The 41,248-nt window shown below is 35.4% G+C and carries 33 protein-coding genes and 1 tRNA gene; 17 read left to right on the top strand and 17 right to left on the bottom strand.

Translation table 11 applies throughout. The annotated features are described in order from the left end of the window. Positions 1–209 precede the first annotated feature (209 nt). The 7 genes from JF259_RS16010 to JF259_RS15980 all read right to left on the bottom strand — a co-directional run bounded on the left by JF259_RS16010 (position 210) and on the right by JF259_RS15980 (position 9,017). Positions 210–1,682 (bottom strand): carboxypeptidase-like regulatory domain-containing protein, encoded by a 1,473-nt coding sequence (locus tag JF259_RS16010; RefSeq protein WP_199116716.1) that lies wholly within the window; start codon positions 1,680–1,682, stop codon positions 210–212. 43 nt (positions 1,683–1,725) lie between these two features. Further along, entirely contained in the window at positions 1,726–3,186 is a 1,461-nt protein-coding gene (locus tag JF259_RS16005) for a CsgG/HfaB family protein (RefSeq protein ID WP_199116715.1), read from the bottom strand. Between the two features lie 149 nt (positions 3,187–3,335). Continuing rightward, positions 3,336–3,743: a curli production assembly/transport component CsgF gene (locus JF259_RS16000; protein WP_199116714.1), complete on the bottom strand. Its 408-nt coding sequence runs from the start codon at positions 3,741–3,743 to the stop codon at positions 3,336–3,338. A 142-nt stretch (positions 3,744–3,885) separates the two neighbouring features. After that, the gene (locus JF259_RS15995; protein WP_199116713.1) at positions 3,886–4,596 is read right to left on the bottom strand and encodes a CsgE family curli-type amyloid fiber assembly protein; all 711 of its coding nucleotides are present in this window, start codon (positions 4,594–4,596) and stop codon (positions 3,886–3,888) included. 33 nt (positions 4,597–4,629) lie between these two features. Then, positions 4,630–5,160 (bottom strand): hypothetical protein, encoded by a 531-nt coding sequence (locus JF259_RS15990; RefSeq protein WP_199116712.1) that lies wholly within the window; start codon positions 5,158–5,160, stop codon positions 4,630–4,632. 109 nt (positions 5,161–5,269) lie between these two features. Next, the gene (locus JF259_RS15985) at positions 5,270–6,463 is read right to left on the bottom strand and encodes a hypothetical protein (RefSeq protein ID WP_199116711.1); all 1,194 of its coding nucleotides are present in this window, start codon (positions 6,461–6,463) and stop codon (positions 5,270–5,272) included. A 367-nt stretch (positions 6,464–6,830) separates the two neighbouring features. Beyond that, on the bottom strand, positions 6,831–9,017 hold the full coding sequence (locus tag JF259_RS15980) for a glutamine synthetase III family protein (RefSeq protein WP_199116710.1): 2,187 nt from the start codon (positions 9,015–9,017) through the stop codon (positions 6,831–6,833). Between the two features lie 272 nt (positions 9,018–9,289). Here JF259_RS15980 and JF259_RS15975 point away from each other — a divergent pair, with 272 nt between their 5' ends. Next, positions 9,290–10,333: a glutamine synthetase beta-grasp domain-containing protein gene (locus tag JF259_RS15975; RefSeq protein WP_199116709.1), complete on the top strand. Its 1,044-nt coding sequence runs from the start codon at positions 9,290–9,292 to the stop codon at positions 10,331–10,333. 292 nt (positions 10,334–10,625) lie between these two features. Here JF259_RS15975 and JF259_RS15970 read toward each other — a convergent pair whose 3' ends face one another. Continuing rightward, positions 10,626–11,567: a calcium/sodium antiporter gene (locus tag JF259_RS15970; protein ID WP_199116708.1), complete on the bottom strand. Its 942-nt coding sequence runs from the start codon at positions 11,565–11,567 to the stop codon at positions 10,626–10,628. 192 nt (positions 11,568–11,759) lie between these two features. On the opposite strand from JF259_RS15970, the gene JF259_RS15965 reads away from it, so the two are divergent. The 4 genes from JF259_RS15965 (at position 11,760) to JF259_RS15950 (ending at position 16,321) form a co-directional block, all read left to right on the top strand. Further along, complete coding sequence (locus JF259_RS15965; RefSeq protein ID WP_199116707.1) at positions 11,760–12,551, top strand: hypothetical protein; 792 nt, start codon at positions 11,760–11,762, stop codon at positions 12,549–12,551. 188 nt (positions 12,552–12,739) lie between these two features. Further along, positions 12,740–13,102: a BlaI/MecI/CopY family transcriptional regulator gene (locus JF259_RS15960; RefSeq protein WP_199116706.1), complete on the top strand. Its 363-nt coding sequence runs from the start codon at positions 12,740–12,742 to the stop codon at positions 13,100–13,102. Between the two features lie 380 nt (positions 13,103–13,482). Next, positions 13,483–15,429 (top strand): M56 family metallopeptidase, encoded by a 1,947-nt coding sequence (locus tag JF259_RS15955; protein ID WP_199116705.1) that lies wholly within the window; start codon positions 13,483–13,485, stop codon positions 15,427–15,429. Between the two features lie 739 nt (positions 15,430–16,168). Beyond that, the gene (locus JF259_RS15950; protein ID WP_199116704.1) at positions 16,169–16,321 is read left to right on the top strand and encodes an SsrA-binding protein; all 153 of its coding nucleotides are present in this window, start codon (positions 16,169–16,171) and stop codon (positions 16,319–16,321) included. A gap of 334 nt (positions 16,322–16,655) precedes the next feature. Here the strand turns inward: JF259_RS15950 and JF259_RS15945 are convergent. Both JF259_RS15945 and bshB1 read right to left on the bottom strand, forming a co-directional pair. Next, a tRNA-His gene (locus JF259_RS15945) sits at positions 16,656–16,731 on the bottom strand. Between the two features lie 115 nt (positions 16,732–16,846). After that, positions 16,847–17,569 carry a bacillithiol biosynthesis deacetylase BshB1 gene (gene bshB1 / locus JF259_RS15940; protein WP_199116703.1) on the bottom strand — a complete coding sequence of 241 codons (723 nt, stop codon included), beginning with the start codon at positions 17,567–17,569 and terminating at the stop codon, positions 16,847–16,849. 521 nt (positions 17,570–18,090) lie between these two features. Here bshB1 and JF259_RS15935 point away from each other — a divergent pair. The 3 genes from JF259_RS15935 to JF259_RS15925 all read left to right on the top strand — a co-directional run bounded on the left by JF259_RS15935 (position 18,091) and on the right by JF259_RS15925 (position 22,495). After that, entirely contained in the window at positions 18,091–19,932 is a 1,842-nt protein-coding gene (locus JF259_RS15935; RefSeq protein WP_233164331.1) for an SLC13 family permease, read from the top strand. 35 nt (positions 19,933–19,967) lie between these two features. Beyond that, complete coding sequence (gene pckA / locus JF259_RS15930; protein ID WP_199116702.1) at positions 19,968–21,599, top strand: phosphoenolpyruvate carboxykinase (ATP); 1,632 nt, start codon at positions 19,968–19,970, stop codon at positions 21,597–21,599. A 215-nt stretch (positions 21,600–21,814) separates the two neighbouring features. After that, on the top strand, positions 21,815–22,495 hold the full coding sequence (locus JF259_RS15925) for a DUF2490 domain-containing protein (RefSeq protein ID WP_199116701.1): 681 nt from the start codon (positions 21,815–21,817) through the stop codon (positions 22,493–22,495). Between the two features lie 50 nt (positions 22,496–22,545). Here JF259_RS15925 and rlmF read toward each other — a convergent pair whose 3' ends face one another. Beyond that, positions 22,546–23,454 carry a 23S rRNA (adenine(1618)-N(6))-methyltransferase RlmF gene (rlmF, locus tag JF259_RS15920; protein WP_199116700.1) on the bottom strand — a complete coding sequence of 303 codons (909 nt, stop codon included), beginning with the start codon at positions 23,452–23,454 and terminating at the stop codon, positions 22,546–22,548. A 179-nt stretch (positions 23,455–23,633) separates the two neighbouring features. On the opposite strand from rlmF, the gene JF259_RS15915 reads away from it, so the two are divergent. The 9 genes from JF259_RS15915 (at position 23,634) to JF259_RS15875 (ending at position 33,345) form a co-directional block, all read left to right on the top strand. Next, on the top strand, positions 23,634–24,299 hold the full coding sequence (locus tag JF259_RS15915) for an HAD family hydrolase (protein ID WP_199116699.1): 666 nt from the start codon (positions 23,634–23,636) through the stop codon (positions 24,297–24,299). A gap of 136 nt (positions 24,300–24,435) precedes the next feature. Beyond that, positions 24,436–25,065 (top strand): TetR/AcrR family transcriptional regulator, encoded by a 630-nt coding sequence (locus JF259_RS15910; protein WP_199116698.1) that lies wholly within the window; start codon positions 24,436–24,438, stop codon positions 25,063–25,065. Further along, positions 25,062–26,660 (top strand): sodium:solute symporter family transporter, encoded by a 1,599-nt coding sequence (locus JF259_RS15905; RefSeq protein ID WP_199116697.1) that lies wholly within the window; start codon positions 25,062–25,064, stop codon positions 26,658–26,660. The genes JF259_RS15910 and JF259_RS15905 overlap by 4 nt, the downstream gene beginning before the upstream one ends. A 2-nt stretch (positions 26,661–26,662) precedes the next feature. Then, positions 26,663–27,358, top strand: a complete 696-nt coding sequence (locus JF259_RS15900; RefSeq protein ID WP_199116696.1) for an L-rhamnose mutarotase — start codon at positions 26,663–26,665, stop codon at positions 27,356–27,358. After that, positions 27,348–28,889, top strand: a complete 1,542-nt coding sequence (locus JF259_RS15895; protein WP_199116695.1) for a sulfatase family protein — start codon at positions 27,348–27,350, stop codon at positions 28,887–28,889. The genes JF259_RS15900 and JF259_RS15895 overlap by 11 nt, the downstream gene beginning before the upstream one ends. 16 nt (positions 28,890–28,905) lie before the next feature. After that, positions 28,906–29,982, top strand: coding sequence for a Gfo/Idh/MocA family protein (locus JF259_RS15890; RefSeq protein ID WP_199116694.1), 1,077 nt, complete (start codon positions 28,906–28,908; stop codon positions 29,980–29,982). Between the two features lie 17 nt (positions 29,983–29,999). Next, a complete protein-coding gene (locus JF259_RS15885) occupies positions 30,000–31,445 on the top strand; it encodes an alpha-L-fucosidase (RefSeq protein ID WP_199116693.1) in 1,446 nt (481 codons plus the stop codon). Positions 31,446–31,474: 29 nt separating this feature from the next. Continuing rightward, positions 31,475–32,713, top strand: a complete 1,239-nt coding sequence (locus JF259_RS15880) for an enolase C-terminal domain-like protein (protein ID WP_199116692.1) — start codon at positions 31,475–31,477, stop codon at positions 32,711–32,713. A 263-nt stretch (positions 32,714–32,976) separates the two neighbouring features. Further along, on the top strand, positions 32,977–33,345 hold the full coding sequence (locus JF259_RS15875; protein WP_199116691.1) for a sulfite exporter TauE/SafE family protein: 369 nt from the start codon (positions 32,977–32,979) through the stop codon (positions 33,343–33,345). Positions 33,346–33,554: 209 nt separating this feature from the next. Here the strand turns inward: JF259_RS15875 and JF259_RS15870 are convergent, their stop codons facing one another. From JF259_RS15870 to JF259_RS15845, 6 genes are all read right to left on the bottom strand, one after another. Further along, complete coding sequence (locus JF259_RS15870) at positions 33,555–34,124, bottom strand: NUDIX hydrolase (RefSeq protein WP_199116690.1); 570 nt, start codon at positions 34,122–34,124, stop codon at positions 33,555–33,557. 13 nt (positions 34,125–34,137) lie between these two features. Then, a complete protein-coding gene (locus JF259_RS15865) occupies positions 34,138–34,938 on the bottom strand; it encodes an endonuclease/exonuclease/phosphatase family protein (protein ID WP_199116689.1) in 801 nt (266 codons plus the stop codon). A gap of 347 nt (positions 34,939–35,285) precedes the next feature. Then, entirely contained in the window at positions 35,286–36,317 is a 1,032-nt protein-coding gene (locus JF259_RS15860; protein WP_199116688.1) for a DUF2961 domain-containing protein, read from the bottom strand. Positions 36,318–36,320: 3 nt separating this feature from the next. Further along, a complete protein-coding gene (locus tag JF259_RS15855; RefSeq protein ID WP_199116687.1) occupies positions 36,321–38,942 on the bottom strand; it encodes a GH116 family glycosyl-hydrolase in 2,622 nt (873 codons plus the stop codon). 6 nt (positions 38,943–38,948) lie between these two features. Further along, entirely contained in the window at positions 38,949–40,106 is a 1,158-nt protein-coding gene (locus JF259_RS15850; protein ID WP_199116686.1) for a cellulase family glycosylhydrolase, read from the bottom strand. Between the two features lie 291 nt (positions 40,107–40,397). Then, a complete protein-coding gene (locus tag JF259_RS15845) occupies positions 40,398–41,120 on the bottom strand; it encodes a DUF6786 family protein (protein ID WP_317192101.1) in 723 nt (240 codons plus the stop codon). Positions 41,121–41,248: the final 128 nt, after the last annotated feature.

The following is a 41,248-nucleotide window of genomic DNA, read 5'->3' as shown; positions in this document are numbered from 1 at the left end:
AAACATGGAAGAAAAGCCAAAAGTATTTTTAAATATGGGCTCTCGTTTATTGCAAACGCTTTATTAAATTCTGAAAATCAATATGATACTAACTTATTTCAATTTTTGTCATGTACTTAGCAATATTTTTTACACCACACAATGGACAACAAAAAAAGCGTGCAAAAAATTTACACGCTCCTTCAGTCAGGTCTTAAGTTTTTAATGCTCTATTCCCAATCCGGCATTTCAGCATTGCTAAAAAGTATTGTTCTTGAGTTGACATCATCCAGCTCCGAAAGTTTTACTTTTAAAATGTCCTTTTGCGATATTCCATCATTCGAAGTCTGCATAAAAATAACTTCTGCGTCGTTAGGTGAAAAACGGGGGTCTATGTCATTAAAACCTGCTTGTTTTTGACTTGACACGAGCACCTTTGTAGATGAAGCAAATTCATGTAAATAAACACTCGAATTAAGTTGTCTATAGGTAGCGTTTTCAAAACCTGAAACATCGTACCAATACAATATTTTTTTATTGTCCACAGTTATATCCAAACCTCCTGCAGCTCCTAAAACATTTTCCAGTACACTATGCAACACCGTTCCAGAAGAGTTGATTGTATATATTGAAACGCCATAACCACTAACATCATTCGTTTTAAGCACTATAAGGCTATCGTCCTCACTTAAAACACATTCCGAAATTAAACTCCCATCTAGTGTTTTATATATCTCTTGCAAACCAGATCCGTCAGAATTTATGGTATACAATATATCGAAGTTTGGATAAATTAAACGGCTTCCATTTTTAGACCAAGAAAATCCCATTTGATCTAGGTTAAAACCATTGACCGGGATAGCCGAGGTAACTTTAAATATATTTGATCCATCTGGATCCATTGTATAAATATGGGTTTTAGAACCTTCAGTAGCCAAAAATGCTATTTTATTTTTAGCTAAATTTTTTCTAGGCCTCCAACTGTTCATTGTAGCAGGTGTTAATTGCAGCTCGTTACCATTTGCATCAGCTGAAAAAATCACATTATTACCTTCTATTTGTCTTACAAACAAAAACCGATTTGCTGGAAACTTTAGTGTTTCAAAAGAATTTACAGCACTTATTGCTGGCTCATTTATAGCGTCGGAGGCACTCACTTGCCAAAAATATTTTAGCCCGTATCGTAATCCAGTAACATTAAACAAGGTATCCTCAATATTGCTGAATTTTAGTATTTCATTGTCTTTATCGTTTCTGATTTCTAATTCGTAGGTTAACTTATCGTTTTCTGGGTCTGTGGCTACCCATTTCAATTGAACATCTATATCTACATCTATAGCCATATCGGATGGTTCCATAATTTGAGGTACATTAGGGGCTTTGTTTTTAGCAGTTTCCACCTCCATTTCAAACACAACGCTAATACTTGTATTCACTTGCACTTTTACCCCTTCAAAGCTGGTTAGATATCCCTCTTTCTCAGCCTGAACAGAGTATTGGTCTGCCACAACATCTTCTAATAAAAATTCTCCATCATCATTCGTAAACACTGTACTCGAACTTGGGTTTGTAGATATCTTAACATTTCCCAAAGGAGTATTAGCCCCCTTAACAACAACTTTCCCAGCTATTTTTCCTTTAGAAAGGTTGTCAATGGTTTCTTCACTGCAGCCACTAAAGGACAACATTATTACAATTATCAAAATATATTTAAAACATGTATTCATTATACCTATGAACTTATTATTAGACTTTATTTTCATCTCTTATAGCTTTGACTTCAATTTTATGCTTAGCCTTAAGGTTTTTCTTTTCTTCTCTTAGTTTTTGCCTGGCTTTTACACGTTGCGAATTATGTCTGTGTAGATAAATATTAACCCCAACACCAAATCTATAATAAAAATCATCTCTTTTACCGTTTATAATACCATCAACATTATCGCTAAAAACCATATTTTGCTCCCCAAACACCTTGACCCCTACATTTTTAGAGACTAAATATTCAATTCCTAAACCACACTGAAGCTTTGGGTCTACACTTGTGAAATAATTAGCCGCATTAACCCCAAAACCACCATAAACAAATGGCGTCATATCATCAAAGGGCAATATGTTGCATTCGGCATTCACATCAAAAGACATGAACCCTTCATTAAACAATCCTTTATTTTCTAAATTAAATTTTGAATAACTGGCGCCAATATTAAAGTACGGACTAAAGTATCTTTTATATCCAGCCTTACCCATAAACTCTGGTTGCGGATTTGGAAAATCCCCATTCATAAAAGAAGCTCCAACAGCTAGCTCAAAAGCATTTTTACTTCTCTTTTCTTTATATAATCTATCATACAATTTAGTTAACCCTGCGTTTTCTTTTTCTAAATCATACTGTTTAACCAATGTAGATATTTCTTCTTCTTCTCCTTGTGGCTCCCAAAGCCTGTCTTTAACACCTTCGATAATTAAAGCTTCCACTGATTTTTCAATTGCCTCTGTAACTGCTAAATGAACGGGTTCATTTCTGGTAAGGCCAGTTTCTGCTTCTAAAAGCCTTTGGAATTTCACATACCTAAAAAGACTAGCATCCACAGACTGGGAAAGAATGGTTTTGGATACATAAACTGTCTTTAATATTTTCCCGCTTGAAGTCGATATTGCCCTTAAATAAACAGAAATTCTATCTTGCCTGTATTGCGTTGAACCTCCGGCTCCAAAATAACGTGCTCCCAAACCCCCAGTTATAATATTTGAATCATAGGAAATAACGCCTCCTTCCAATATTATACCTGCATACAGCAAAGGTGGCAGCTTTTGAGAAGCCAAATCGTCTCCGTTTGCATATTCTTTTCGCGTAGATCTTATAATATTACGCTCATTTAACAAATTGCTCAAGTTTTCACGCTCAATTGGAACAAACCATTTTGAATCTTCTAAAGCTTTGAGCAAAATAGACGTTGTTCCTTGTGAGATAGCTGTACTAAACGTACTCCCATTTTCTGTTGGCTTATATTGCCCTGTTTGATCCCTAAATTTATAAACACCAACCACAACTGGCTCAACGGGTAGCGGCAAGCTTGTTAAGGCTCCATTAGCCTCTGTAGACTCTCCTAACCTGGCCTCTTGTATATCAAAGGGTTGATTAAAATATGTTCCACAACTAAAAACTGTAATCATTAATAATAATGACACGAACAGCATGTTCTTCATCGGTTTAAAATTTATTGTTTAGTATTGGTGAGATGTAATTATCCACATTTAATCCAATATTATTAAGAAGTTCATGAATCTTTATTTTTGTATCAGCACCCCAATTGTTATGGTTTATTCCATAGTCTATTTGCAATGGTAACAACTGTTTAATTTGGAACAATTATTTGGGTTTGCTCACCAGTACCTGTATCGAGAATGTCTACAACTAGCCCTTCATTAGACGGAAAGATTTCGACCACTAAAGAACCAAAAGAATAAGTTCCTTCTGCTAGGCCACTTTCGCCAAATTGATCCGAAAAAAGAGTTCGCGATATTTGACTCAGTATTTGGTTGTTTAAATTCTCCTTAAATCTTTCCAACTCCGACTTTTGACCAATATCAACTTGATTGGGATCCTTGAATGAATTCTGAGACTGCGCAGAACTTAACAGCCAGTTATAGTTAAACGTATCTCCTCCAAACGCTGGATTTTTAGGCTTATATACCAAATCTTGACCATAGGAAACCCCTATAATAAAAAATAAGAAAGGCATTAGTATCGCTAGTTTTCTCATATGTTATATTATTTTTTTTAAATTGTTCGCTATGCCCTAAGCAAGCTGAAGGGCATCTAATAAGCTAAACATCCTTAACGATCTTTTTTGTGATGTGATTGGTTATTATTAATGGATGTTTCACAATTTATTCTTTACTTTTTTAATATTGCGTAATGTATTTTTTTTGTTTTTTTATGTCTTGAAAGTATTTAAATACTTTTCGTATTGACAATTTTGCCTTTTGCTCCAAATACTCCTGATTTGGTTTAACGAAAAACTCATCTACCACAGAATTATCAATGCTTATTTGTATTATGGTATTTCTTCCTAAACTTAATCTTTCAGAAATGTTCACAATCTTACTTCCCTTTATTTGATTCAAATTATACATGGAATAAAAGAACTCGTAAAAATCCCTTCCCGCTTTCGTTTTTGTGTCCTCTGTGACTATACCAAGGATTTCAATACCGTCATTTGGCATTTGTACCTTAGTAGGTGGTGAGTCGTTATTTAACAGAACAAGCCTGTCTTTTCCCAAAAGCACATCTTCATCGTCATAAATCAATAGAATGATTGTTACCTTGTCTTTTTCATTCTGGTTAATTGTTGCACTTGATAATTCTTTACTTTCACTTGCCAACAACGTAAAGCGTCCTTCTTGAGTCGATTTTGATATGTTTGAAGTTTTTTTATTAGTTTTTATAACATGCATTATATACCTTAAACTCTTAATAACATCTAAAGTATTGGTAGCTGTTCCTTTTATGTTTATAAAGTCATCTACATTCTCAAACTTTATTTTTGCTACAATTTCTTTGTTTGTTACTTGGGCAAAACCCAACTTAACGCACAAAGCGCAAAAAAATAGCATTATTAGATGTTTGCTGTACATGCTTTAAAAAAATTAAAAACTTCTTATAACTAATGTTTTAGCTGTTCCTTGCATTTTGATTTTAATGTTGTTTGATAACGAATTAACTCCAAACCTTTCCAGAAGTAAATCATCTCCCTTTTGCGACAGTTTAAAATTATCATTCAACACATTTCCATAGGTATAACTATAAACAGCATTATTATTACCTTCTTGAATGACTTCTTCTGAAATATCACCTATAGCATTAACGTTTTCTATATTATTAAAATCGCCTACTTGATAATATTTTATATCTGCATTTACATGGGTTGAAGATAGATGTATCGCATTATAATTCCCTATTTGTTGCAACGTAATCTCACTTCTAGTCGCCATTTTTTCCTGATGCTTTAACTTTACCGATTGTTGCTGTAACAAAAAACCAGACACTTGGCTTTTGTAACTAAAAATAGACAATTCGTTATTAGCACTGTAACCATCTGACAACTCTTGAGAAAATACCGAACTTGTTGCAAGACATATAAAAAGTAGGGCTATTATTAGGGCTGGATATATTTTCATTGGGACTGATAAAAAAGGGGTGTGTTTTTCTAAAAACAAAGTAAGAAAAGGAGGTTTGAGAAACACCTCCTTTTCATTTATTATTTTATTGAACTAAAAAAGGGGTATTTTAGTTAGTTTGTAAAGTTCCTGCTACGTTTCCAACACCTGTTTGAGTTATTGTACTAACGTGCATAGTTCCAAATTGAGCAGATCCTGCTAAGTTTAATCCACCACTTTGTAAAATAGTAGAATCATTACCGTACCCAGACTGAAGCGTTACACCTAAGTTATATCCTCCATCCTGATCAATTAAACTTACGTTTTCTTCACCAAACTGTGCTTGTAAAGCAACGTTAGTATCTCCAACTTGATAAGCTTTAGCTTCATTCTTGTTACCATATTGATATTGATAGGCTCTATTGCCAAAATACATTTGATCTACTAAAGCTTTATTTTTGTTACCATATTGGTTTTGATTAGCATAGTTATCTGCCCCAACTTGAACAGCTTTCACTCTGTTTCTATCACCGTCTTGGTCTTGCTTAGCAATATTAAAAGAACCATCTTGGTCTACTTTTGCTTTATTCTTATTACCGTCTTGATCTTGCTCTGCATAATTTGAGAAACCATCCTGCTCTACAAAAGCTTTATTTTCATCACCATCTTGGTCTTGTGTAGAATAGTTAAATTCACCATCCTGAACCAACTCTGCGCTGTTACCATCTCCGTTCTGATTTTGGAAACCTTCATTTCTTTTCCCTAGCTGATCTACATAAGCATAGTTATTACTACCTTTTTGGTATTGATCGGCATAATTTCCTCTTCCTTCTTGGCTAGCTATGGCAAGATTACCATCAGAGTGGTTTGGTCCACTGTTTTGATCTTGTCTTGCTTCGTTATTTCTTCCTTTTTGATCCACATGCGCTTCATTGTTATCGAATCGTTGTTTTTGCCAAGAAATATTTCCTTTACCTCTTTGATAAGTAGTCGTTAAATTTCCTTCGGCATAACCAACACCTACATCAACAGTAGCACTATTGTATCTACCTCTTTGCGTAACGTAACTGTCATTATCATCACCCGCTTGCTTAATATCTGCAGTGTTCTTTTTGCCAATTTGGTCTACAAAAGCCGCATTATAATGACCTCCATCCACATTGTTTTTGCCGTCTTGATCTACTTTAGACTCATTCATATAGCCTACTTGACTAACTAAAGACAGGTTTGCCGTTCCTGTTTGGTCCACATCACTGGCATTACTTTGAGCAAATGTAAATGCTCCACATAACATTAAGGTTGTACTAAAAAAATAATTTTTCATGTTTTAAAAATTTGGATTAATTAATAGGTTAATATTTTAGTTCAATAAAATACTGGGGATAAATAGCAAACAACATAAAGTATTAATGGCTGCATATAATTAAAAACCGAGAGTTGTTTTTTTAATTAGGCTTAAATACAACCACGAAAAAAATAAAATAAATTTTGACACTCTTTCATAAAATTCACGATGGATCATTAAATATATTTTTTGAGGTTACTTGTTTGTTATGATAGAAACAACCATCCAATAAAATACCCTACTGCTTTTATATTTTTTAAGACCAAATGCAGAAAAACACTATTTAACTGGCAAAAAAAAATCCTAATCTAGCTGATTAGGATTTTTTCTCTATAGTTGCCATAAGTTATCTTGTAAACAATAACTCCCTATACTTTGTTAAAGGCCAAATCTCGTCGTCAATTAACAACTCTAGCTTGTCACAGTGATAACGAATATCATCGAATAAAGGCTTCACATTAAAGCAGTAAGCATAAGCTTTCTTTTCAATATCCTCTATATTATTGGCCTTTTTGCGTTCGTTAATCATTTTAGTAACATTTGCATTTATGCCTTCAATATGACTGGAGATATCTTCGATTAAGCTTAACTGCTCCTTTGACACGGCTTCATACTTTTTATCAAAAATCTCCTTTAGGCCTTTTACGTTCTCTATAAGAATATTTTGATACTTCACAGCCGTAGGCACAATGTGGTTTCTTGCAATATCTCCTAGCACACGACCTTCAATTTGAATGTGCATGATATAAGCCTCTATTTCAATCTCATAACGTGCCTCGGTCTCTTTACGACTCATAACTTCCATCTCTTCAAACAGTGCAATTGATTGTTCCGAAACACGTGCCTTTAAAGCTTCTGGGGTTGTTTTGTTATTACTTAAACCACGCCTTTTAGCTTCGTCTTCCCATTCTTTTCCATAACCATTACCTTCAAATAAAATATCCCTAGATGATTTTATGTACTCACGTAATACATTAAAAATTGCTTCATCCTTTTTTAAGTCTTTTTTATCAATTAAGGCATCCACTTCTACTTTAAAGTCTTTTAATTGTTTAGCTACAATGGTGTTTAAAACCGTCATTGGATTACCACAATTTGCTGTAGACCCAACTGCTCTAAACTCGAACTTATTCCCGGTAAACGCAAAAGGTGACGTTCTGTTCCTATCTGTATTATCCAATAAAACATCTGGGATTTTCCCCACAACATTCAGCTTAAGCTCCGTCTTTTCTTGTGGCGACAGTTTCCCTTTTGTTACGCCTTCTAGTTCTTCCAACACTTTAGTAAGCTGCTCCCCTATAAACACAGAAATAATTGCAGGTGGCGCTTCGTTTGCTCCTAACCTATGATCGTTACTAGCTGATGCAATAGCCGCACGCAACAATGCTTCATGCTTATGAACCGCCTTAATCGTATTTATAAAGAAGGTTAAAAATTGCAAGTTACTCATTGGGGTTTTTCCCGGAGCTAACAAATTAACCCCCGTATCGGTTGAAAGGGACCAGTTATTATGCTTTCCAGAACCATTAATTCCCGCAAAAGGTTTTTCATGCATCAAAACTTTAAAGTTATGTCGCGAAGCAATACGCCCCATAACATCCATTAATAAGGAGTTATGATCTACCGCTAAATTAGCTTCTTCAAAAATAGGTGCCAATTCAAACTGATTGGGCGCCACCTCATTATGGCGTGTTTTTACAGGAATCCCTAAAAGCATGCATTCGTTCTCTAACTCGCGCATAAAATTCAACGCCCTTGTTGGAATGGATCCAAAGTAATGGTCGTCCAACTGCTGCCCTTTTGCTGGCGAATGCCCCAAAAGCGTTCGTCCCGTTAGCGTAATGTCTGGACGACTTGCTGCCAGTCTTTTATCTATTAAAAAGTACTCCTGCTCCCAGCCTAAAGATGATGATACTTTTTTTACATTCTTATCAAAATAGCGACACACAGCTGTAGCAGCATCATCAACAGCATGAAGCGCCCTTAGCAATGGTGTCTTATAATCCAAAGCTTCGCCCGTATACGCAACAAAAATAGTAGGTATACACAAGGTAGTACCGTAAATAAATGCAGGTGATGTTGGATCCCAAGCAGTATAACCTCTAGCTTCAAAAGTATTTCTAATACCCCCACTCGGAAAACTGGACGCATCTGGCTCCTGTTGTACCAACTGACTGCCCCCAAACTTCTCAATAGCCATTCCATCTCCAGTGGTTTCAAAAAAAGCATCATGCTTTTCTGCCGTGGCCCCTGTTAAAGGCTGAAACCAATGCGTATAATGCGTCACTCCCTTAGACAAAGCCCAATCCTTCATTGAAGACGCAACTTGATCTGCGATATTCCTATCTATCTTTTTACCATACTTTATAGCGTTTATCACCCCCACAAAAGCATCCTTTGTTAAATACTGACGCATGGTATTTTCGTTAAATACATTTTCTCCAAATAATTCAGAACGCCGTACCTTCTCCTCTACGGCAACAGGCTTTGAATCCAAAGATCCTTTTATAGCATGAAATCTTAATGTTGACATTTTTAAAACAATTTTAACAAGTTGAGTAATAAAATTTTAGCAAAAATAAGCTTCAAAAAACAATAATCCTTCATAATCCTAAAAATTTGTTGTTAACAATCTTTCAATAATTACATCTAAAAATATTCTTTTTTTAAATTATACCTTAAAAAAATAGGGTGTAAATAAAAATAACACCAACATTTACTAAAATACCCCCATAAAATATAAAGTATTTATATAAAATTCTATATTTGTGTAATTAAAATTAGTATCTATATAATATATTCATTATGGCAAAAATCAAATTAGAATACCTTTGGTTGGATGGTTACAAACCAACTCAAAACTTAAGAAGTAAAACCAAGGTAGAGGAACATGAAAATTTTAAAGGAACGTTAGAAGAAATAGGAAACTGGTCTTTTGATGGTTCTTCAACGAAACAAGCAGAAGGAGGTTCTTCAGATTGTATTTTAAAACCTGTAGCAATATATCCTGACCCAGCTCGTATTAATGGGTGGTTGGTTATGACTGAAGTTTTGAATGCAGACGGAACACCACATGAGTCTAATGCTAGAGCGACTATTGATGATGGTGACAATGATTTCTGGTTTGGTTTTGAACAAGAATATTTTATCATGGATACCCATACGCAATTACCACTAGGTTTCCCTATTGGAGGATATCCTGGACCACAAGGCATGTACTACTGTTCGGTTGGAGGAAAAAACACGCACGGTAGAGATTTTGTTGAAGAACATGCAAATTTATGTATTGAAGCTGGTCTTAACTTTGAAGGCATTAACCAAGAAGTTGCTAGTGGTCAATGGGAATTCCAATTGTTTGCTAAAGGTGCTAAAAAAGCAGGTGATGAAATATGGGTTGCCAGATATTTACTTGATAGATTAACTGAAAAATATGGTTACTATATTGAGTACCACCCAAAACCCGTTAAAGGAGACTGGAACGGTTCTGGTATGCACGCTAACTTCTCTAACACAACTTTAAGAACATGTGGATCTAAAGAAGTTTATGAGCAAATATGTGAAGCTTTCAGACCTGTTGCCAAAGAGCACATCGAAGTATACGGAGAGTTTAACGACCAACGTTTAACTGGTTTACACGAAACAGCTTCTATCAACGATTTTAGCTATGGTGTTTCTGATAGAGGTGCATCTATAAGAATTCCAATCATTACAGTTGAAAAAGGCTGGAAAGGCTGGTTAGAGGACAGACGTCCAGCATCTAACGGTGACCCATACAAAATTGCAGGTAGAATTGTAAAAACAGTTAAATCTGCTAATGTAGAGGCTAAACTTAATTCGGCTTCTGTATAAAACTTACAAATATTAGCTAAGAAATCTTAGTTAGATTCCAATAAAAAAGGTCTTTCATTAATTTGAAAGACCTTTTTTTCATTATGAAGTGATTTAAACTTTAAATTCAGTAAAGTCACGAGAATGACAATCCTGCCGGTAAGATAGGTTCAACAAAAAAACCGATGTAGAGCGTCGAGGAATACTTTTCGATTAAAACTTATAAACGAACTACTACTGGACAAGTCCGCAGGGCATTTATAAGGAAAAACATTTTGATTTCGAGACAAGCCCTAGAGCATTTAAACCTCGATTATCGAGTAAAAACTAAAAACATAAACGCCCCATAAGCAAAAACCAACAAAAACCCTTTAGTCCTGCTTATTTGAAACTTTTGTTTTACAAATACCATAGGCAACAACACTAGTGCAAACCCTAACATCCAAAAAATATCATTGGAAAGTATCTGCTTTTCGGTTACAGGAATAGGTTTTACAATAGCTGTTAAACCCAAAACAGAACCTATATTAAAAATGTTAGAACCTATTAAATTACCAAGGGAAATAGCTTTCTCTTGCTTGGCTGCTGCTATAACGGATGCTGCCAATTCTGGCACACTCGTACCAATAGCAATTAAAGACACCCCTATTACAGCTTCACTTACCCCAATAGCCAATGCTATTTCTTTAGCGCCATCTACCAACCATTCACTACCATAATATAAAGCCGAAGCGCCAATCACCAACCAAATAAAAATCTTAAAACCAGACACAACCGCTAAAGTTTCGTCAACTTCATCAACAACTGCATTATTCTTCACGCCTCTTATTAATACAATTAAAAACAAAATAAGACCGGCAAATAATATGCTTCCCTCTAAAAACGAAAGTTTTGCATCGTTATAAAGAAAATAATACAAGAGTAAAGAAAACACCATCATAACAGGCCAATTAAGCTTGTAAAACGATTTGTCGACTGCTATTGGTCCCACCAACGCTGTTATTCCCAAAACCAAACCTATATTTGCAATATTAGAGCCTACCACATTATTGATGGCTATCGCCGGAGATCCCGATAAAGCTGCCTGAATACTTACCAATAATTCTGGTGCTGAAGTTGCAAAAGAAACGACTGTCATCCCGATAACCATTTTGGATATATCGAACTTAAAAGACAACGCTACAGACGCTCGTACCAAAAATTCCCCACCAATTACCAAGAGCACAAAACCAAGAAGAACTAAAAGTATACTCATAAAATATTTTTTTGCGAAGATAATACACCACCTTTTAAATGGAGGTATAGATTTTTACAATTATTAACATTCGATTATAAAATTCAGTTAAATTTTTAAAGCACATTTAATTCTGTTATAACTTTGAATAAACTATCTCGAGTCAAGCCTCGGAGCATTTAAATATCCCGATTAAGTAAAAAAATTTTAACCATGAAAACAATATGTCTTTCTAAAATCAAACTTAGTTTTTTACTGATTTTACTATTGTCCTTTACAGTGCTTAACAGTATTGCTTTTAATAATCCCCAGAAGGTAACATTACAAACCGCTGATGTTATTATTACCTTAGACAATGACACTAGCGACGATGAATTAGAGGATATTAAAAGTATGCTTAAAGAAAATGAAATAACCGTTGCGTTCTCCAAGGTTAACAGAAATGTCAAGGGGCAATTAATTAGTATTCGCATCGCTTTAAGCGATAATCAAGGAGGTCAGGTAGTTAGTGAGGTATCAAGCAATACCCCTATTTCCAAGTTAACCTTTGGGAGAAAAGGGGGCGAATTATTTATAACCCAAGGCGATAGCGCTATGGGTAACTTTGCCTTTTTCAACAAACCTAATATGTTGTTTGGTTTTCCAAGTGATTCTATATTTGGCAATAGCCTCAACCACTTTAATTTTAATGATTTTTTTGGGGACACAAATGACAGTACCTTTTTTAACGGTCGACACTTTGACATACAGAAACTCATGGAACAGATGCAACGTGGTTTTAACCATGTTACCCCCAATCATTCAGGAAAATATAAATTCATTGACAATCCCAATACCGAAAAACTCATCATTATAGATGGTAAAGAAAGTAATTTTGAAAAACTCAACAGTTTGGCCGAAACAGATAAATTGGCAGATGTAGAGGTTTTAAACCCAAAGATAGCAACCAGTATTTACGGAGAAAAAGCAAAAGATGGCGCTATTATAGCAATAACAAAGAAATAGTTTAGTTAGTTAGGTTAGTTAATTTTTGTTAAAACAGGCATACTTTACATAGTGTGCCTGTTTTATAGTTTCAAAGCCTTAAAACTAAAAAAACAGTTATTAAACTAAATTTATAGTTTTATAACTATAAAAATAGTTATATATTTGAATTGTACTATTAATAGTATCATTCTAACAATTATTGTACCATGCAAAAGTTAACCAACAAAGAAGAAGAAGTAATGCACATACTTTGGAAACTTGAAAAAGCTTTCGTAAAAGATGTGTTGGCTGAAATTAAGGAAGATAAACCCCATTACAATACGCTCTCTACTATTATACGTCATTTAGAGGAAAAAGGATATGTAAGTTATAATGCCTATGGCAAGACTCATCAGTACTACCCAATCATCACTAAAGAAGCCTACAGAAAAAAGTTCATGAACAACGCTATTGAAAACTATTTTAACAGTTCATATAAAAATGTGGTATCGTTCTTTGCTAAGGAAGAAAAGATAAGTGCTGAAGAATTAAGAGAAATTATAGACCTAATTGAAAAGAAAGAATCATGATGGAATACTTACTTAAATCTTGTGCCATAATAACTGTTTTCTACGTATTCTATAAGTTAGTCTTGCAGCATGATACTTTTTTTCAGTCCAACCGTTGGTTTTTACTCGTCGGGTTGATTTCTACTATTATATTACCCTTTTTAATTATTCCCATATACATAGAATATACTCCTACTAACATTGAAAATTTAGCACTTGCCCCTCTTGACACTTCAATGCTGCCAGCTCGAGCATCTTTTAATATTTGGGATTATGCTTTAACTGCTTACCTATTAGGAGTTCTTGTCTTTTTTATTCGCTTTTGTATACAATTAACTTCCCTGTTCTTGCTTATTATTAAAAACAAAAAAAGTAAACAACATGCATACACATTTGTGAAAATGACAGACAACACCCCTCCGTTTTCATTTTTTAAATGGATGGCATACAATCCAGATCAATTTAACAAAGAAGAACTAAATCATATCATCGCTCATGAAAAAGCACACATAAAACAATACCATTCTATAGACATCCTACTTTGTCAATTCACTGCAATCGTACTCTGGTTTAATCCCTTTATTTGGTTTTATAAAAAAGCGCTACAGCAAAATTTAGAATTTATAGCCGATAGTAATGCTCAAAATACTTCCATGTGTAAAACGAGCTACCAACATGTACTCTTAAAAACAAGCATGCCATCTCATCAAATGGCTTTAACCAGTACCTTTTATAATTCATCAATCAAAAAACGAATCGTTATGTTACAAAAATCAAAATCAAAAAAACGAAACCTGTTTAAGTATGCTTTGATACTTCCTTTTTTAGTCCTGTTTCTAATGGGATTTAATACGAAGGAAGTTTATGTCGCTAAAATCCCGAAAAATGACAATCCTAATCAAAGAATAGCAAGCTCCTATGTTATTAAAAAAAGCACTTCAGACTCGCAATTAATTGCCATAAAATCTGAAATCAATGAAAAAGGTGGTGCCTTCTCGTATACATACAGCAGAAATGACAAGGGAGAAATTGATGATCTACAGTTTGAAATAAAAAGTAGCGGCACAGGTACATTTAAAAGTGAAGCCCAGTTCAATGCAGTCTATTTTGGCACGTTGCTAGGTGGCGGTATTTTTATTGCTGAAGATGAGGAACACTATAAAAATATTTTGAAACAAGAAAACAGCAAACAAAAGCGTTCAACACCACAAAAACAAAGCCAATTAAAAAATAATTCAAAGCCCATTATTTCTCAAAATCACAATAAACCATTCAGCGTAACCATTACCAAATACTTTACAGATGGTGACTTTGAAAAGGTTATTAAAAAAGCAAAAGCGCATAGTGTCATCTTAAAATTCAGTAAAATAAAGCGGAACTCACAAAATGAAATCATTAAAATCACAACCGAAATAAAAGTTGGAGAAAATAAAAAAGTATTTGCATACAATGATGGGCCTATAAAGCCATTTACTTGCTATAGAAATCAAAAGGATTTTGGATTTAGAAATTTAAAAGACTCAAGTAAAAAAGCATCCTCTCAATCTTATGTAACTAAAATTGACACAATACAGTTTTGCCAAGGACTCAAAACATTATCTTCGGACAGCATTCATTTTAACAAATACAACATATCATTTAGCGGAAATACAAAAGAAAGTATTGCTACAACAAGTGGCAATAGTGTATTTTATTTGTCTTCTGAAGGCAATAACCCTCTTTACATTATAGATGGCAAAGAAATCACTAAAGACGAAATAGATAGTATGAATCCTTACGATATACATTCAGTTGACGTTTTAAAGGGGAATGCTGCTAAGGTCTTATACGGTAACAAAGCTAAAAATGGTGTTGTTGCTATTTCCACTAAAAAATTATGGAAAACTGAATTTACCATTGGACACCCCTTTGGATCGACTAAAAACCAGGACGATTTTACCGTCTCTGGAACGGTAAGCTCCCATAACGGTACAGGATTACCCAGAACCAACATCATCGTAAAAGGAACAACAAGAGGAGCGTTATCCGATTATGATGGCAACTACGCAATAAAAGTAGCCAAAGGAGAAACACTTATTTTTTCGTATAAAGGAATGATCACACAGGAAGCTACCGTCAAAAGCAAAGGAAAAATAAATATTACACTCATGGAATCGTTATATAATAAAAGTGATTTGCAAAATGCCCTCATCATAATTGATGGCAAAGAAGTACACAATAAAACAATTGACGATCTAGATGTTAACACAATTGAATCCATTAGTATTTTAAAAAATGAAAAAGACATAAAAGAATACGGAGAAAAAGGTAAAAACGGGGTTATAAAAATCACGACAAAGAAGGACTAAATTTCTCCTTAAATCAATATCAAAAAGACACCTGCCAAAGTGGTGTCTTTTTTTATACCTCCATTTCAACAAAAGATGAAATTGCCAAAATCAGCCATTTTTTAAGTAAAATATCCCTAGAAAATAAAAGTCCTTTCCAAAAACGCTCTACAAATGTTTCAAAAACAAATAATAAACAAACTAATTATTTAAAATTAAAACTTAATTGCAGATAATTACACAAAAATTATAACATATATTATCTTTTTAGTTATAAATAAACATACAAATTCATAGATTTATTATAGATTTCTTGTAGGACATATTAGTAAATATATATCTTCAAAAAACATTGATATAGTTAAACAATTTACTAACCTTTAAAATCTAAAAAGTTATGATAACACTTGCCAAGCTTATAATCGACATTATCTTTTCGATTATATAAACTGTATGTAATATGTAAAACTTAGTTCTAGAATAAGTTTTACTATTTTTACCTTCAAAGAAGAATTATTAATATGAAACGAGCATTAACAATAAGTTGCAAACCCAACCAATATGATAATTTGGGCATCGCATCTGACCTCTAAAACAATAAAATTTAAACAGATGAAACGAGCATTAAGAAATTTTAAAAATTACTTCACAAAAGGAAATGTTTAAAATTTTTAATGAGAGAACGAGTGTAAGGAGTGGTTGCACACGTTCTTAATTTTATAATTACAATAAAATCAATTAATTACTAAAATTTAAACGTGTGAAAAAGCAAGTCTTCAAATTTTTAGCAAAGGTTAATAAAGTAGTTTTACCCAGTTATTCAAAACAACGATTGGATCTAACAAAAGCCACAAAACTGCAAATGGCCGTCATTGGTTGGCGGTGGTTTGTTACAAAAAATGCTTTGGATTAATATTATATTTTACCACCTAATCAAGATAATAATACAGATTTATTATCCATTCTTGATTTTAAGTTATAAATAACTAAACCACTCTGTACTTCAGTACAGAGGTTTGCTACACCAAGGCCAAAATCCCTCCCTTTTATTCTAATATAAAATTAGAATTACCTGAGTTAGACTTTCGATGATGCTCTAAATATTCATTTACCGTCTTATCTGTTATAGTTACTGTACACCAAACACCATAAACCTGTTACCCAATATTTATCCCACAACTTTCTTGGTTGATCCCAAAACTCCTTATACAAAAGAAGCCCCTCGGAAACCGAGAGGCTTTTGTTTTGGGTGGAAGATCGGTCTCGAACCGACGACCTCCTGAACCACAATCAGGCGCTCTAACCAACTGAGCTACAACCACCATTTAAAGTGCATTTTGTAATGCGTGTGCAAATGTAATTGATTTCAATGTTTTCTACAAAGACTTTTTTCAATATTTTTATACTTCTTCTAAAATAAAATCAAAACCAATCCTAACTATTTCACATCAAATAAACTATCGACAGCTATCAACCGCTCTACAGTAAACCCTTCTGCATACTCCACCCCTACCAAACGCCCTAAATCCCTAGCTCGATACTTTACACTATCTGTAAAATTCTTAGTAGAAATAGGGGTTTCAGGCTCTTTACTGGCTTCATTATAAAACTGTGTTTTATAAGCTAATACCGCTGCCATTTTTGTATCTATAAACTCAGACACATCAACTACAAAATCTGGTTTCAAGTTTTTCCACTGAATATAATGGTATACATACTTAGGTCGCCAAGCGGACTGTAACTCTGAAACACCTTCCAATTGGGTTTCAATTTTTATCAAACCACTTAAAAAACAAGCATCACTTACTAATTTGCTTCCCTTGCCATGATCAATATGCCGGTCGTTTATCGCATTACAAACAACAACATCTGGCTGGTATTTACGTATCATCTTGATAAGCTCCAATTGATGTTTCTTATCGTTTGCAAAAAAGCCATCGGCAAAATCCATATTAATACGAAATGCCACACCTAATAGTTTAGCTGCTGCTTCCGATTCGGCTTTTCTTGTCTCCGCTGTGCCCCGTGTCCCTAACTCACCCCGAGTTAAATCTATTATCCCTACCCTTTTGCCCTTGGATACTTCTTTAGCTAGTGTAGCACCACAACCTAGCTCAACATCATCGGGATGTGCCCCTATAGCGAGAATGTCTAACTTCATATATTCTTTCTAATATAATTAATTTCTATTTTTTAACCATCTTTTCATCTGTTTATATTTATTGCTTTTCATGGGTCAGATGTAATTCGCCAATAATCATCTCGGTGAATATCAAGATTTGTTATGGCTCATTTCATATAGCTTAAATTGACTATACATAGCCATACTTTTCAAAACAATGCCTCTACTAAACTAATTTTCATTCTTTTTCAACTTAAAACAAACAGTCTAAGTTAGTCCAATTTTAATATTTCTGACTCAAAAATGATTTTAAGAATTATTTTTTTTAGCAAAAAGCATCCAATTCTTAAATATTATACAGTACGCATACGTTTTCGTAAACTTTTTCAGAATCAATTTTAACAAAAAAACCACTAATACTTGAAAAAGAATAAACTTAATCAAATTATGACATTCGTCATAATTATTCGAGGTATTAGGTAGTAATTTTACTCATGTAATTAAGCAACTATCATGCCTTATTTACTTAAACAAAATAGCAGTTTAAAACTGATTGAATTATGATTTATTTAATGCTCCTTATTTTAATAATTACTATTGGACTGTTTGTCTGGGGAAAGTTCACTCCCGATATCGTTGCCCTAATATCGATGCTTAGTCTATTTCTAACCGGTATACTAGATACTAAAGAAACACTAAGTGGTTTTAGCAATCCAACAGTAATCATGATTGCCGCTCTTTTTATTATAGGAGAAGGTATTGCTCAAACAGGTTGGACAGCGATGGCTGGTAAAAAGTTTGTAGAATGGGCAGGAAAAAGCATTCCCAAATTATTAGTTATTTTAACACTTGGAGCAGGCGTTTTGTCAGGTTTTGTAAGCAATACAGGAACAGTAGCCACTTTAATGCCCTTAAGCATTTCTTCTGCCTGGAGCATTGGTACTCTCCCTTCTAAAATGTTAATGCCCGTAGCTTTTGGCTCTAACACTGGAGGACTGTTAACCCTTACTGGCACACCACCAAATATTATAGCAAGCAATGCTTTAGTTGACTCTGGCTACGAAGGCTTTTCATTCTTTGAGTTTGGGTTAATAGGCTTACCCCTTTTAATCATTGCCATACTTTATTTTAGATACATTGGCTATAAGTTGTTACCAAACAACAAAACAAACAACAAGCCTGTAAACATAGATTCAACACTACACAACTGGATTGAAGCTTACAAGGTTGATAGTGGTTACTACCGATTACGCGTGCGATCAATTTCTCCCTTGCTAAACACAAAAATAGAAGCATGGCAATTTGAAAAAAACTATAACGCAACTATCATTCGAATAAAAAGAAGGCATCCCAGTGTATTAAAAGGCATTCCTTCTCATATAGAATTTCCAGATCCAAACACAGAATTTCTTTACCATGACATTATTACCGTAAAAGGCGACACAGAGGCCATTAACAAAATGATGATAACCTTTAGATTAGGGCTTTTACCTCTAGAACCAATTACTGATGAGTTAAAACACAACCTCATTAACCAAGAGGTAGGTATGACTGAAGTAATCGTAAACCCAAATTCTATTTTGGTAGGCAGAAAATACAAAATGGGCGAGTATTTTAAAAGATTTGGCATTCAGTTATTAGCTGCATCAAGAAACAACAAGCCAATACAAGAAAAAGAAGTAACGGTAAAAGTAGGTGATGCTTTCCTTATACGAGGTACATGGGAACATATCGAAGATTTGAAAAAACAACATGAGAATCTGGTGATTTGTGGTAGCCCTGAAGGCATGGCGAAAAATGTTGAAAGCCTCAACCTAAAATCTTATATAGCCTTAGGTGCCTTGCTACTAATGATTGTATTTATGGTATTTAAAGTTGTTCCTGGAGCTATTGCGGCGTTAATTTCTGCTGGCATTATACTACTAACCGGTTGTGTACCTATTACTAAAGCCTATAAAGGGATTAGCTGGACCAGCGTAGTTATGATTGCTGCGATGATACCTATGGGTATTGCTCTTCAAAAAACAGGTACTGCCCAGGTAATAGCGAATGGCTTAGTAGATTATTTAGGAACCATACATCCCGTAGCATTATTAGGCGGTATATTTTTACTAACAACAACTTTTAGCCAAGTTATCAATAACTCGGCAACGGCTGTACTTATGGCTCCTATAGCCATTCTAGCTGCCAACACCTTAAAACTGTCTCCAGAACCTTTTATGATTGTAGTTGCTATAAGTGCCTCAACAGCATTTTTAACCCCAATAGGAACCACTACCAATGCAATGGTAATGACAGCAGGAGGATATAAGTTTATGGATTACTTAAAAGTTGGTGCTCCATTACTACTTATACTGTTAACTATATCGATGATACTCGTGCCAATACTGTGGCCATTTTAAATAAAAAATAATAAGAACCTTAAAATCAAATAAAAATGGAAGATTTAGCAACATTACAAAAACACCCTAGCTTAGAAGCTTACGGTTTAAAAAATGTGAACGCTCATTGGAACCTATCTCCTGAAACCCTTCAAAAGATTACAGTTGATAAAAAGATGGGGAAAGAAACTGCTAATGGCACTTTAGCCATTAATACTGGAAAGTTTACAGGTAGATCTCCCCAGGACCGTTTTATCGTAAAAGATGACTATACTGCAGAAAAGGTATGGTGGGGAAAAACAAACAAAGCTGTTTCTCCTGAAAATTTCAGTAAACTTAAAAACGAAATTACCAAGTATCTTTCTGGCAAAGAAATTTATGTTAGAGATGGTTACGTTTGTGCTGAGCCAGAATACAGAACGAACATACGAACTGTAACCGAACTACCTTGGTCAAACCTGTTTGTTTACAACATGTTTTTAAGACCTAGTGAAAAAGAACTCAAAAACTTTAAAGAAGATTGGTTAATTCTTTGTGCTCCCGGTTATGAGTGTCCAGATCCAGCTGCTTATGGTATTAGACAAGGAAACTTCTCAATAATAAACTTTACAGAAAAAATCGCTTTGGTTGGAGGATCGGCCTATACCGGTGAAATGAAAAAGGGTATTTTCTCTGCCTTGAACATGATTTTACCTGTAGAGAAAAACGTGCTGCCAATGCACTGTTCTGCTAACGTGGGCAAAAAAGGAGACACAGCAATATTCTTTGGCTTGTCCGGAACAGGAAAAACAACCTTATCTGCAGATCCCGATAGAAAATTAATTGGAGATGATGAGCATGGTTGGACAGCCGACAACACAATCTTCAACTTTGAAGGCGGTTGCTATGCAAAAGTTATTGATCTAAGCGAAGAAAAAGAACCAGACATCTTTAGAGCTGTAAGACCCGGTGCTCTATTGGAAAACATTGTATTTAAAGATAATGGTGAACCTGATTATGAAAATAGTAGTATTACACAGAACACCCGTGTAAGTTACCCCATATACCATATAGACAACATACAGGAAACTTTATATGCAAACAATCCAAAAAACATATTCTTTTTAACATGTGATGCCTTTGGAGTATTACCTCCTGTATCTAAACTTACGCCTGGACAAGCTGCTTATCACTTTATCTCAGGGTATACAGCTAAAGTAGCGGGAACCGAAGCGGGCATTACGGAGCCTGTACCATCATTCTCTGCATGTTTTGGAGAACCCTTCATGCCTTTACATCCAACCGTTTACGGTGAAATGTTAAGCAAAAAAATGCAAGAAGCTGGTGTTAATGTATGGTTAATTAACACAGGATGGAGCGCAGGGCCTTACGGCGTTGGATCCCGTATTAAATTAAAATATACCCGAGCTATGATTACCGCCATACTTAACGGTGATTTAGACAATGTTGATTACGAACAAAACTTTATTTTCGGATTATTCATGCCAAAATACTGTCCTGGTGTTCCAACCGAAATTTTAGACCCTATGAATACCTGGTTACAAAAAGGTGCTTATGTAGGCAAAGCCATTCAGTTGGCACACTCTTTCCACTTAAACTTTGAAAAATTTGCGCAACAAGCATCAGAACAAATTATTGAAGGAGGTCCATTAATTGATGAACATCATCACTTACACGAACACTTCTAATAGGTTCTTGTTTAACCAAAAGGGAGTTCTAGCAAGCACTAGAACTCCCTTTATAATTAATCGAATATATTTAAGATGAAACGAACATTAATAAAATTTAAACATTTTTTCACAATAGGGAATGTTTAAAATTTTTAATGTGAGAGCGTAGCGATTGCATACGTTCTCAATTTTATAATTAATATAAAATCAACAAATTATCGAAACTTAAACGTATGAAATACCACAAAGTCCTCTTAATATTTTTTATAAGCATAAACGTTTCTTTTGCTCAAACACCCATTGAAGATCAATTGGGATCTTGGTTTACTTACGTAGGGACTTATAGGGTTTCAGAAAAAGTGAGCATAAGCAACTCTGTCCAATCATGGCATTATGAAATTGCAGATAATTTCAACTTTTTGCTTACAAACGTTGCTTTAAATTATCATATTTCATCTAAGATTACAACAACCGTCTCATACGGTTTTATGGATATAGACAAGGGCTTTGAAAAAAGCGGCACACACACTTACGAGAACCGTTTGTACGAACAAATTGGATACAAACACAAACTAGCAAAATTGCCTATAGACCATAGATTTAGAATAGAACAACGCCTACTAAACAAACCATCCCCTACAGAAAATGTTATGCACAACCGTTTACGTTACAGGTTGGGCACCAAATTAAAGCTCAACAAGACATTCTTTATTAGACTGAACAACGAAGTTCTAACAACGATAAAAACCAAGAATAATGACGGTTTTACCGAAAACAGAGCCTACGGTGCTTTAGGTATTAACTTTTTAAAACATGCCAATGTACAAGTGGGTTATTTAAACCGAAAAATAAAAAGTTTGGATTTACACCGATTACAAATTGGACTCTTTTATAAAATAGATTTCAGAAAATAACAGGCATGAGCCTGAACAAATACAAGCTTCTCAATTAAGCAACACTAGCTTTATTCTACAAATGACCAAGCAATAATACGCGATGTTTTATTCCCTTGCCCCATATTAATTATTTTAACGCTTGTTGCCCCTAACTTTTTTAAGGATACTTTCAAGCCTCTAACAAGTTCCTTTTTGGATACTAAAGACGTAAACCATTTACTATGTTCTTTAAACAAGGAACTCTCATACAAATAATTATGCAAAAAAGCTTTTTCTCCGCCTTTATACCACAACTCATTATGCGTACCTGAAAAATTCCTAACTATATCGGACACTTTACTATTAAGCCCCTTTAACTTTCGAGTAGTAGCTTCTATGGCCTCCGCTTCCGACTTATAAAATGGTGGATTACACATCGTAATCAAAAAAAGATCATTTTTAGTTAATACTCCTTTAAGAATATTCGATTCATTCCTTTGATGCCTTAAAGAAATTACATCTTGTAAGTTGTTTTTAACAACAATTTGTTGCGCATGCTTTAATGACATTGTATCAATATCCGTTCCTACAAAATGCCAGTTATATTCAGCATGGCCCAAAATAGGGTAAATACAACTTGCCCCTGTGCCAATATCTAATACGCGTATGGTATTATCAATTTCAGATCCCTTTGTTAAATCGGCAAGGTGATGTATATAGTCTATACGTCCCGGTATTGGCGGACATAAATTATCATCAGGAAACTCCCAAAAAACAATATTATAATACTTCTTTAGCAATGCCGTATTAAGTGCTTTTACTGCTTTAGGGCTAGCAAAGTCTATAGTCTTTGACTGATATTTATTTTCAAAAACACATTGCCGTAAATCTGAATGTACCTCGCACAAGGCATCTAAATCATACTCCGCTTGATGCTTGTTCCTCCGGTGAAAACCTGGGTTAGTTACAATACGTGATTGCTCTTTATTTTTCTTCATTTTTTAAACAGTTTTCCTCTTCTCCTATACACTTTATTATAGCCAACAATAGCTTTTGCAATATAAACATAAGTCTTGAGCCTAGACCGTAAAGCTAGATTATATGCAATATATAAATAGCTAAAAATCAATTTAGGACTTTAACCTTAATTCTCATATCTTCGCAAAAAAAACTCAAAATGCTAAAAGCTGTTTTATTTGATATGGATGGGGTAATTGTTGATAGCGAGCCATTACACCACAAGGCCTACCACAATATGTTTGACGATGTTAATATAAACGTTTCAAACACACTTTATGAATCGTTTACTGGGCAAACCACGTTAACCATATGCAAACGTTTATGTGAGGAATTTAATATTGATAAAACGCCAGAAATGCTCGTTGCTCTTAAACGAAAACACTTTAAATATCTTTTTGATAACGATAATGACTTCCAGCTTATAGATGGTGTTTTACAACTTATACAAGATTACCATAACAACGGACTAACCCTGATATTGGCTTCATCTGCTTCCATGCCTAATATTAACAGGATTTTCGAACGCTTTGATCTTAACCAGTATTTTAAAGCAAAATTAAGTGGCGCCGATTTAAAAGCTTCCAAACCACATCCTGAAATCTTTATAAAAGCTGCTGAAGCTTCTGGTTTTAACAAAAAGCATTGTATGGTTATTGAAGATTCCACTAATGGTATTAAAGCTGCTAATGCTGCTGGTATTTTTTGCGTAGGTTTTGACAGTTTGCACTCAAAAAACCAAGATTACTCAAGTGCAGATAAGGTTATTAGTGACTTCAATGAAATTGCCTATCACGAAATACAACAACTGTTTCAGCCCGCTTAATTTTTAAATCTCTTTCATTAGGCTAATAGGCTCAATACATTCATTTTAAATCAAAAAAAATGATTTCATCATAATAAAATAATAAAATTAGGGCAAATGCCCTAATTTTATTATTTTTGGAATCTATCACCTAAAAATGAAGACCAAACAACGTATTATCAACCAGGCCATTTACTCTTATAACACACTAGGAGTCACCAATGTAACAAGTCGTGACATAGCAAAAGCCCTGAAGATAAGTCATGGAAACCTAGAATATCATTTCCCAAATAAAGAAGCCTTGCTTATGGCTATCTATAAACAAATGAAAAAAGATATTTCTCAAGTTTATAAAGAAGGGAAAGATGCTGAAAATCCTTTTTTACATTTTAATGAACTACTTACAAAACTAGAGCAATTCCATAAGGACTATTTGTTTTTTAATTTAGATGTATTGGAAATTTCGAGAAACTACCCTAAAGTAAGTGCCTTATTAGATAAAACTTTTCAAATACGAAAAGCTCAAATGAGCCATTTTTATGATCGGTTTACTGAACTTGGGTATTTTAAAAAGGAATCCATTCCCGGTATGTACTTGCGACTGCAACATACCATTCGTATCCTAATCACCTTCTGGAAATCGCAGCAAGAAGTTCTTTCGTATTTTGAAACTAATCAAAAATCAAAAATGTCCACTTATGTATGGGATTTACTAACTCCACATATGACTGCAAAAGGACTACAAGCTTATAATACTATTACAAAAACCAATTCCATAACCCAATGACATCCATCTCAACTATAGATCTATCCATCATTATCCTTTACATTATATTAATAATCTTTGTAGGGCTATGGTATAGTCGTAAAAAAAAGAATACTAGTCAAGGTTACTTTCTCGCAGGAAAATCATTGACATGGGCCGTAATAGGTGCTTCCCTCTTTGCCTCAAATATTTCTACGGTACATTTAGTCGGTTTGGCAGAATCGGGATTTAAAGATGGCATCGTATGGGGAAATTTCGAATGGTTTTCGGCCTTCGAACTCATTATACTAGCTTTTATTTTTGTTCCATTTTACTTGCGAACAAAAATCACAACACTACCAGAGTTTCTGGAAAAACGTTACGACGGTCGTTCAAGAATTCTATTGGCTGTTTTTAGTATTCTAGCCGCTCTATTTATGCATATTGGCGTTAGCTTTTATGCTGGTGCTGTTGTATTCGAAAAAATGTTTGGCTTAAACATTTTTATATCCATTATTATTATTGCTATAGCAACAGGCATTTATACTGTTATTGGCGGGTTAGTTTCGGTAGTAGTTACAGAAACCGTACAAACCGTTATTCTCATTATTGGGTCACTAACCATTACCCTATTAGCCATCTATAAACTTCCCGAAATCGGCATCAACTCCTATGAGGCCTTAAAAGAAGCTGTAGATCCCGATAGGCTTAAAGCTGTTAGCTTTGACGAGGCAAAAAAAGGGTTTACCTTTTTGGATATTCTATTTGGTCATTTAGTATTAGGCATTTGGTATTGGTGCACCGACCAAACCATTGTACAACGTGTACTTGGCGCCAGATCGGAAAAACAAGCCAAGCTTGGTGCTCTATTCGCGGGCTTTTTAAAAATATTACCCGTATTTATCATGGTGATACCTGGTATCTTAGCTTTTGCCCTATTTAAAGACGACATAGGCACAAATACCAAAAGTGTATTACCAATAATGATCTTAAAATTAATGCCTGTTGGACTAAAAGGGCTTATGGTTGCTGCCTTATTAGCTGCCGTTATGAGTAGTGTAGCCGCTGCATTAAACAGTTGCTCCACTCTTATCGTGTATGATGTCTTCAATAAATTAAACCCGAACCTGTCGGATACTAATAAAATACGAATTGGTAAAATTACCAGCATTACAGTGTTGTTATTAGCTGTGGCTTGGTCGCCATTTCTAGGTGATTTAGGTGCTATCTTCGAACTTATCAATCAAATGTTCAGTATTTTTGCCCCTTCAATAGTTGCCGTTTTTTTGTGGGGTATACTTTCTAAAAAAGGAACGGCCAACGCATCCTTTTGGACACTATTAGGCGGTAGTTTAATAGCTGCTACCATATTTCTCATCGAGAAATATGCAACAATTAACGGGATTAAAAATTATGTATCAAGCCAAGAGGGTTTAGATATCAACTGGCTGCGACAAACCTATGTTTACTTTATTATTTCTTCGGTGATTTATGCACTGGTTTCGTATTTTGACACCTCAGAACAACACATTCCAGACACGTTTTACCTAAAAGCAAAAGCATCATCTAAAACTGTAAACATTCTTAGTATTACGTTAGTGGCAGTCATGCTGATAATCTACTGTATTTTCTATTAGTTATGTCTAAAGCCAATTACATAAATCGATTTTGCTTTTCATATTCTACAAAAGAATTTGAAAAGCTGGGCTTTTCATTAAATATCGAGAAGCACATTAATACAGAATTACCTATTTCTGGTCTAGTAAGCTTAGAGCTTTATAAAAACGAAGAAACTGTTTTTTTGATTTTGGATATCACCTACAATTTCAATTTAACCGACCTAAATATTTCTTTAAACAAATATAAAAGTACAAATCAAGTTGCTAAGTTAATCAGCGATACCATCAATTTGATTACAGCTGTTCAACTCCGTAGAATCTTCCAAAAAGCTCCATTAAAAGACCCTTTATCAAAAAAAATAAGAAATAGTAAAAGAATAGTGATGACACTAGGGCTTGTTAATAATGAAAACAAACGAAACGAGTACATTAAACTTCATAAATATGACTCAATTTGGCCCCAAATATTAAAGAACATGAACACTATAGGTATAAAGGACATGGAAATTTACCTTCATGAATACCAAGCCTACCTTATTATGGATACATCACCTCATTTTGATATGGAAAAAGACGGTGAAAAATGGGCTAAGCTACCCCAAGAAAAAGAATGGCAAAACTATGTTTCTCAATTTCAAAAGGTAAACCCCAAAAGTAAAGCTGTAGAAAAATGGTTTCCTATGACATTAATTAACAATATAATGTATGAGAAATAAAATAAAATATATTCTTTTACCTTTTAGCATCGTATTACTTTGCACATCTTGCAAAAACATAAATAAGAAAAGTAAAACAACACCTCCTAATATTGTCATTATTTTAGCAGATGACCTAGGGTATGGTGATCCTCAAATCTATAATAGCGATTCCAAAATACCAACACCTAACATTAACACGTTGGCACAAACAGGTATTCGATTCACCGATGCCCATACGCCCAGTAGTGTTTGTACCCCTACGCGGTATGGCCTATTGACCGGGCAGTATGCTTGGCGTACCGAATTAAAGAAAAGCGTATTGTGGATGTGGGATAAGCCTTTAATAGCTAAAAACAAATTAACACTTCCAAAACTATTAAAAATTAAAAACTACACAACAGCTTGTATTGGAAAATGGCACTTAGGGTGGAGATGGCCTTCTAATACCTCTAACGGCTATATGAATGACACCATATCTATTGGAGATTATGAGCTTAAAGGACGTAACGACCTTTGGAAACACATCGACTTTTCAAAACCTTTAGGTGGTGGTCCCCTAGAAGCTGGATTTGACTATTATTTTGGTGACGATGTTCCAAATTTTGCACCCTATACTTTTTTTGAGAACAATACCCTAACAAGCATCCCCAACCAATTAAAACCTAAAGACATGTATGGCGGAATTGGCCCTATGTCCGAAGGTTGGAGTTTAGAAAATGTAATGTCCGAAATCACAAAAAGAGCTGTTAATTACATAAAAGAACAATCGCAGACCAAACAACCCTTCTTTCTTTACTTTGCTTTAACAGCGCCACATACTCCCATCGCGCCCGCCTCAAATTTTAGAGGTAAAACCGAAATAGGCCCCTATGGTGATTTTGTTCACGAAGTAGATTGGTCCGTCGGCCAGGTAGTAGATGCCCTAAAAGCATCAGGACAATTTAACAATACTTTGCTCATCTTTACCTCCGATAATGGTTCTCCCCAAAGAGATGGCACTAATATGGGAGGCCCTATCGCTTCTATTAAAAAATACGGTCATGACCCAAGTAAGCCATGGAAAGGTATGAAAGCAGATATTTGGGAAGGTGGCCATCGCGTACCCTTTATTGCTTCATGGCCAAAAAAAATAAAAGCCAATACTATTAGCAATCAGGTTATTTGTCTAACAGACATTATAGCTTCAGTGGCTTCTATTTTAGATATCCCTCACGATGCTGAAAAAACCATGGAAGACAGTTATGACATCTCCCCTCTTTTATTGGGCACAGATAAAGCAGTGAGATCGGATATTGTTCACCATTCCATCAATGGAACCTTTGCTATTAGAAAAGGAGATTGGAAACTTATATTAGGAAAAGACTCTGGCGGTTTTAGTAGAAGCTTAAAAACTGAAGGTATTCCTGTTGCTACAAACGGACAGCTATACAATTTAACAAACGATCCATCAGAAACCACGAATCTTTATGATCAACATCCCAACATAGTCAATAAATTAACAGATCTGCTCAACCATTACAAGGAAAAAGGCAACAGCAACAGAAATTAATATTAAGAAGAATCCTATGATTTTATCACAACAACCCATATTACCTGAAAAGCCGATTCCAATAGTCATCATTGGAGCTGGAGGTATTATAAAAGATGCCCATTTACCAGCATATACGATGGCAGGTTTTAAAGTATTAGGCATTTATGACCAAACTCTCTCTAAAGCAGAAGCTCTAAAGAATGATTTTAGTATTGTAGAACATGTATACCCCTCCTTGGAAGTCATAATCTCTGAAGGTCAAAAACACAATGCCATTTTCGATTTGGCATTACCAGCTAATTTACATGCCGAAATTTTAGAGCAATTACCGGATGGATCTCCTGTTCTTATCCAAAAACCAATGGGTGAAACGCTAGAAGAAGCCAAGCAAATACTAGAAATATGCAAAAGAAAAAGACTCGTTTCTGCAGTGAATTTTCAGTTACGCTACGCACCTTATATTATAGCTGCAAGAGACATGATAGATCGAGGACTATTAGGCGAAGTATATGACATGGAGCTTATGGTTTGTGTATACACACCTTGGCATTTATGGGACTTTTTGTTTCAACTTCCCAGAGTGGAAATCCTGTATCACAGTGTGCATTATTTAGATTTAATTCGCAGTTTTTTAGGAAACCCTCAAAAAATTTATGCCAGTACGTTAAAACATCCCAAGATGAAAGCATTGGCCTCTACCAGAACAACTATGATTTTAGATTATGATGAATGCACACAAGCTAGAATAATCACCAATCACGGTCATGAATTCGGACTGAAACACCAGCAATCTTATTTCAAAATAGAAGGCACTAAAGGAGCTATAAAAATTCGCATTGGTTTATCTATGGATTATCCAAAAGGAGTTCCTGCAAAGTTTGAATACAAACTTTTAGACGACAAACAAACCGATTGGAAAGAAATTGAAATTAAAGGTGGGTGGTTTCCTGAAGCTTTTGTCGGTACCATGGCTGGATTGCAACGGCATGTGTTGGATAAAAACATAGCATTACCCCATAGTACAGCAGACGCCTTCGAAACCATGAAATTGGTAGAAGCAGCCTATATCTCTAGTGAAAAAGGGGGCTTTAACCCTTCAAATTTAAAATAAACAGAACTAATAAATTTATGAATTCAACAAACGACTGGTCAAGGCCACGAGGATTATTTAAGAAATATATTTTGATTTCGAGACAAACCTCAGAGTATCAAAATCTCAATTACCGTATAAAATCAGTACTGCTCATTGTGACAATTTTATTCTTAGGTAACTTATATGCGCAACATATGGGTGGTGGTGAAGCTAACCCCAATCTAAAATCTCCGAAACAAGCCATAAACAATTTTACGGCTATGCGCTTTGGTATGTTTATCCATTGGGGTCCCGTTTCCTTAAGAGGTGAAGAAATAGGCTGGTCACGAGGAAAACAAATCCCAATAGAAGAATATGACAATCTGTATAAAGAATTTAATCCAGTGCTTTTTGATGCTAAAGCATGGGTAAAAGCAGCCAAAGATGCTGGCATGAAATATATTGTGCTTACCACAAAACACCATGACGGATTTTGTCTTTGGGACTCTAAACATACCGATTATGATATAACAAATTCACCTTATAAAAAAGACGTGGCAAAACAACTCGCTGTTGAATGTAAAAAACAAGGTTTACTTTTTGGAGCATATTATTCTATTGCCGACTGGAAACATGAACATTATGCCACGCGTTACGCTAATGACACCAGGCCTTTAGAAACATCCGATATGACTATTTACTTTCAATACATGAAAGACCAGTTAAAAGAACTAATAGAAAATTACGATCCGTTTTTGATCTGGTTTGACGGTGGCTGGGAAGATGCTTATACCCACGAAATGGGCATGGAATTATATGCCTACCTGCGTACTTTGAAAAAAGATATTATTATCAACGATCGAATTGATAAAGAAATCGAAGCCATGACCAAAACAGATCAGCCAAGAAGTAGTAAATATGCAGGCGATTATTTAACACCTGAGCAACGCATAGGAGAATTCAACACAAATACCCCTTGGGAAACCTGTATGACCATAGCCAAACAATGGGCATGGAAACCCAATGATAAACTAAAATCAAAAAAAGAGTGTATCCAAACATTGCTTCAAACGGTCGGTGGTGATGGCAATCTTTTATTTAATGTTGGTCCTATGCCAGACGGCCGTATAGAACAACGTCAAATTGATCGTCTTAAGGAAATGGGAGATTGGCTCAAAATAAATGGTGAAGCCGTATATGATACGCATGGAGGACCATACTTACCAACCGATTACATGGTGAGCACAAAAAAAGACAACAAAATTTACATCCACCTTTTAAATAACAAACACCAAAATATAAAATTACCGTTTCCTAAAGGGGTTAAAATCAAAAAAGCTTATTTCTTGGATGGGAAAAGTAAAGTAGCTGTTAATCAAGATAAAAACAACATAACCATTATAACACCTCAACCCCTACCCGACCCCATAGCATCAGTAATTGTACTGGAATTAAACAAACCAGCTAACGCGGTCGGAATTATCCATAGGACAAACTATTAACCCTAAAACTATACATAGAAAATCAACAAATGAATAAATCTGTCTTAATAAAAAAAGTAAGTTCTGTCGATACCCAATTTGAATTAAAAGAAGGCGCGGGATCAGATGCCGTACATACAACCCCTATTTACGCCTACGCCGTTTGTAAACTACATACTGATAGTGGTATTGAAGGTACTGGCTTAGCTTTTACTCTGGGCACAGGTAATATACTTGTTTGCCAAGCTATTGATTACTTATCCAAACACATTGAAGGTAAAGAGATAAACGATCTAATGGCAAACTTTGGGTCTACTTATAAAGTTATGACCGACGATCCCAACTTTCGATGGCTAGGGCCCCATAAAGGTATTGTACACTTAGCCCTTGCATCGGTGGTTAATGCCTGTTTCGATCTGTGGGCGAAATCTAAAGGGGTTCCACTTTGGAAACTACTAATCGACTTGCCTCCCGAACATATTGTTAACACGCTGGACCTATCCTATTTAGAAGATATTTTAACACGCGAAGAGGCTATTTCACTGCTATCCAAACAAGCTACCACCAAATCAGAACGTCTAAATATATTGCAAACTGGCTATCCGGGATACGACACCTCAATAGGATGGTTTAATTATAGTGACGACAAGGTAAGAGCAAACATAAAAAAGGCTATGGATGCTGGTTTTACCGCCATGAAGCTTAAAGTAGGCTCAGCCGACTCCCAACGAGACATTCGCAGAGCTGAATTGGTAAGGAAAACAGCTGGTGACAAGGCAACCATTATGTTAGACGCTAACCAGCAATGGCATTTACCCAAGGCTATCGAAGTATGTAAAGCACTTAAAGACATTAACCCATATTGGATTGAGGAACCTACGCATCCTGACGATGTTAACGCCCATGTACGCCTGGCTAAAGAAATAGCTCCCGTAAAATTAGCTTTGGGAGAACATGTTCCCAATAAGATCATATTTAAAAATTTTATACAATCTGGCTGCATGAGTTTTAATCAAGTAGATGCTGTTCGGGTTGGAGGCATCTCAGAATTTATCACCATTAGCCTAATGTCTAAAAAATTTGGGATCCCAGTGGTTCCACATGTTGGAGATATGGGACAGATCCATCAGCACCTTGTTTTATTCAATCATATTGCAATGGGTCACGAAGCTTTATTTTTGGAACATATTCCACATTTAAAATCACATTTTAAATATCCTGTTCAAATTATTGATGGTTACTATAAAGTACCTCAACACCCAGGTATGAGTAGCGATTTAAAGGTTTAACAATAAACCTTACAGTAAAAACTATAGTGATTTAGGTGTAAGAATATAGAATAAATAGAAAAGTAATTAATAGGAATGTTACATTTGAAAAATGTTATAATATAAACAAATGAAACGAACATTAACAAAATTTAAGCATTTTTTCACAATAGGGAATGTTTAAAATTTTTAATGTGAGAACGAGTGTAAGGAGTGGTTGCACACGTTCTTAATTTTATAATCACAATAAAATCAATTAATTACTAAAATTTAAACGTGTGAAAATGACTACTTCAACAATTATTACTTTAGTTACAATAGGCTTACTAACAGGTATTTTTAGTGGATTGCTAGGTGTGGGAGGCGGACTTATAATGATTCCAATGTTCGTATTTTTTCTTGGGTTTTCACAGCATATGGCACAAGGTATGAGTTTAGCCGTTATGTTACCGCCCGTAACCTTTTTAGCGGTGCGCAACTACTACAAGGCCGGTGTCATCGATTGGAAAATAGCCTTAATTGTTGCTGTACTTTTTATAATTGGAGGCTACTTTGGTTCTAAAATAGCACTTAACTTAAATCAACAAACCTTAAAAAAAATCTTTGGGGTCTTTGTAATTATAGCTGGAGTTAAAATGCTTTTAGGGAAATAATAAACCCAAGCGTTATAGCATTTTACAAGATTTTTACGCACAAAACACAAGATTATTCCTACTTAAATAAAAATAAGGCAAAAAAAGTATCATATTTAGCAGAATATCTAGTAGATAATTATAGAAGAGTTAAATATATTTGATAGTACAAATATATTATTTGAATTAGTCAATAACTGTTTTAAAAGGGTTTTGTGGTTTGCGTATAACTATAAAACCCTTTTAATATTTTTAACTTTTTCCTTAATGGCCTTGCACACCATTGTGACATATTCCTTGTTGTACGGCACGTAGCTTTTATTCAATCTATCATCTAACAAATCGTGTTTTAAACTATCTACAGGTATCAATTTTATTTGAGACACCTCTTCGGCCTGTAATTTCAAATCGCTTAATGGTATTGTAAGCACCGTGATATATACATGGTGATATTCCCTATCAATAAGCATGGCATTATGCATATGATCTGTTGTATGATTTCCTATAAACTCTAAAGCATCCGTTTTAACATCAGCCCCTAATTCCTCAAACAATTCTCTTTGAGCGGCCAATAAGGGAACTTCGCCTGCTCCAATATGACCAGCTACAGAGACATCCCATAAACCTGGAAATGTATCTTTATCATCCACCCGCTTTTGTATTACAACCTCTCCCTTTTTAGTATAAAGCCATACATGAATACAAGGGTGCCAATAGCCATTTTTATGAGCCACCGATTTTAAACATGTATTTCCTGTATGTTTCCCTTGTTCATCAAGTATATCTACCAACTCGTCCATAAAACATAATCTTTTAGGGTTTTAATAGCTCCAAAACACTTAAAACCGGTCTGTGGTCAGAAGCTTTTTTTTCATCAATGACTCGTGCTTCTATAACACGCCATCTATTTTGTGGTTTATAAAGAATATAATCTATTTTCTTTGTGGGTTCTACGGCTGGAAAGGTTGGTGCATTATCTAAAAATGAAGGCATCCATTTTTCAGATAATATTTTAATCGTCTCACTTTCTGGTAATGCATTTAAATCTCCCGCAAGAATGGTAGGCATATCATCCGAAAAAATAGCATTAATTTCTCTTGCTTGATGTATTCTATCAGTTTCATCTTTAGTATGATCTAAATGTGTAGCCACAAAACGAATGGTATCTCCACTTTTTAAAACAACCTTAACCTCCAAAGCCGCTCTCGGTTCTTTTCCTTCACGAGCTTTTAAAGCATGGTTCTGTGTGGTTAAAAATGAATAACGCGATAAAACACCTTCACCATATTCACCTCCATCAAAAGACATGGCTCTTCCAAACAACGGTACTAACTTTGTGCGCTGACCCAGTTCGGTTACCAAATCAAAATTCCTGGCACGTTTGGTTTTAAAATCGACCTCTTGCATAGCAACCAAATCTGGCTTGGTGTCACTTATTATTTTTGCCAATAAATCTAAATCGAATTTCTTATCAGTATCTACAGTCTCCCCATGATAAATATTATAGGTCAATACCCTAACAACCCTAGAAGAATCAACTTTAAACTGCGCTATAACAGTATTTTGAATATTAAAAACAATTACTACTAAACATAATTTTATTAAGCTATTCATTTTCATATTTGGTCTTTTATTTTGTTATGACAATTTTATATCTACCGTCCAAATATAAATATTTAAAGTAGATGACTTCGTTATTTTAGTATTTATCCCTGACAACAGGACTTGAATATTAAAAAGACTAATCGTTTTTCATCTGTTTAAATTTTATTGTTTTTCATAGGTCAGATGTAATTATTCACATCGTTAATAATTGTTTTTCAAAGGTGTTCGTGAACCTTTGGTTTCGCCAATAATCATTTAACTCCACTTTTATTTTTTTATGGAGTCGTTGAACCTTCGGTTTCGGTGGGTATCAAGATTTGTTATGGCTCATTTCAAACCTTCATTGTAAAACAGATTTACCACTCATAGACCCAAACATAGGTGGTATACTTTGTCCTTGGCGGATCATGAAATATTTTGTCCCCTATTTTCTCTCCACAACGATTGGTCAATCGGAGACCATTTTGAAAAAATACAGGGTCATCAATATGCAAACGATACGCCGAGAATTCTTGTTTATCAGGCTCAAAATGGGTCAATCCAGCCAGTTTATTTATATAACGTCCTGTATTAAAATAATAGGTGCCTAAAAAATAATCTTCAAGCCCGGATGACACGTACATAGGTTCTGTACTATTACTTTCATAAGCACGAATACAGGATTCCATATAACTTAAATCTTTCCAATGGTCGGTATCTCTTAACCCTTTAGCCTGCATGGTCACCTGATACAGCATACCAGCCCCTTTAACATTGGCCATGGTAAACTCCTCCAGCGGCTCTGCTGTATAGTTTTCCATTTTGTGCAGCTTTAAACGTGTGTTTTCTGGTAGGGTTACGCCATTAAATGTAACGGGTAAGTTCTCGGTTCCCCTAATGATCCACCAAAACGTTGGATTGTGTTTTTCTACATTGGCTGTTGGCGCCAACTGAGCTGTAAACCTAATACTTTTAGAAAAAGGTACTTTGTAGCTATTATATATACCACTGGTGCCCCCTATATTGCCCATAACCTCCGTTCCCCAAGGGGCATGTCTATCCTTAAAGCCGATACCATGTCCTAAAAACAATTCCATGTCTATATCTGGAACTGCTTCTCCATCTACATATATACGAATACGCATATCTTCATGATCATTTAGGTCGCCCCCAAACCACATATGCGTAATACAACCTTTCCCCTCATAGCTAAAAAGTTCGGTTTCTTCATCCTTATTCAATATTTGAAGCTCCTTTCCCATGGTTCCGAAAGTCTTTAATGTACTTACATCCACAGACCGCAAATTATTTGATCTCCCTTCTTTTTCTTTGCAGCCCCATATTCCCATTAAAAGGATTATTAAAACAACTCTATGGATTTTAATAATTTGATGTTTAAACAATTTCATATGTTATTGTATTTTAATAGCTAATAGATCATTTTTTTTCAATGCAACGTTGTCCTTGAATGACACCGTAACCTGACCATCCCTGAATGTGTAATCACTTTCAATTACATTTCCGTTAAGGCTTACATTCAATTTTTTGGGTTTGGTATTGGCTACCAATATGAACGTATTGAGCTTAAGTGTTCCAAAAGCTAAGGACAAGGAAGCAGAATGTATATCCCCTTGCTTGGTCTGGGTAAACGTCCCCCAACTAGTCCCAGTTATGAAAGCCGACTTAAAATTATTAGGTTCTATTTTGGGTGCAAATCCAATCTGTCCATTTGGTTCGTGTAAAGTAAAACCTGAAGCGGCTATAAAAGCACCATAGCTTGACATGGCTCGGGTGTAATGGTTTCCATATTCGACCTCATTATACGGGTTTCGCTTTTCGGGCGCGTATCTATCATGTATGGCCTTAATCATTTGCATACCTTCATCGACCAACTCTTCACTAATCATATGTGCAGCTGCTTGGTAGGTAAACCCTGTCATACTCTCACTAAAATAACCAACCGCAAGCTTTTCCCATTCAGAACGCACTTTTCCAGGAGCCTTGTCTTCCCCTCCCCTTGGAAAGGAGCACATAACAGTCCCTGGCTCCCCAGGAAGCGCATAAAACCTAACATTCTTAATAGCGACCGTATCCAGATAAGATCCAACATCTTCATAGTAGTTATACTTGTGAATAGACTTAAGGGCACTTACAGTTTCTTTTTTGGGAATCACCCTAGGTAAGCCTACCTGATTGGTCCACGATTGCCCAAGCACTTGATCGATATGACACCCCAAATACGAGTTAGGTGGTTCTGGATTTTCAGAATCCAAGATGTTAAAGAAGTACTCACCATTGAACAACTCCTCTACCATATTCTTTTTACCACTGCGCGCAATGCGCTCACATTTCTTAGCAAATTTGGAATCGCCCATTTCTTTACCCAGAACAGCACCAACTTGCAAAGCAGCATTATACAAACTACTGATCCATGCGATTTTTCCATACCACATTCTATCGAGTGTGTTGTACTGAATACCTTCCAACATACCATCGGGAACTCCTGTATTTTCGGCATCATGTGCGATCATGTATTGGATGCTTTTCTTAATCTTTGACCAATTCTTATTTAAGTATTCCTTGTTCGGAGCTGTGGTATGCTCACGATAAGCCCTTAGTATGGTTCCTGCATGACCATCTACTGCATAATCACGTCCGTCCTGATGGCCAGCGCCGGCAAAATCTTTGCTTCTATACTTTATGATACCATTATCTACATAAGACAGTCCATAATCAATCTGAGTCCTCAATTGTCTGGCCAGTTCGGGAAATACACGCCCAAGCGCCTGCTCGTAATGGAAAACATGAGTACAAGTCCCATTGCCTAAATACACTCCTTCCATAGCGTAAAAACGATCTTCATTAAAAGCCGTATCTGTAAGATCATCAAAGCGGTAACATGCCCTAGTAGCCAATGTACTCGTATTTATAAAGGTTCTGTCCAAAAACCATGTAGGTAACGACGAATTGTACCAGGTTTGATTCCATTGCTTTGTAGTACCGATATACTTTTCTCTGTTTGAAATAAGCTTCATGGCTACATCTGCCGATGAATCAAATTTCTTACTGTAATAGTATCGTAGGTTTTCCTTACCGATCAAGTTGTGTAAACCGCTTTCATTTCTGTGGACGTTTGGAAAGTACCAAGAAATTATAAACGTAAGCGTCCTACGCTCTCCCGGTTGGAGTTCGACTTCTTTTCCAAGAGCTCCGGTAAGACATTCACCCAATGGTACGGTTTTTTCATTAATAGTTGACGGAACAATTTCGGGAATATTATAAGCAATGTCTCCGGGCGCCTTGGGGGTTCCCCAGGCATCCTCGCCTTCCATAAGGGTTAAGCTCATATTTCCATAATCTGGCAGATCTGTAGCTTTAATTCCTGCTTGGGATGACAATACGAGATGCAGGGCACTGCCTAAACGGACTATCTTGTTATGGTGCACCCCCTCTGCCCTGGAAGCCGTTTGGTAATTGGCCATGTTCTGCAACCAGCCTATTAGTTCTACAGACACCTTTTCATCGCTCTCGTTAGTCAATTGGTATTCCATTACCACGGCTGGAAAATCGGAAGATTCATGGTCGGTAGGAATAAAAGGGGAAAAGGCATTGAGTTCTACGGCTATGGGAAATCCAGCCTCTTTATACGATACTTTTCCAATAGGGTATTCTCCACGAAACGCAATATCTGAAAAACCATTCATTCTAAGAGGTTTAACAACAGGGGTAAGCGCATGGGGCACGGGTTTCTTAATTCTTAATGCAAAACCTTGCTCAAAATTCCTATCCTGTTCCATTGGATTCAGATAAAATTTATCCCCTGGGCCTCCTGGATTAATGCGTTGTATATTAAAAATGTCCCAATACCACAATTGGCCGTCTCCACCTAGATATACCTGACCAGTGGTTATACCACCAACTGGCATTCCAATATATTTTAATTCATCTTTAGTATAATATTCTAAATTTTGGCTCAGTATAGGCCGTGAAAAAGTAAGTATGCAAAATATACTTAGTAGTACTTTAATCATCATTTTTGTTTATTTACTTAATAACTCTTTTATAAATTGAACTTCTTTCATCTTATAGGGGCTTCCATCTTCTCTGTATATATCATGAAACCAAAGCTCAGGTTCTTGATTATAAGGTTTCTCCCAAGAGTCCCATGGATAAATAGTTTGTGATTTCCCTGAAACAAACCCCCAGTTGTAACAAGCTACGTGATGTTTCTTAAATACGGGCAGTATATCCTTAAATGTAGACCCCACGGCTCTGGCCAGATACTCGGTACATATTAAAGGACGATTAGATGATGCCAAGCGTTCAACCATGCTTCTTGTGGTTTCGGCATTGGCATAACAATGAAAATTAATAATATCAGAATTTTTATAGGCATAGGCATCTATGGCACTCATTTGATTTAAAGGTTTATTAATTGAAGTCCAAACACCAACACACAATGGTTGGGATGGATTCACTTCCCTAGCCCATGTGAAAACTTTCTTCATTAAGTTCAAAGAGTGAACTTCTTTATTTTTAGGTTCGAATTCTCCATAACTATTACTGTTAAGGTTACCTGGTTCGTTATACAAATCCCAGATAATAACCCTTTTATCGTCTTTAAAATGTGAAATCACACCTTTTATATAATGCTCAAGACGTTTCCATTGTAAAGAATCGATCAAAACATCCTTCCCAGGACTTTGTACCCATCCTGAATTGTGAACTCCTAGAATGGGTGCTTTTTGTTGTCCTAGTTTTGGGTTAGGATCCCAAACATCGTCCAATAAGACTAACATGGTTTTGATACCATAACTATGAGCAAGTTCAAGATAAGTGTCTATTCGCTCTAGATAAGCTTTGGCATTTTGTTTCCATACCAAATCATGCAAAAATACGCGCATGGTATTGAAACCCAGTTCTTCTGCCCATCGGAGTTCTAAATCTATACGGTCTGGATCAAAAGTTTCTTCCTGCCACATTTCAAGTTGATTAATGGCAGAAGCAGGTGCGTAATTGGCTCCTACCAGCCAACCTTGTGTTTCATACCATTTGTTCGCCCTATCTACGGACCAACGTTGCAGGAGAGTTGCTTCACTGGTTTCCACCTTTACTACATCTTCTTTTTTAGAATTCTTGGAATTACAAGAAACGATTGTAAGAAAGACAACTAGAATTATTAAAGAGTTTATTTTCATCTATTTAAATTTTTGTACTTACCTGTGATTAGTAGTTTAATTATATAGGTTGGTATTGGCTATTACTTGCCAAATGCCCATTATGGGCTTTCACACGTTTAAATTTTAGTAATTAATTGATTTTATTGTAATTATAAAATTAAGAACGTGTGCAACCACTCCTTACACTCGTTCTCTCATTAAAAATTTTAAACATTGCCTTTTGTGAAGTAATTTTTAAAATTTCTTAATGTTTGTTTCATGATTAAATTGTTTTTGTATTACCCTGTATTAGCTAACAGAAATCTTTGTTTACTGTAGTAGAGCGTTTGCGATAGCTTCCAATGAAACGCTGAGTAGTTTCTTTGATATACTATTCAATACCGTTTGATTTCCTTTAAAATGATACATCCGTTGGACATGTTCAAAATGTTCGCCTGCTTTTAAAAAAAGTGCTGGTGACGAGCTTTCCAGCTCATAGAATGGTCCTAATTGACCACCATTTTCCAGAGGACCGTCATTATAGGAATTAATTGCATCTCCCGAAAACGGATCTTCTTGGATCTCCCATGCTGAATTCACATACTTGTCATCAACTTTTGGCTGCGCCATTTCCAAAATTGTTAAAATTCCATTCTCTGCATCGTAACTACCTATGTATTTTGTAGCACGCTTTGAAGAGATTCCTATCTTGCCCCTACTTTTGCTGTCAGCCTTAAAAAAAACTGCGTCATCGGTAGTTTTTAAACGATCTTCACTTATTTTACCAAAATAGTTGTCATTAACCCGGGTTCCTAATTTAGACTCTTCTCCAGATCTTATCGGCGCAACTACTGTAACTTTGGGTGATGGATTAAGCATACAGAGCAACCATATCGATACGGTACCTGTGTTTTCAGTCCAAGCAAAATTCCCAGTGTTCTTTACCTCGTTCAAAGTTTCATAAGCGACTACCGAAAACGCATTATCATTCAATCCTAAATGAGAGGCTATCGCATCTCTGGAAAGTAGGTTTACTGTCCTCTTGATATTTATATCGAAGGTCTAAGTACATGACAAAAATTGAAATAAGTTAGTATCATATTGATTTTCAGAATTTAATAAGGCATTTGCAATAAACGAGAGTCCATATTTAAAAATACTTTTGGCTTTTCTCCGATGTT

The sequence above is a fragment of the Snuella sedimenti genome (assembly GCF_016428595.1).
Classification (GTDB): domain Bacteria; phylum Bacteroidota; class Bacteroidia; order Flavobacteriales; family Flavobacteriaceae; genus Snuella; species Snuella sedimenti.
This window is presented reverse-complemented; position numbering and strand designations above follow the sequence as displayed.

Coding starts and splice junctions, on each gene's coding strand:
- JF259_RS15995 (WP_199116713.1), bottom strand. CDS start 4,596: ATGCTATTTTTTTGCGCTTTGTGCGTTAAGTTGGGTTTTGCCCAAGTA.
- JF259_RS15870 (WP_199116690.1), bottom strand. CDS start 34,124: ATGGACGAGTTGGTAGATATACTTGATGAACAAGGGAAACATACAGGA.
- JF259_RS15900 (WP_199116696.1), top strand. CDS start 26,663: ATGTCTAAAGCCAATTACATAAATCGATTTTGCTTTTCATATTCTACA.
- JF259_RS15915 (WP_199116699.1), top strand. CDS start 23,634: ATGCTAAAAGCTGTTTTATTTGATATGGATGGGGTAATTGTTGATAGC.
- JF259_RS15860 (WP_199116688.1), bottom strand. CDS start 36,317: ATGAAATTGTTTAAACATCAAATTATTAAAATCCATAGAGTTGTTTTA.
- JF259_RS16000 (WP_199116714.1), bottom strand. CDS start 3,743: ATGAGAAAACTAGCGATACTAATGCCTTTCTTATTTTTTATTATAGGG.
- JF259_RS15885 (WP_199116693.1), top strand. CDS start 30,000: ATGAATTCAACAAACGACTGGTCAAGGCCACGAGGATTATTTAAGAAA.
- JF259_RS15910 (WP_199116698.1), top strand. CDS start 24,436: ATGAAGACCAAACAACGTATTATCAACCAGGCCATTTACTCTTATAAC.
- JF259_RS15850 (WP_199116686.1), bottom strand. CDS start 40,106: ATGAAAATAAACTCTTTAATAATTCTAGTTGTCTTTCTTACAATCGTT.
- JF259_RS15865 (WP_199116689.1), bottom strand. CDS start 34,938: ATGAATAGCTTAATAAAATTATGTTTAGTAGTAATTGTTTTTAATATT.
- JF259_RS15855 (WP_199116687.1), bottom strand. CDS start 38,942: ATGATGATTAAAGTACTACTAAGTATATTTTGCATACTTACTTTTTCA.
- JF259_RS15890 (WP_199116694.1), top strand. CDS start 28,906: ATGATTTTATCACAACAACCCATATTACCTGAAAAGCCGATTCCAATA.
- JF259_RS15925 (WP_199116701.1), top strand. CDS start 21,815: ATGAAATACCACAAAGTCCTCTTAATATTTTTTATAAGCATAAACGTT.
- JF259_RS16005 (WP_199116715.1), bottom strand. CDS start 3,186: ATGAAGAACATGCTGTTCGTGTCATTATTATTAATGATTACAGTTTTT.
- bshB1 (WP_199116703.1), bottom strand. CDS start 17,569: ATGAAGTTAGACATTCTCGCTATAGGGGCACATCCCGATGATGTTGAG.
- JF259_RS15955 (WP_199116705.1), top strand. CDS start 13,483: ATGACAGACAACACCCCTCCGTTTTCATTTTTTAAATGGATGGCATAC.
- JF259_RS15980 (WP_199116710.1), bottom strand. CDS start 9,017: ATGTCAACATTAAGATTTCATGCTATAAAAGGATCTTTGGATTCAAAG.
- JF259_RS15990 (WP_199116712.1), bottom strand. CDS start 5,160: ATGAAAATATATCCAGCCCTAATAATAGCCCTACTTTTTATATGTCTT.
- JF259_RS15960 (WP_199116706.1), top strand. CDS start 12,740: ATGCAAAAGTTAACCAACAAAGAAGAAGAAGTAATGCACATACTTTGG.
- JF259_RS15895 (WP_199116695.1), top strand. CDS start 27,348: ATGAGAAATAAAATAAAATATATTCTTTTACCTTTTAGCATCGTATTA.
- JF259_RS15875 (WP_199116691.1), top strand. CDS start 32,977: ATGACTACTTCAACAATTATTACTTTAGTTACAATAGGCTTACTAACA.
- JF259_RS15975 (WP_199116709.1), top strand. CDS start 9,290: ATGGCAAAAATCAAATTAGAATACCTTTGGTTGGATGGTTACAAACCA.
- rlmF (WP_199116700.1), bottom strand. CDS start 23,454: ATGAAGAAAAATAAAGAGCAATCACGTATTGTAACTAACCCAGGTTTT.
- JF259_RS15985 (WP_199116711.1), bottom strand. CDS start 6,463: ATGAAAAATTATTTTTTTAGTACAACCTTAATGTTATGTGGAGCATTT.
- JF259_RS15970 (WP_199116708.1), bottom strand. CDS start 11,567: ATGAGTATACTTTTAGTTCTTCTTGGTTTTGTGCTCTTGGTAATTGGT.
- JF259_RS15905 (WP_199116697.1), top strand. CDS start 25,062: ATGACATCCATCTCAACTATAGATCTATCCATCATTATCCTTTACATT.
- JF259_RS15880 (WP_199116692.1), top strand. CDS start 31,475: ATGAATAAATCTGTCTTAATAAAAAAAGTAAGTTCTGTCGATACCCAA.
- JF259_RS15965 (WP_199116707.1), top strand. CDS start 11,760: ATGAAAACAATATGTCTTTCTAAAATCAAACTTAGTTTTTTACTGATT.
- JF259_RS15935 (WP_233164331.1), top strand. CDS start 18,091: ATGATTTATTTAATGCTCCTTATTTTAATAATTACTATTGGACTGTTT.
- pckA (WP_199116702.1), top strand. CDS start 19,968: ATGGAAGATTTAGCAACATTACAAAAACACCCTAGCTTAGAAGCTTAC.